Below are 55540 nucleotides of genomic sequence, written 5' to 3'. Positions count from 1 at the left end.
GATGAGGGTGCCCGATTGCAGCGCCGCCTCGATGATCACGACGCCGAGCGACAGCCCGGCCACGATGCGGTTGCGGCGGGGGAAGTGGCGGGCCAGCGGCGCGGTGCCCAGCGGCGCCTCGCTCAGGACGAGGCCGCCTTCCTCGGCGATGCGGTCCTGCAGAACCGCATTCTCGCGCGGATAGGGCCGGTCCAGCCCGCCGGCGACGGCGGCGATGGTGACGCCCGAGCGCAGCGCGCCGGTATGCGCCGCCGTGTCGATGCCCCGGGCCAGGCCCGAGACGACGCAGACGTCGCGCACGGCCAGGGAATCCGCGAGGTCCTCGGCGAAGCGGCGGCCGGTGCCGCTGGCATTGCGCGCGCCCACCACGGCCACGCCGCGCCGGGCAAAGGCGGCGAGATCGCCCAGGGCGGCGAGGACCAGGGGGGCATCCTCCAGCAAGGCGAGCAGCGGGGGATAATCCTCTCCGTCGAGGAAGAGGAGATGCGCGCCCATCGCGGCCAGCCCGTCCATCTCGCGCAGCGCCGCGTCGCGCGGCCAGGCGCGGGGGCCGAGGGCCTCCAGCGCGGCCTCGGCGCTGCCGTGCCGCGCCAGGAGCCGGCGGTGCATGACATGGCCCACGCCCTCGGTCCGCGCGAGGCGCAGCCGGGCGAGGGCGTCCAAGCCCTACTTGCCTTCGCCGATGCGCGGCTCGGTGCCGGCGAGCAGGCGCTGGATGTTCCCCTTGTGCCGCCAGATCACATAGAGGCCGAGGATCAGCAGGCCCAGGGCCGCCGCCGGGGTCGCGAAGACCAGGGCCGCGAGGGGGGCCACAACGATGGCCGAGACGGAGCCGGCGGAGGACCGCTTCGTGATCTTCGCCATGATCAGCCAGGTCAGCCCCGAGGCGACGAAGATCGGCCAGGCGAGGCCCAGCGAAACGCCGAGCGCCGTCGCCATGCCCTTGCCGCCCTTGAAGCCGAGCCAGGGCGGGTAGCAATGGCCGAGCACCGCGGCGACGGCGGCCGCCGGCTCCCAGGCCGGGCCCGCGATCCAGCCGGCGAGCCAGACGGCCGCCGCGCCCTTGAGCATGTCGAGCAGGAGCGTCGCGGCGGCGAGCTTCTTGTTGCCCGTGCGCAGGACATTGGTCGCGCCGATATTGCCCGAGCCGATGCTGCGGACATCGCCGAGCCCGGCCGCGCGGGTCAGCAGCAGCCCGAAGGGAATCGAGCCCAGCAGCGCGGCCAGGACGATGGCGACCGCGCCGGTCATCAGGCGGAAAACACCCGGCGGCCGGCCTTGAAGGTGGCCATGACCTTGCCCTCCAGCGCCCTGCCGTCGAAGGGCGAATTCTGCGCCTTGCCGGGCAGCGCACCCGCCTTCACCTGCCATCCGCGATCGAGCCAGAAGAGGCAGAGATCGGCGGGCGCGCCCTCGGCCAGACGGCCGGATTCGAGGCCGAGCAGCTTGGCGGGCCGGCTGGTGAGCAGGGCCAAGGCGTCGAGGATCTTGAGGTCCTCGCCATGCACGCGGGCGAGGGTGATGCCGAGCAGGGTCGCGAGGCCTACGCCGCCGGCCTCGGCCTGGGCGAAGGGCAGGCGCTTGTCGTCGGCGTCGCGCGGCTGGTGGTCGGAGGCGATGGCGTCGATGGTGCCGTCGGTCAGGGCCGCGACCACGGCCTGCCGGTCCGCCTCGCGCCGCAGCGGGGGCGAGAGCTTGGCATAGGTGCGGTAGTCGCCGATCGCCGTCTCGTTCAGGTCGAAATAGGGCGGGGCGGTGTCGCAGGTGACGTTCAGGCCCTCGTCCTTGGCGGCGCGGATCAGCGTCAGCGCCGCGCCGGTGCTGACATGGCCGAAATGCACATGCCCGCCGGTGAGCCGGGCCAAGGCGATGTCGCGCGCGACCAGGATCTCCTCGGCGGCGGCGGGGATGCCGGGCAGGCCGAGCCTCGTCGCGAGCTCGCCCTCGGTGGCGGAGCCCTGGCCGGCGAGGCTCGGATCCTCGGGGTGCTGGACGATCATGGCGCCGAAGGTGCGCGCATAGGACAAGGCGAGGCGCATGGTGCGCGCATTGCCGATGGCGCGGCTGCCGTCGCTGAAGCCGACCGCGCCGGCCTCGCGCAGGAGGCCGAATTCGGAGAGGTCCTTGCCCTCGCAATGCTTGGTCGCGGCGGCATAGGGCAGGAGGGTCAGGCTGCCGGTGGCCTCGCCGCGGCGGATGACGAATTCGACCAGAGCGGGGTCGTCCAGCGCGGGCTGGGTGTCGGGCAGCATCGCCAGGGTGGTGATGCCGCCGGCGGCGGCGGCCAGCGCGGCGGAGGCGATGGTCTCACGATGCTCGCCGCCCGGCTCGCCGATGCTGGCGCGCATGTCCACCAGGCCGGGGCAGAGGCAGGTGCCGGCCGCGTCCAGTGTGTCGGCGCCCTCGGCGGGCGCGCCCTTGAGGCTGGCGATCCGCCCGTCCTGGAGGAGGACGGAGCCCATCGCGTCCAGCCCGGAGGCGGGGTCGAGCAGGCGGGCATTGGTGATGAGCAAGGGCTTCATGCGAGGCGCTTTTCCATGAAGACGCGAGAATGGCCAGCCTGCTCGGCGCGATGCGTCTCGGCATAGCCCAGCCGCGTGTAGATCGCGACGTTCTCGACCATCTTCTCGTTCGTATAAAGGTGGATGCGGGCATGGCCGCGGCGGCGTGCCTCGGCCTCGACGAAGTCCAGCAGGCGGCGGCCGATCCCCTTGCCGCGAAAGGCGGGGGCGATGGCGATATTGTCCAGCATGAGGCCCTCGGCGGTGTCCTCCAGGACGAGGACGCCGGCGGCGACGCCGTCCTGCTCCTCGATCCAGGCCTGGCCGGCGGCGATGCGGGCGGCGTAGTCGTCCGTCATGGGCGCGGGCTCGCGGTCGAGCCGTTCCATGTAATGGGCATAGGCGTCCCGCACGAGGGAGCGCAGCAGCGTGGCCTCCTCCGCGCGAGCGAGACGCGGCATCAGGCGTTGCGCCGCAGGTCGCGCGAGAGGATGTCGAGCACGGCCATGCGGCAGGCCACGCCCATCTCCACCTGCTCGCCGATCACGCTGCGCTCGGGATCGTCGGCGATGGCGCTGTCGATCTCGACGCCGCGATTCATCGGCCCCGGGTGCATCACGATGGAATCGGGCTTGGCATGGGCCAGCTTGGCGGCATCCAGGCCGTAGAAGCGGAAATACTCGCGCGAGGAGGGGACGAGCCCGCCGCTCATGCGCTCCTTCTGCAGGCGCAGCATCATGACGACGTCGGCCCCCGCGAGGCCCGAGCGCATGTCGTGATGCACCTCGACGCCGAGGCGGGCGCATTCGGCCGGGATCAGCGTCGGGGGGCCGACCACGCGGACCCGCGCGCCCATGGCCGAGAGCAAATGAATGTTGCTGCGCGCCACGCGCGAATGCAGCACGTCGCCGCAGATGGCGACGACCAAGCTCTCCAGCCGGCCCTTGCGGCGGCGGATGGTCAGCGCGTCGAGCAGGGCCTGGGTGGGGTGCTCGTGCATGCCGTCGCCGGCATTGATGACAGCCGCGTCCACCTTCTGGCTCAGCAGCGCGGGCGCGCCGGACTGGGAATGGCGGATCACCAGCAGGTCGGTGTGCATGGCGTTGAGCGTGGAGGCGGTGTCGAGCAGCGTCTCGCCCTTGTTCACGCTGCTGTTGGAGACCGACATGTTGATGACGTCGGCGCCCAGCCGCTTGCCGGCCAGCTCGAAGCTGGTGCGGGTGCGGGTGCTGTCCTCGAAGAAGAGGTTGATCAGCGTGCGGCCCCGCAGCAGGTCGCGCTGGGTTTTCCCCTGGCGGTTCAGCAGCGCGTAGCTCTCGGCGAGGTCCAGCATCGCGGAAATATGCGGCGGCTCCAGCCCCTCGATCGCGAGGAGATGGCCGCTGGGGAGGATGGGGTAGGAGAAGCCGCTCATTCCCGCCAAGCCATCGGTCCGGTGCCTTTCAATGCTGCCGGGCGTCAATAGCGCGGCAGGGTGGAATCCTCCAAGCGGGGGCGAGTCGCGTCCAGCGCCGCCTGCAGCGTATAGGCCGCCGCCGCCGCGTCCACATTCGCCGCCCGGCGCTTGCGGGTGAGGTCGCCCTCCTCGATCATCGCGCGGTTCACCGCCGCGCTGGAGAGCCGCTCGTCCCACATGGCGACGGGCAGGCCCGTGGCCTCGGAGAGCGCCAGGGCCCAGTCGGTCGCCGCCTGGGCGGCCGGGCCGCGAGTCCCGTCCATGGAGAGCGGCAGGCCCACCAGCAGCCCGCGGGCGTCCTCCTTGGCGCAGATGGCCGATATTTCCGCCGCATTGGCCTTGAGCTTGCCCCGCTTGATGGTGCCGTAGGGGCTGGCGAGCAGGAGGGTGACGTCGCTGAGCGCGACGCCGACGGTCTTGCTGCCGGGGTCCAGCCCCAGCACCCGCGCATGGCGGGGCAGGGCTGCGCGGAGATCGGCCATGTTGAAGAGTGCCATGCGCGGCCTTATGGTCCGGCCCCTTCAAGAACGGAAGCATATGTGATGTCGCTCGATGCCGCGACGGTGCGTCGTGTTGCCAACCTGGCCCGGCTGCGCCTCGACGAGACCGAAGTCGAAAAACTCCAGTCCGAACTCAACGGCATTCTGGGCTGGATCGAGCAATTGCAGGCGGTCGACACCGACGGGGTCGAACCCATGTCCGGCGGCTCGCCCATGGCCGTGGCGCTGCCCTGGCGGCAGGACGCCGTGACCGATGGCGGCCAGGCCGACGCCGTCCTCCGCAACGCGCCCGATCGCGAGGGCGAATATTTCGGCGTGCCGAAGGTGATCGAATAATGCGTCCCACGGATTACACCATCGCGGAGGGCCTGCGCGCCCTCGACAAGCGCGAGATCAGCTCGGTCGAGCTCACCGGGGCCTATGTGAAGGCCATTGAGGCGCATAACCCGCGCCTCAACGCCTACATCACGGTCACGGCCGAGAAGGCGATGGAGGCCGCGCGCGCCTCCGACGACCGCCGCGCGAAGGGGCAGGTCGGGGCCTTGGAGGGCATCCCCCTCGGCATCAAGGACCTCTTCTGCACGGAGGGCACGCGCACCACGGCCGCCAGCAGGATCCTCGGCGATTTCGTGCCGCCCTATGAGAGCACCGTCAGCAGCAAGCTCAAGGCCGACGGCGCCGTCTTCCTGGGCAAGTTGAACCTGGACGAGTTCGCCATGGGCTCGGCCAATACCACGAGCGCCTTCGGCCCCGTGGAGAACCCCTGGTCGCGCGCCAATGACCCCACCAAACGGCTGGTTCCGGGCGGTTCGTCCGGCGGCTCGGCCGCGGCGGTGGCCGCGCGCCTCGCCATGGGCGCGACCGCGACCGACACGGGCGGCTCCATCCGCCAGCCGGCGGCCTTCTGCGGCGTGACCGGCATCAAGCCGACCTATGGGCGGTGCTCGCGCTGGGGCGTCGTCGCCTTCGCCAGCTCGCTCGACCAGGCGGGACCGATCGCGCGCAATGTCGAGGACAGCGCGATCCTGCTGCGCAGCATGTCCGGCTTCGACCCGAAGGACAGCACCAGCGCCAACCTGCCGGTGCCCGACTTCGCCGCCGCCTGCACGCGTTCGGTGAAGGGCATGCGGATCGGCGTGCCGGCCGAATACACCATGCCGGGCCTGGCGCCCGAGATCGAGGCGCTGTGGCAGCAGGGCCTCGCCTGGCTGAAGGATGCCGGCGCGGAGATCGTGCCGATCAGCCTGCCGCACACCAAATACGCGCTGCCGACCTATTACGTGGTGGCGCCGGCCGAGGCCTCCTCCAACCTCGCGCGCTATGACGGCGTGCGCTTCGGCGCGCGCACGGTCGAGCGCGATTCCGACCTGCGCGACCTCTACGAGCGCACCCGCGCCGCGGGCTTCGGCGCCGAGGTGCGCCGGCGCATCATGATCGGCACCTATGTGCTGAGCGCGGGCTATTACGACGCCTATTACCTGAAGGCGCAGAAGGTCCGCGCCCTCATCGCGCGCGACTTCGCCGAGGCCTGGGGGAAGGTGGACGCCATCGTCACCCCGGCCACGCCGAGCTCGGCTTTCCCGATGGACGAGCGCCAGGACGATCCGGTGACGATGTACCTCAACGACGTCTTCACCGTGACGGCCAATCTCGCCGGCCTTCCGGGCCTCGCCGTGCCGGCCGGGCTGGACGCGCAGGGGCTGCCGCTCGGCCTGCAGGTCATCGGCAAGGCCTTCGACGAGGAGACGGTCTTCGCCGTCGGCGCCGCGCTCGAACGCGCGGCGAATTTCACCGCCAAGCCGCAGGTGATGGCATGAGCTACACGCTGGATGGGGATACCGGTCCCTGGGAAGTCGTCGTGGGCCTCGAGGTTCACGCGCAGGTGCTGTCGGAATCCAAACTCTTCTCGGGCGCGGCAACGGCCTTCGGCGCCGAGCCGAACAGCCAGGTCAGCTTCGTGGATGCGGGCTTCCCCGGCATGCTGCCCGTCATCAACGGCGAGTGCGTGGCCCAGGCCGTGCGCACGGGCCTCGGCCTCAACGCGCAGGTGAATCTCTGGTCGCGCTTCGACCGGAAGAACTACTTCTACGCCGACCTGCCGCAGGGCTATCAGATCAGCCAGTTCGCGCATCCCATCATCGGGACGGGCGTGATCGAGATCACGCTCGGCGACGGCAGCACCAAGCAGATCGGCATCACGCGGCTGCATCTGGAGCAGGATGCGGGCAAGTCGCAGCACGACCAGCACCCCAGCAAGTCGTTCATCGACCTCAACCGCTCCGGCGTGGCGCTCATGGAGATCGTGAGCGAGCCCGATATGCGCAGCCCCGAGGAGGCCGGCGCCTATCTCACCAAGCTGCGGCAGATCGTGCGCTACCTCGGCACCTGCGACGGCAACATGGACGAGGGCTCCATGCGCGCCGACGTGAACGTCTCGGTGCGCAAGGCGGGCGAGGAATTCCGCACGCGCTGCGAGATCAAGAACGTGAACTCCGTGCGCTTCGTCATGCAGGCCGTCGAGGCCGAGGCGCGGCGGCAGATCGAGGTCTGGGAATCCGGCGGCAAGGTCGACCAGGAGACCCGGCTCTTCGACACGGCGCGCGGCACCACGCGCTCCATGCGCTCGAAGGAGGACGCGCATGACTATCGCTACTTCCCCGACCCGGACCTGCCCCCGCTGGTGCTGGAGCAGGCCTGGGTGGACGAGCTCAAGGCGAAGCTGCCCGAGCTGCCGGATGCGCGGCGCGCGCGCTACGTGGCGCTCGGCCTCTCGCCCTATGACGCGCATGTGCTGACGATCGAGAAGGAGACCGCGGCCTTCTTCGAGATCGTGGCCAAGGGGCGCGACGCCAAGGTCGCCGCCAATTGGGTGACGGGCGACTACTTCGCCGCGCTCAACCGCCTCAAGCGCGAGGTGGCGGACAGCCCGGTGAGTGCGGAGAACCTCGGCGGGCTGCTGGACCTGATCGCCGACGGCACGCTGTCGGGCAAGCTGGCCAAGGACGTCTTCGAGGCGATGCTGGAGGCAGACGAGCCGCCGGCGGAGATCGTCGAGAAGCGCGGCCTGCGCCAGGTGACGGATACGGGCGCGATTGAGGCTGCGGTGGACGCGGTGCTGGCGGCCAATGCCGACAAGATCGCGCAGTACCAGGCCGGCAAGGTGGGCCTCTTCGGCTTCTTCGTGGGGCAGACCATGAAGGCCATGTCCGGGAAGGGAAATCCGGCCCTGGTCAACGACCTGCTGAAGCAGAAGCTGGGCTGAGACGCGAAAGGGCCGGTCGCGCGCGACCGGCCCCCTGGCGATCCCTCAGCTGACGGAGGGGGCTTCGTCTTCCTCGTCCTCGTCCTCGTCGTCGAAGTCCAGGACGTCGGCGTCGCGGACGACGGCGAGGCAGGCGGCATAGGTCTCCAGATACCAGTCGCGGTCGCCCTCCGTGTCCTTGCCCTCGGCCACGGCGATCATGCGCAGCAGGGCCAGCGCCACGGCGGCATCGCTGTCGCCCTCGATCTCGATCTTCACATCAGACATGCTCTGGCCCTCCGGCTGGTGACGCGGCGCATCAGACGCCACGACCGGCGACAGGATGATCGCCGGATCATGACAATTCAACGCGAGATCCGGTCGATCAGCCGACTGTTGTGGCGTTCCGTCATGCCGGGGATGAGCAGGGCGTCGATCAGCCACCAGATGACGATGACGCCCAGCCCCACATAGCCGATCAGGATCAGCGTCAGCAGCATCGAGACGCCGAAGAGGGCCAGCATGAGCAGGCCCGATACCCAGCGGCCGAGATACATCCGGTGCACGCCGCCATAGCCCAGGAAGAACCAGAGCAGATAGGCGGCAACGACCGAGCGGCTGGCCGCGTCGTAGCGCATACGGGCGACCAGGTCGTCGAAGGGGCGGGTGGGCGTCTGCATCAGCGGATATCCTTCTGCGCGGTCGGAGCGCGGCTCTGCGGCTCGCCGGCCGGTGCATGGATGTTCGACCGCAGGGCGGCGGTCAACCGTGGGAGGGATCAGGGCTTGATCCGCACCATCGAGGAGACCACGCCCTCCCGCTGCATCATGGCGTATTTCCACTTCTGCCGCAGGCTGTTGAAGGTGGCGATGGGCATGCGCGCGTTGCGGAAGGGGCCGATCGCGGCCGAGCCCTCCGGGTCGTGGTAGATGACCTGGTTGCCGCTGTTCTCCGCCCCGATGATCACCGAGGCATGGCCATAGGTCGCGCCATTCGCCTTGCTCGTCTTCATCCAATAGAAAAAGATCGGGCCGGCCTTGCGCAGCAGCGTCTCGAGGCCGGCGACGGTGAAGTCCTGCGCGGTCTCGCAGCCCGGGACCGCCGCGAGATGTTCTCGCTTGGCCAGGGCCTCGTGTTCGCTGGTGAAGCCCTTCGCGGCGAGCGCCTTGCGCGCCTGGGTCTGGAAGGCGCCGTTGGAGCCGGTCGCGCTATGCCCGCCCGCTCCGTAGAATTCGGGTACCCCCAGCCGCGGCCCGGCCTCGAAATGATAGGCCAGCATCATGGCGCTGCAATACCAGCAGCCCGTGGGATCGTTCATCCCAGGTCCGAAATTGAGCTGCGAGACATAGGGAACATCGAGGTAAACGCTCATGCCATCCGCCCCACCCATGATTTGGAATGGGTGTAGCGGGGCTGCAGTAAGCGAAGCAATAAAACTTGTGTGACGGGGGCGGATACTGTTGCCCCGGCTGCGCCGTCATCGCAGCGGCCGGCTTTCCGGCCGGGGGTTTCCAGCCATAAGGTGATGCAAGCACCTGTCCCGGAAAAGGCCACGCCCATGACGATCGAACTGCACAGCTGGAATACGCCCAACGGCCGCAAGATCAGCGTGGCGCTGGAGGAGATGGGCCTGCCCTATACGGTGAAGACCGTGAATATCGGCAAGGACGAGCAGTTCGAGCCCTCCTTCCTGGCCTTCTCGCCCAACAACCGCATCCCCGCGATCAAGGATCCGGACGGGCCGGGCGGCCAGATGATCACCGTCTTCGAGAGCGGGGCGATTCTCTATTATCTCGCCGAGAAGACGGGGAAGTTCATGCCCAAGGATCTGCGCGGCCGTGTGGAGGTGATGGAATGGCTGATGTGGCAGATGGGCGGCTTCGGCCCCATGCCCGGCCAGGTGCACCACTTCCTGATGCAGCCAGAAGGGCCGGCGCGCGACTACGGCTTCAGCCGCTACCACAAGGAGACGAAGCGGCTCTACGGCGTGCTGGACCGCCGCCTGGCCGGCCGCGACTTCGTGGCGACCGCCGGCGAGCCGAGCATCGCCGATTTCGCGATTCTCGGCTGGGCCTGGCGGCACGAGCGGCATGAGGTCCCCTTCGACGACCTGCCGAATGTGGGCGCCTGGTACGCCCGGATGATGGCGCGCCCGGCGACGGCGCGGGGTTTCGAAGTGGCCCTCAGCTGAGAATCGGAGGGCGTCGTTTGACGGCGCCCGACCGTCCATGTATCAACCGCCTTGCATACGTCGTGTGAACTTCAAACCCTGAGGAGGGGTGGCCGAGTGGCCGAAGGCGGCGGTTTGCTAAATCGTTATACCCCTTAAAAGGTATCGTGGGTTCGAATCCCATCCCCTCCTCCAGTTCCCTTTCCCAGCTAGTCCCAGACCACCCCAAAACCCTTGATCTGCCGCCATTTTCTGGGCGATAGGGTTCTCGGGGCTTCCCACGTAATCCCGCCGCTGCCCGGTCATTCACCGGATACGATTCCGGGTATCGGTTCGGCGGCACCCGGGTATCGGGGAATGATCGGGGTGCTCACAGACAAGGCCATCAACACGGTCCGGAACATGGAGGCGCGTGGAGCGGAGGAAATTACGAGTAGCGCAGTGACGGTTCGGAAGGTGCAGCTCGCACTCGAGGCAGCCGGCGTCGAGTTCTTGAACCATGGCCAGCTAGGCGTCAGGCTGAGACCTAGCAGCTAACGAGGACCGCTCATGCCCAAAATGACAACTTGCGAGATCCGACAGGGCGGCGGGTGGCGAGTTTTCACTATCGAGGAAGCACTGGACGACCGAAACGGCGATAGGCGTTGCGCGGAATGTCATGGCCGGGTTCGCGCTCACAAGGAGGGCACAACCGGGCAAGGTGCGCATTTCGAGCACACGCGCGCCAATGTCGCTTGCAGCCTCAGCTCTTCGTGGGATGGGAAGAGCCGGCGACAACACAGTACACCGTTATCGTAGGTAGCGCGCCCACGTCATCTTCGTCGCAGAGAATGGTGAGGCGCCGGGGGTAGTATTGAGTTAATGAGACGGTGAAGGCCTAGTCACGCTGGTTCGGCATCTCAATTCAATCGACATCCCCGTGGAGAATCGCATGCCTCGTAGAATATCTACAATAGATTTTATCTTGCCGGCTTTGGTCATGTTGCCAGTTTTAATCATACAAGAAGTCATTCCTCTGGGTTTACTGACAGTATTAATAATGTGGATAACAGGAAAAATCACTGGATCCATAATTAATTGGAATTTAATGATTCATATAATTTCTATTGTTTTACTTGGGTATTATTTTCTAAATACGTTTATCAGAACAAGGCATGTATCTGCTAAGAAGTATAGTTTATTCCTCGTAAAGGCTGCCACAAAAAGGCCAAATCTTAGGCATCCAATTGTGAATGACGATGACATTAACGATACACCGTCAATCCGAGTCAGTAAAAAGATGGCTAGAAGTAAAATACAACTACAGTCGGCCGCTATTTCAGGATTGATTGTCTGGTCTGTGACTTTTTTTGTTTGGTTATATTCGGCAAGATCGTTGTGGCCGCAGAATTTCAGTTGTTTAGATTGTTCGACATTCATGTTTGGCCTGAAATCAATAATGGTTGGATCGATTAAAGATAGTTTGGAGGCTATCGGCATCGATATGTCGGGTATGAAATCAAATTCACGTTACGTCACTATGATTTCATTTATTGCGAATTTAATGTTTGCGACATTATTAATATCTAATATCAAAAAGTACCTTAGTTTGCGCAAACGATACAGGTACGTTCTGCGGCAATACGCGTTGACTTCGTAGCGGCGGCTCAGCCAGCCGGGGGAAAGGATGGCTAGGGTGCTATGACAGGCAAGCTCGCGACGCCTTTCGTCAACTCCCGCTGCGCGCTTCGAGCATGACACATGCCGCTTCCTGGGGCCTACTGCCGAAAATCGGGAGACGACAAGATGCGCAAGACCCTCCTCGCCGCGCCCCTAGCGCTGGTGGCCTGCGCTCAGCCGCCCGAGACTATCGCGGCCAGCTATGTTCCCGAAGTGACCTTCTACACCCTCTCCTGCCAGGACATCGGCAATGAGCAGCGCCGGGTGGACGTGGCGCTCGTGACCGCGTCGGCACAGCAGCAGCAAGCGCGCAGCAACGACATCGCGGGCGTCATCTTCCTCGGGTTGCCGATGGGCTCCATGTCCGGCCAGAACGTCGCGCCGCAAATCGCGCAGCTCCGCGGAACGCGAGAGGCCTTGGACCGTGCTGCCGTACGGGCCCGGTGCGGTGTGGTACCGTCGGCATAGTCGCGCTACATTTGCCAAGCCCTGGCCTCCACCTGGGCTTGGCGTTCCTTGCGCATCGGGCTTCGGTAGCGCGGGGGAATACAAGGAGTGGTCCTGCCCGATCGGACCATCGAGGGTGCCCTCCCTCGGCCAGAGCAATTCGCGGATTGGGGGCGCATTGTGGGGCGCGCACCTATTTTCATATAATAGATGAATTATTCCAGACAGTTACATGGTATGTAAGTCGGACATCTCCTCCTCCAGTTCCCCTTCCCAGACCACTCCAAACCCTTGATCTGCCGCCGTTTTCCACGAGAGAAGGTTCTCGCCGGAACGCTGATGCGTCAGAACGGCGGCATCGTCATTTGTGCAGGGCCAACAGCGGCGCGTCCTCAATCGGAAGGGCCGCCCCCCGCCCGTGCGGCGCGGTAACGGCTTCGTCCATCATGTCCTGCCACATCCAGAGAATCCCGATTGCGCTGAGGAGCACCGTTCCGAGATGGGCGCTCTTGGCCGCCAGGCAGGCTGCGCCGGCAACGGCCAGGACCGCGCTCCATACCATTGGGTTGGTTTTGACGCTTCGGAGACCCGCTCCGAGAAAGCCGTTGATGGTCGAAAAAGGACCTGAGGCGGTTGAATTATTCATTTTTATTGATCCCTTGTCCGATTTTTTAATCTATCGGATTGCCCTTAATTGGGATTAATATTTTAATATTCAAGGGATTGCAGAAATAATACCCGTAAATTTCCTTGCGCAAAAAGAATATATTTATATTGTTTCGAAATCGAAATTCATGGATATTCGTCGCCCAAAGCGACAGTGGCGGATCACCACGAAGCCGTCACCGAGGGATCCGTTCAGCCCCCGGCGCGCGCTCTTTCGCCTGGGCCGCCGGGCCCAGGCTGAAACGACGCCAGTCCATCAGACCGGAAGACCGACCTAATTCTTCTGCACGTTCCAGAACACCGGCACCGGGCCCTTCAGCAGCCCCGTGATGTTCCGCCGGAAGGCCGCCGGCGGCATATACTGGCCGAGCGGGATGAAGGGCACCGTCTCGAAGGACCGCTGCTGGATCGCGCGGTCCAGGCGCTGCTGCTCGGCCTCGTCGGTGCTGTCCATCCAGGCGTCGCGCATCGCCTCCACCTGAGGATCCTCGGGCCAGCCGAACCAGGCGGCCTGGCCGTTGCCGCGCAGGTTAGTGGCGTTGATGGGATCGCGATATTCCGCCGCCGGGAAGCCCGAGGGGAAGAGCGACCATCCGCCCTTGTCCAGCGGCTCGCGGCTGGCGCGGCGCTGCACTACCGTGCCCCAGTCCATCGACTGCTCGTCGATGTTGAAGCCCACCTCCCGCAGGCTGGCCGCCACCACGCTGGTGACCGCGTGGTAGAAGCTCTGGTCGGTCGGGTGCATCAGCACGACCCGCTCCCCCGCATAGCCGGTGGCGGCGAGCATGCGCTTCGCCTCGGTCAGGCTGGGCCGGTTGAGCACCGCCTCCATGCCGGCGTCGTTCGCCGAGGGCGTGCCGGGCAGGAAATAGCCGACCGGCGCGCGAAACAGCGAGCGGTCCTCGCCCATCGCGGCCGTCATGCAGGCCACCTGGTCGATCGCCGCCATCATCACCCGGCGGATCGCGGGGTTGGCGGTGGGTCCCTGCAAGCTGTTGGGCCGCATCGCGCCGAAGGTGCCGTAGCTGTCCAGCACCTCCACGGTCACGCCGCGGGCGCGGCGCAGCAGCGGCAGCAAGTCGGGCAGCGGCTGGTCGATCCAGTCGACCTCGCCGTTGATCAGCGCGCTGCTCGCGGTCGCGGGGTCGGGAATGAAGCGCCACTCGACGCGGTCGACCATCACGCGATAGCCGCCGGCGCAGAAGCTCGCGGGCTCGTCGCGCGGCTTGTAGCGGTCGAATTTCGCGAAGACCGCGCGGCTGCCGGGCACGTATTCGTCGGCCACCCAGCGGAAGGGGCCGCTGCCGATGAATTCCGGCACCTGCCGATAGGGATCGGTCAGGGCCAGCCGCTCGGGCATGATGACCGGCGTGGGCTGCGTCCGCGCCAGGGCGTAAGGCAGGGAGGCGAAGGGCTTGCTGAGGCGGAAGATCAGCGTGCGGTCGTCGGGCGCCTCCAGCGCGTCGAGCCGCGCCTCGATGGTCTGGCCGACCAGATCGCGCTTCATCCAGCGACGGATGGAGGCGACGCAGTCGCGCGCGCGCACCGGTTCGCCGTCATGGAAGATCAGCCCCTCGCGCAGCCGCATGGTCCAGCGCTTGCCGCCGTCCTCGACCCGATGGCCTTCGACCATCTGCGGTTGGGGGGTGAGCCGCTCGTCGCGGCCGTAGAGCGTCTCCCACAGCATGGCGCCGGCGTTGCGCGTGACGACGGCCGTGGTCCAGACCGGGTCGAGCGTGGCCATGCTGGCCTGCGGCACGTGGATCAGGGTTTTGGGCTCGGCACTCAGGGCGGGGGCGGCAAGACGGCCGCTGGCCGCCACGGCCGCGACTGCTCCCAGGAGCAATGGACGACGTTGCATTCGCATTTCCTCGCAGCGCCCTCATTAACGGCTGGGGCATTGATCGAAGGAGCCTAGCACGCAGCGTCGTCGGACAAAGCTTTTTGGCGCGGCGCGGCGCGCCGCCGGCAAAGCGCTAGATGGTATTGGCGCCGGCGGGCTGCTGCTTGCGGGGCGGCGGCTCGGGCGCAGGTGCGGGCCGTGGCGTGGGGTTGGTGTCAGGCCCGAAGGGTTGCGCGGGAACCGGGGCCGAGAAGGGCTGCGTGGGCACGGGAGCCGGTGGCGCGAAGGGCTGCGTCGCCGTTCCCGTGATGTCGCGCATGCACTGGGTAAAGGTCGAAAGGATGGCGTTTGTGCCCGTCAGGCTGATGTCCCAGGGTGCCTCGCTGCCGGAAGGGAAGCGCAGCACCATCCGGCTTCCGAGCCGGAACTGCTCGATGAAGCGCAGCATGGCATTCCCCGCGACGGTCCAGGAGATCCCGTTGCTCATCGTGTCGACATTGCCGGCCGTGGCCGTCCAGGCGGAGTTGGAGTCGACCTGGAGGGCGATCGGAATCTGGGCGCTGCGCGGGATGTTCCAGCTGGTCCGGAAGGCCTGGACCATCAGGAAGCGGTCGCCTCGCGCCCATTTGATGTAGAAGGAGCGGCCCGTATGGGTGTTGTTGATGGCGACGACGCACATCGGGACACCCGTCCCGGAACTGACGGTGCGTAGCGCGGTCCAATAGCCATAGCGCGCGAGGACGACCTGCTGAGCCTCGGCGATGGGCGCGAAAAAGACGGCGCATGCGACAGACGCGCCCATGGTCCAGATCCTCACGGCAGCTCCACCCCTGATCGGACGTGAAACCTAGGCAAGAATCCCAGCGAGGGCGATGGTCCCCTGGCCTTGGTGCTACCTGGGGAAATCCCTTAGTCGGGACCGAGCGTCCGGGCGGGCACGATCAGCGGCGCGGGCGCACATTCCCCGCCAGGAACTTCTGCACGTAAAGCTGCCGCGCACGTTCCATATGCGTCACGGACAGATGCTCCAGCGCCGCGCGGTCGCTCGCGCCCAGGGCCTGGACCATGGCCTCGTGCTCCTCGCAGGCCTGCGCCAGCGCGCCCGGGTCGGCGGCGCCATAGGCGCGCGCGGGAAAGCTCAGCCAATCGTGCAGGCGGATGGATTCCGCGAGATAGGGATTGTCGCAGAGCCCGAAGATCGCGCGGTGGAAGGCCATGTTCTCGCGGTGGATGCGGATCAGGTCGCCGCTGCGCGCCGCCGCAGCATGCGCCTTCATGGCCGCCGTCACCTCGGCCAGGCGCGCGCGCGGAACAGGGAAGGGCGTGGCCAGGGCGGCGGCGCGGTGCAGCACGATGCGCATGGCATAGAGGTCGTCCAGCTCGGCCGCGGTGAAGAGCGGCAGCTCCGCGCCGCGATGGCGCGGTTTGGTCACGACGCCCAGGCGCTGCAGCTCCGCCAGGGCGGCGCGGACCACATGGCGCTTGGCGTCGTAATCCTCCATCAGATGGTCCTCGATCAGCCGCGTGCGCGGTAGGATCCGGCCGCGGATGATGTCGGTCTCGAGGGCGGCGATCACGGCCGCCACCTGGTCGGGCAGTTCGACGTCGCGTCCGATGCGGGACGGGGCCTTGGCGGCGGGGGCGGATTCCATATGATTATCAATAATCATATCGCCGCGATTGGCAACATCGACCCACTTTCCAGCCCGTCCCGATACGCGCAAACCCCTCCCGCCAGCATAAACCAGGGGAACGCCGCATGGACGCGCTACCGCCCTCCCTCACGGGAGAAGAACTGATCAGCACCGATCCCGCCACCGGCGAGATCGTAGGCCGCGTGCGCGTGACCACGCCGGGCGAGCTCGACGCGATGGTCGCGCGCGGCTGGCAGGCCTTCCACAATTCGGGCTGGAAAGCGCTGCTGCCGCATCGCCGCGCGCTCGTGCTGCAGGCCATCGCCGACGGCATCGCCGCCGAGAAGGAGGCGCTCGCCACCCTGCAGATGCGCGACAACGGCAAGCCGCTCGCCGAATGCCGCGGCATGGTGGAGAGCGCCATCGGCACCTTCCGCTACTATGCCGGTGTCTGCGAGACGATCGAGACGGATGTGACGCCGCAGCGCGGCGAATACGTCTCCTTCACCGTGCTGGAGCCCTTCGGCGTCGTGGCCTGCATCACGCCGTGGAACTCGCCCATCATGAACGACGCGACCAAGGTCGCGCCCGCGCTGGCGGCGGGCAATGCCGTGCTGCTCAAGCCCTCCGAGGATTCGCCGCTGCTCGCGCCCGAGCTCGCGCGCATCGCGCTGAAGGCGGGCCTGCCCGAGGGCATGCTGCAGGTCGTGCAGGGCCGCGGCGCGGAGATCGGCGCGGCGCTGGTGGCGCATCCTGACGTGCGCATGGTCAGCTTCACCGGCGGCACCGCCACGGGCCGCGCCATCGGGCGCACCTGCGGCGACAAGCTGATCCCCGTCGCGCTGGAACTCGGCGGCAAGTCCCCGCATGTGGTCTTCGCCGATGCGGATCTGGACCATGCGGTCTCCGCCGTGGTGGCCGGCATCTTCGGCTCGGCCGGGCAGTCCTGCGTGGCGGGTTCGCGCGTGATGATCGAGGAGAGCATCTACGACGCGGTGCTCGCCCGCATCGTCGAGCGCGCCAAGGCGCTGCGCGTCGCCGCGCCCGACGCCAAGGGCGTGGAGATGGGGCCGCTCGCCTCCTTCCACCACCGCGAGCGCGTCGTCGCCTTCGTGGACCGCGCGCGGGCCGAGGGTGGCCGCATCCTGTGTGGCGGCGAGGCACCGAAGGGCGGCGATTACGACAAGGGCGCCTATTACCTGCCCACGGTGATCGACGGCCTCGCGAACGAATCCCTGACCTGCCAGGAGGAGGCCTTCGGCCCCGTCCTCGTCGCGATCCCCTTCAAGGACGAGGCGGACCTGATCGCCCAGGCCAATGGCACGGCCTTCGGCCTGGCCTGCGGCATCTGGACCGAGAGCTTCAAGAAGGGCTGGCGCGTCGGGCGCGCCCTTGAGGCCGGCTCCGTCTGGATCAATACTTATAAACAATCCGTCACCACCACGCCTTTCGGTGGATTCAAGAACAGCGGGATCGGTCGCGAGAAAGGCATCGACGGCCTCCGGCTCTATGCACAGGTGAAAAGCATGTATTTCGGTCTGCACGAACAGCCCATGTCGGTGGCGCGCTAACATGGCGAAGAAAGAATCCGCTGCCGTCCCCGTGAAGGGCAGCAAGCTCATGGTCATCGGTGGGGCGAGCCTCGTCGGCTCCGCCACCGTGGACGAGATGCTGGCGCGCGGCGCGGCCGAAGTCATCATCTTCGACAACCTCTCCTTCGGCGGCCAGCCGAACATCGCGCATCTCGAGGGCAACCCGAAGGTGAAGGTCGTCCAGGGCGACATCCTGAAGCTGCACCAGCTGCTGAAGGCCACCGAGGGCGTGGACGGCATCGTCCACCTCGCCGCCTTCATGACGCTCAACTTCGACCGCGATCCCTGGGGCGGCATCGACGTCAACGTGCGCGGCGTCCAGAACGTGCTCGAGGCCTGCCGCGCCAACAAGGTGAAGAAGCTGATCTTCTCCTCCTCCAACGCGGTCTATGGCTACGGCCCGGGCGTGAAGGGCGATCTGATCGAGGGCGTTCCCTTCCACACCGAGGGCGCGCCCCCGGCCGCCATCCTCTATGGCGCCTCCAAGATCATGGGCGAGCAGCTCTGCCGCGACGCCTTCCGCAAGCACGGGCAGGACTACGTGGTGCTGCGCTTCTCGACCGTTTATGGCGAGCGGCAGCACTACCGCGCGGCCAATGCGCTCTACATCGTGGAGACGCATGACGCGATCAAGCGCGGCGAGCGCCCGAAGGTCATCGGCGACGGCAGCGAGACGAAGCACTTCGTCTATGTGGGCGACCTCGCGCGCGCCTGCTGCATGGCGCTGGAATCCACGAGCACCGACGTCGCCGTGAACACCTCGGGCCCCGAGCCGGTGACGACGCTGCAGCTGGTCACGCTGGTGGCCGAGCTCGCGGGCCGTCCGGACCTGAAGGCCGAGCTGGTCGAGCCCGATCCCACCAAGGTTCGCCTCACCTCGGGCGGCGCCTTCGAGATCGTGCACAAGGCCGCGAAGGACGCCATCGGCTGGGAGCCGAAGGTGACCATGCGCGAGGGCCTGGGCCGGCTGCTCGCCTGGCGCGATGCGGAAGCCAAGCGCAACGCCGTCGACTGAGAGACTTCGATGCCGGGCGGCTCGCCGCCCGGCACACCGCGCCCGCCGGCACTGCAAGGACGGGCAATTATCCCATGAGGAAACTGACATGAAGATCGCACGTCGCGGGCTCGGCCTCCTGGCCGCAGCCCCCCTGCTGCCCGTCGCCGCCCAGGCCCAGCCCGCCTTTCCGACGCGCCCCGTGCGGATGGTCGTGCCCTATCCGCCGGGCGGCGCCACCGACGTGATCGCCCGCATGATCGCCGAGAAGCTCTCCGCGCAATGGGGCCAGCCCGTGGTGATCGAGAACCGCGCCGGCGCCGGCACGACCATCGGCGCGGAGGTCGTCGCCCGTTCCGAGCCGGATGGCTACACGCTCTACGAGACGACCAGCGCGCATACGATCAGCAAGAGCCTCTATCGCAACCTCTCCTACGATCCGATCCGCGACTTCACGGCGATCACGCTGACGGCGATCATCCCGCTCGTCCTCGTCGTGGCCAAGCGCGTGCCCGCGACCGACCTCGCGAGCTTCGTCGCCTGGGGGAAGGCGCAGCCGCACGGCGTCACCTTCGGCACGACCGGCAATGGCACGGCGCAGCACCTGACCGCCGCGCTGTTCAAGCTGAAGGCCGGCGTGAATGCCGAGTTCGTGCCCTATCGCGGCGACGCGCCGCTCAACACCGACGTGCTGGCCGGGCTGGTGGACGCCTCCTTCTCCACGCTCTCGGCCGTGCTGCCCTACATCAAGAGCGGCGACATGAAGGCCATCGGGCTCGCGCACAACCGCCGCATGGACGCGATCGCCGACGTGCCGACCTTCGCCGAATCCGGCATGGCCGATTTCGAGGCCGCCACCTGGTTCGGCACCTTCGCGCCGGCCGGCATGACCAACGCGCTGCGCGAGAAGATCGCGCGCGACATCAGCGCCATCGTGGCCGAGCCCGCCTTCACCCAGCGGCTCGTCGAGATGGGTAGCGACGTCACCAACTTACCGCCGGCGCGCTTCGACCAGTTCATCGCCGCCGAGACGGCGCGATGGGCCGAGGCCGTGCGCGTCTCCGGCGCCACCGTGAACTGAGGACCGTCCGCATGACCGACACCGAACTTCTCGCGCGCTGCGGCGTCATCCCCGTCAGCACCTGGTGCGATGCGCTGGACCAGCTGCATGTGGAGGGCCTCGTGAAGGGGATTCCGATGCAGTCGGGCGCGGGCCGCATCTGCGGCTTCGCCACCACCGCGCGGCAGGTCCCCGGCCGTCTGCACGAGTTCGAGAAGGCGGAATTCGCCGTCGGGCGTCTGGTCGATGCGGCGCTGCCGGGCCGTGTGCTGATGGTGGATGTCGGCGGCCAGCCGATCTCCACCATGGGCGGCCTCGCGGCGACGGGGGCCAAGACCCAGGGCGTCGAGGGCGTGGTGATCGACGGCGCCTGCCGCGACGTGGACGAGATCCGCGCGGTCGGGCTCTGGCTCGCCAGCCGCCATGTCGCGCCCACGACGGGCAAGGGGCGGCTGAAGCTGCTGCCGATCGGCGTGCCGGTGATCATCGGCGGCGTGACGGTCGAGCAGGACGACCTCGTCGTCGGCGACGAGACGGGCATCATCGTCGTGCCGCGCAAGGTGCTGGAGGACGCGCTGCCGCGCGCGGAAAAGCTGCTGGCCGCCGACCAGGCCGTGGAAGAGCGGATGAAGGCGGGCATGACCTTCTCCGCCGCCGGCGCCGCCTCCGGCTATCTGCCGCCCGAGAAGGCGTGAGCATGACGGCCTCCCTGGTTCTGCAGCTCGCGCCGATCGGCCCGCTGGCCGACCGGCTGCTGCGCGAGGAGCTCGGCGCCGTCGCGCTCTGGGAGCAGGAGGCGGGCTGGCTCGCGCAGAACGGCGCGCGGGTGGGGCTGCTCGCCACCAGCGTTCGTCGCGGCTGCGATGCGGCCATGATCGAGGCTTTGCCGCAGTTGCGCGCCATCTCCAGCTGGGGCGTGGGCCATGACACGCTGGACGTGGAGGCGGCGCATGCGCGCGGCATCGCGGTGGCGAACACGCCCGACGTTCTCGATGACTGCGTGGCCGATCTCGCCTGGGGGCTGCTGATCGCGGCGGCCCGGCGCATCCCCGCCGGGGACCGCTACGTGCGGGCCGGCGAATGGACGACGCTCGGCGGTTTCCCGCTCACCACGCGCGTCTCGGGCAAGCGGCTGGGCATCCTGGGGCTGGGGCGGATCGGCAATGCCATCGCCCGGCGCGGCCAGGGCTTCGACATGCAGATCCGCTACAACGGGCGCTCGCCCAAGGACGTGGCCTATGGCTTCGAACCCTCGCTGACGGCGCTGGCGGCGTGGAGCGACTTCCTCGTCGTCGCCTGCGGCGGCGGGCCGCAGACGCACCACCTGGTCTCGGCCGAGGTGCTGGCGGCGCTGGGTCCGCGCGGCATCCTGGTGAACATCGGGCGCGGCTCGGTGGTGGACCAGGAGGCGCTGATCGCGGCGCTGGACTCCGGCGCGCTCGGCGGGGCGGGTCTCGACGTGCTGCAGGGCGAGCCGGGCGCGCCCGCAGCGCTGAGCCGGCACGACCAGGTGGTCATCTCCCCGCATGTCGGCAGCGCCACCATCGAGACGCGCGAGGCGATGGAGCAGCTGACCGTGGACAACCTCCACGCCTTCCTGCGCGACGGCCGCATGCTGACGCCGATCCCACCCATCCACTGACACTGATCCCCTTCGAGGTCACTGCATCATGAATATTCTCCTCCCTCGCCGTTCCGCGCTCATGGCCATGGCCGCCACCGGCCTCGCTTCCCCCGCACTGGCGCAGCCCCGCCGCTATCCCGACCGGCCGATCGAGCTGATCGTCGGCTTCTCGGCCGGCGGCGGCACCGACGTGACCGCGCGCACCTTCGCCCGCTTCCTGGAGAAGGAGCTCGGCGGCTCGGTCGTGGTGAACAACCGGCCGGGCGCTTCGGGCGAGATCGCACTCTCCGCCGTGGCGCGGGGCGCGGCCGGACGGACATATGCTGGGCATCACCAACATGCCGGGCCTGGTCAGCCTGCCGATCGAGCGGCGGACGCCGCAGTTCGGCCTCGACGACTTCGAATACGTGGCGAACCTGGTCTCCGATCCCTCGGCCTTCAGCGTGCCCTCCGCCAGCCCGATCCGCGACTTCGCCGATCTGATCGCCCGCGCGCGGCAGGCGCCGGAGACGATCAGCTTCGGCTCGACCGGCGTCGGCACGGACGAGCACCTCGCGCTCGTCATGTTCCAGGCGGCGGCGGGCGTGCGGCTGATCCACGTGCCCTTCCCCGGCGCCGGGCCCATGAGGACGGCGGTGCTCGGCAATCAGGTGCAGGTCTCGGGGCTGAACGTGGGCGAGGTGGCGGCCTCGCCGTCCGGCGTGCGGATGCTCGTGCAGGGCGGCGCGACGCGCTCGCCCTTCGCGCCGGACGTGACCACCTTCAAGGAGGCAGGGCTGGACGTGACCATGAGCTCCGAGCGCGGGATCGTGGTGGCCAAGGGCACGCCGGCCGATGTGGTGGCGCGGTTGCGCGAGGCGACGGCCAAGGTCGCCGCCGACCCGGCCTTCCACGAGCAGTGCCGCGTACAGTTCACCGAGATGGATTACCTCGACGGACCGGCCTGGCGCGAAAGGCTCGCCCAGGCCGACCAGCGCCTGCGCGAGATGTGGCAGCGCCAGCCCTGGTCCGAGGGGTAACTCCCTCTCAGGGCTGCCCGGCGGCCTGGATGTCGATGCAGTGGCGCAGGACTTCCGCGCCCGAGACGTTCCAGGTCGTGATGCCGCCCACCATCATCACCTGGGTCAGGCCCTCCGCCAGCTCGGGCAGGGTCAGGCCCAGTTTCATCGCGGCGGCGGCGTGGTTCCGCGCCCCGGTGGTCTGCCCCGCGAGAACGTCCAGCAGGGCGAAGATCAGCTCTTTCGTCTTGAGATCCAGCGCGCCGCCATCCGCCCGGTCGCGCATGACGAAGGATCGCGTCAGGCCATAGCCGGCGAAGGCGCCGGGCGCGTGCTCTGCCATCAGCGCGAAGTTGGGCGGGAGCCGGCCGAAGGTCGACATGAAGCTGGCGACGCCCTGCTGGATCGCTTCTTCGGTGATGTCGGTCATGCTGCGGCTCCGAGTCCTGTGGGGCGTCAGGATGGAGGCTTACCGCGGGAGCGTCACCCCGGCCGTGATGAGGGCCGCGCGGGGGCCTCGGCCCGCCGCGCGATCCTTTACCGGTCTCAGTAGGTCAGCATCACGAAGCAGTTGCTGGTCTGCGGCGCGGCGGCGTCGGGGAAACAGCCGCTCGTGAAATCGGCCATCACGCCGGAGCGGCCATGGCTGGAAATGACGGTCATGGCGCGGTCGATGTCGGGCGTGTTGGCGGTGGTCAGGACGCGGCGCATGTCCGTGAGGAAGGCCGGCTCGGCGGTGTCGGCGGCGTTGTAGCGGATCGTGGTCAGGGTCCGGTACTGAGAGATGCGCGCATCCTTGGTGCCCAGGCGAATGGTGCAGTTGCGGGTGCCTTCAGGCTGGGCCGGCTGGCAGCTTCCCTGCTTGGGCAGCGCCTCCATCATGGCCCGGCGCGCCGCGGGATCGATGCTGCTGCCGCCGGGAAGGGTCGCGCAGGCGGTCGCGAGGAAGAGAGCGGGAAGGACGAACAGGCGCTTGAGCATCGATGCCTCCAGAGGGCGGTAAGTTTCAACGGAGCTTAGAGGAAAAAGGATGGCCAGAGGAGGGCAAGGGCCAATGGCGCGGTATTCGGGCGCGACCGGAACGAGACGGCGCGAAAAGGCGACGGATCCGATGTGACCCGCCAGCCCAATCGGAGGTGCCCTCAGGCCGCCTTGGATGCCGTCCGCGCGGCGAGCTTCTCTTCCTCGGTCCAGATCTTGCGCTCGCGCTTTTCCTGCGGCGGCTTGATCTGCTTGACCGCCCCGCCGCCCAGCACGGGCGGGCGCAGGGTCGAGTTCCGCGCCGCTTCGGAATGCCACGGGTGATCGGCCTGCACGGTCAGGGCGCGCCCGATGTCCCGCTCCACCTCCCGCAGCCAGGCCCGCTGCTCGGCGTCGCAGAGCGTGATGGCGAAGCCGCTGCGTCCCGCGCGGCCGGTGCGGCCGATGCGGTGGACATAGCTCTCCGGCAGGCTCGGCAGGTCATGGTTGAAGACATGCGTGACGGTATCGACGTCGATGCCGCGCGCGGCGATATCCGTCGCCACCAGGACCTGCACGGTCCCCGCGCGGAAGGCGTCCAGCGCGCGCTCCCTCTGGCCCTGGGACTTGTTGCCGTGCAGGGCCTCCGCGGTGATGCCCGCCTCGGTGATGAAGGCGCAGACGTCGTTGGCGATGTTCTTCTGCAGGGTGAAGACCACGGCCTGGCCGATCCCCGGCGTCCCCAGCAGCGCCAGCAGCGCCGCCTTCTTGTCGGCCGCGTCGACGAACATGACCGACTGCTCGATCCGATCGACGGTGGTCGAGGGCGGGGCGATCTCGACCTTTGCGGGGTCGCGCAGCAGGCTCTCGGCCAGGGAGGCGATGGATTTCGGCATCGTCGCCGAGAACAGCAGCGTGTGCCGATCCTTCGGCAGCGTCGCGACGATGCGCTCGATCGGCTTGGCGAAGCCCATGTCGAGCATCTGGTCCGCCTCATCCAGCACCAGGGCTTCGAGCTGCGACAGGTCGCAGAGGCCCTGCTCGATCAGGTCCAGCAGCCGCCCCGGCGCGGCCACGATGATGTCGACGCCGGCCTTGAGCGCATTGACCTGATGGAACTGGCTGACGCCGCCGAAGATCGTCGTCACGCTCGGTTGCAGATGGCGTCCGAAGCTCTCGAAGCCGGCGGCGATCTGGGAGACCAGTTCGCGCGTGGGCGCCAGGACCAGGACGCGGGCGCCGCCCTCGGGCGCCGGGCGGGGAACCGCGGCGAGGCGATGCAGCAGCGGCAGCGCGAAGGCGGCGGTCTTGCCCGTGCCGGTCTGGGCCATGCCCAGCAGGTCGCGGCCCTCCAGCAGCATGGGGATCGACTGGGCCTGGATCGGGGTGGGCGTGGAATAACCTTCCTCGGCCAAGGCGCGCAGGAGGGGTGGCGCGAGGGAGAGGTCGGCGAAGGTCATGGACATGGTTAAAGCGGCGCCTCCGGCGCTCGATCAGGCTGTGCCGCCTTAGGCTTCGCGGGTTCGGAAAAAGCGGGGCTTTACGGGCGATGCTGCACTGCGTCAACGCGGAGGGCTGGGCCAGTCATCGCCGTGGAGAGCCGGCATGCCGTTGCCGCGTTCCGGTCTGCGACGCGGGAGCGGACGATCGCTCAACCCGGAGCCGTGCGCGGCCCATGACGGTCGCGGGCTGGCCGGAATGAAAAATCCTGCAGGGGTGAAATTGGCTGAAATGGCGGAAAGGGTGAGACTGGTTATCAATGGTCTCTGCGCACCCATCGGGCAGCTCCTTGTGCAGGGGCAGCCCGACAGATGGCGATGGATCACTTCGGCCCGTTGACCTCACGCGCGGAGCGTATCGGCGGTGAGGGGAACCCAAAATCCTCCGTGTCGCCCAACCAGGACAACCTCCGCTGCGCGTTCTCAGCGCAAATCTCTACGTCAACCGAAATGCAGTAAAGCGCATTTACCAACGCCTGCATGGCGTCCTCACCGCCAAATCGCCCCTTTCGGTTCGTCAGAGGGCCTGTAATCTCATAAGCGCAGAACCAGGACCTGCCCTCCGGCGCAAGCTTCGGACGGCCAATCCTGATATGGAATTGTGGCTTGCCATCAACCTCCATGATCCTGGAGGCGATGACGTCGGTGAGGTCGTCATTGGGGATGCTGGGCATCTGAGTTATCTCCCGATTACAAGCGGCGGGATGTAAGCACCGCGACCACATTGCGCGTAACGTTCCATGGCGCTGGCCCAGCACGACCGCCTTGATCCTGACTGCCTCAAGCCATCGCAGACCAGCTGATCACGCACAAGCTGCGCGTCGCAGGCAGCACTTCTTCGGTAAGCGATGGCGATAGAGCTACCGGCGTCTTCCCTCTCCTCTCCTGGGGGATCACTACGCGTATGGGCTGAGACGGTCACGGATTTGCCGTCTACGGTTCTGACGTAGCTCCGCACATGCACGAGGCTGCCTTCGCTCCCGACGATCGAAGGCATCGATGCGCCGCTTGGGCTTGCGTCATTACCCCGCAGAGGTCTTCCGGTGAGGGTCGAGAGGCGTTGCGCATTTCCCATTCGGTCTGGAATTGCAGCAGATGAAAGCCCACCCATGAGAGGTCTCCGTGTCCGAAGAGACATCCTGCACCATTATAGGAAAATAATCAAGAACAAAACAGGAACTTAGTGGCATCGCCTGCGAAAACCTCCCCCTACGCTTTCCGCATAGAGGCAAGTGACGGCCGCTCGTACCAATAACCCTACCGGCTGGCGCGGCCGAGGGCCGTCGCCATGAACGAAAATCGCCGTATGGAGCCAATGAGCGGAGTGAATTCCATTACCTAGGTTTCGCTCACCTTCGCTTGGGGACGAGGGGCTGCGCGAACCGGAGCGAAAAACGGCGAAGCGGAGCGAAATTCTGATAAATGGCGGACAGGGTGGGATTCGAACCCACGATAGGCTTTTGACCTATACGCACTTTCCAGGCGCGCGCCATCGACCACTCGGCCACCTATCCAGCGCGGCGTCTCCATAGGGGCACTCATTGCCCGCGGCAAGCGCCCCGGCCGAAAATTCCGCAGCGACGGGTTCGCTGGACGCCGCCGGCCCGGGGCGCGAAGATCGCGGGCACCTTCGGCGGCCGGTAACCTTCCGGCCCGCCACAACGTAAGGGGAGCGATGTCCGGCCCGCGTCGATCCAGGCAGCCCCTCGGGGCGTGCCCTCCGATCGTCCTGCGCCGCGACGGGGCAAATATGGATTCGCGATGTCGCCGAATTGCCTTCCCTTCTCCGGCCTGGTTCCCCTCAGCGTGAGCGGGGCGGAGGAGCGCACGGCGCGCGACGCCCGCTGGGCCGGTCTCATGCAGGCCGCCCAGGCCGGCGATTCGCGGGCCTATGAGGCGCTGCTGCGCGAATGCCTTCCCCTCCTGCGCGCCATCTGCCGCCAGCGCCTGCGCGAGCCGGCCGAGGTGGAGGACGCCGTGCAGGACACGCTCCTCACCCTCCATCGCGTGCGCCACACCTACGACCCCGCGCGCCCCTTCCGCCCCTGGATCGCCGCCATCGCCGACCGCCGCGCGCTCGACCGCCTGCGCGGCCTGGCGCGCCGCCGCGGCCGGGAGGCGGATCTCGAGGCGGCCGAGCATGTCGGCGTGAATGGCGATGCCGAGGCGCGCCTGCTCTCGGCCGATCTGCGCGGCGCGCTGAAGGGCCTGCCCGAATCGCAGCGCACGGCCCTGCAGCTCACCAAGATCGAGGCGCTCTCCCTCGCCGAGGCCGCCGAGCGTTCGCGCATGTCGATCGGCGCGCTGAAGGTCGCGACCCACCGCGCCGTGCAGTCGCTGCGCCGCAAGCTGGGGGGCGAGGCATGAGCGAGCCGACCGAGGACCTCGTCTGCCGGCTGGCCTGCGGGCTGCGGCCGGTGCACCGGCTGCCCTCGCCGCTGGTCCTGCTGGGCCTGTGGAGCGGCTTCTGCGTCGGCGTGATCCTGCTGGCGCTGTGGATGCTGGGCATGCGCCACGACCTGCTGAACGATCCCATGGGCCGTGTGGACGTGTTCCACATCGTCACCGCCGGGCTGGTGGCGCTGCTCTCGGGCTTCGCGGCCTTCCAGCTCGCCTTGCCCGATCGTGACCGCCGCTGGGGCCTGCTGCCGCTGCCGGCCGTGGCCGCCTGGTTCGCGGCGATGGGGATGGGCTGCGTCTCGGACGTCGAGCGCCTGGGCTGGGCCGGGCTGGATCTGGGCGTGAGCCTGCCCTGCCTCGCCTTCATCATCGGGCTCGGCCTGCCGATGGGGCTGGGGATCATGTGGCTGACCCGCCATGCGGCCCTGCTGCGACCGGTGCCGGTGGCGGCGCTCGGCGGCCTGTCGGCGGCGGCCTTCGCGAGCATCGGCCTGACCCTGGTGCACGAGCTGAACATGACCATCATGGTGCTGGTCTGGCACGGCATCGCCATGACGACGGTCACGGCGGTGGTCGCCCTGGTGGGGCCGCATCTGATGTTGCGGGCCGGCGGAGGGGATTCCTCGCGAGCCGGCTGAGGGCATTGGCGTTTGCCTGGCGGCGCGGCATCGTGGCCGCAATCACCAAACAGGAAACGCCATGGCCCGCTTCACCGAGCTCACCCCCGCCACCATGAATCCGCGCCAGCGCGAGGTCGGGGAGAATATCGGCTCCGGCGCGCGCTCGGGCATCAAGGGCCCGTTCCCGGCCTGGCTGCACAGCCCGGAGATGGCGGATGCCATGCAGCGCGCCGGCCGCTTCATGCGCTGGGACAGCAGCTTTCCCGCGCGCCTCTCCGAGCTCGCGATCATCATCACGGCCAAGGCCTATAACGCCCGCTACGAGTGGTTCGCCCATCTGCCGCTGGCGCTGAAGGGCGGGCTTGCCCCCGCCATCGCCGAGGCGGTGCGCCTCGGCCAGGAGCCCCAGGGCATGGCCGAGGACGAGGCCGCGGTCCACCGCTTCTGCACCGAGCTGCATCGCGACAAGGACGTGAGCGACGCCGCTTTCGACAAGGCCAAGGCCCTCTTCGGCGAAAAGGGCGCGGCCGAGCTGCTGGGGATCTGCGGCTATTACGTCGCGGTCGGTCTCACGCTGAACGTGGCGCGGGTGCCGCTGCCGGAGGGCACGCCCGATCCTTTCGGGTGAGAGCTTGGCCTAGCGCCGGCTGAGGATCTCGTTCCCCGCCATCCCGGCCGCGGCCGAGACCCGCCTCAGCCTGGGCAGGCTGCCCAGGCGCCGCAGCACCTCCTGCGGCGGGACGGTGAAGTTGGGCCCGGACAGCACGGCCAGGGCCCGCGCCTCGCTGCCCGCGCGCAGGGCCTGCGAGGCCTGGCGCAGCAGGGTCTCCACATCCGCGTTGGACGCCGTGAGCGAGATGCCCAGCGCGTTGCGCATCTCGGCCACGGCCGCCTGGAGCTCCTGGATGGTGGCCGGATTGACCCGGAAGGACCAGATCGGGTCGTCGCGCAGGCTTCGGGCCAGGAATTCGAGTTGCGCCGCCGCGATGGCTGCCCCCGCGGGATCGCCGTCCCAGCGGGAGGTGTCGCCCAGCATCCGGGTGGCGTTCAGGCCCGCGCCCCGCACCGGATCGCCGATTCCCCAGATGTAACTCTGGGCGGGATCTTCCGCGCAGGCCGCGGCAAGGAGGGGGAGGGAGAGGAGGGCGCGGCGTTTCATGGCGTCATTCTGTCACGTCGCATCTTGCCCGTCAGCACGCACGCTGTCACACACCCCCACGGGATGAATGATACTGCTAACCCGTTCTCGCCGCCTGGCCTCCTTCCGGCCGGGCTCATGGATCTGCTCCCGCCCGAGGCGGAGCAGGAGGCCGCGCTTGTCGAAGCGCTGATGGAAGGCTTTGCCCGCTACGGCTACGAACGCGTGAAGCCGCCTCTGCTGGAGTTCGAGGAAGGCCTTCTGGCCGGATCGGGCGCCGCGGTGGCCGAGCAGACCTTCCGGCTGATGGACCCCGTCAGCCAGCGCATGATGGGCCTGCGCGCCGACACCACCCCCCAGGTCGCCCGGATCGCGGCGACGCGCCTGGGCCTCCAGCCCCGCCCCCTGCGGCTCTGCTATTCCGGCCAGGTGCTGCGGGTGCGCGGCTCCGAGCTCGCGCCCTCCCGCCAGCTGCCCCAGTCCGGCATCGAACTGATCGGCGGCGCGGCGCCGGAGGCCGATGCCGAGGTCGCCTTGGTTGCGGCCGAGGCGCTGGCCCGCGTCGGCGTCACCGGCATCACGCTCGACGTCACCCTGCCGCGCATGGCCCATACGCTCCTCCACGCCGCGGGGATCGGCGCCGCGCTGACCGACCGGCTGGTGCACGCGCTGGACCGCAAGGACGCCGCCGCCGTCGCTTCCCTGACGGAGGGCGCGGGGCCGATTGCGGCCCTGCTGCCCCGCCTCCTCGCGGCGGCGGGACCGGCGGCCCAGGCCATCGCGGTGCTGCGCGAGGCCGATCTGCCCGAGGCCGCCCGCGCCATCGCCGAGAACGCCGCCAGCGTCATCGAGGCCATCGCCGCCCGCGCGCCGGGCCTTCGCATCACGCTGGACCCGGTGGAGTTCCGCGGATTCCAGTATCACGTGGGCGTCGCCTTCACGATCTTCGGGCCCGGCCAGGTCGGCGAGCTGGCCCGTGGCGGGCGCTACCTCTCGGTCAATGACGAGCCGGCCACCGGCATGACCCTCTATCCCGACGCGGTCCTGCGGGCGGCCCCACCGGCCCCCTCGCGTCCGCGCTGCTTCCTGCCCATGGGCACGCCCGCCGCCGCCGGCGCGGCGCTGCGCGACCAGGGGTATTCCACCGTGGCCGCCCTCTCGGCCACGGACCAGGCCGGCGCTTTGCGCTGCACGCATTCCTGGGACGGCCAGAGCGCCGTCTCGATCAAGAAAGGTTCCGTCTGATGGCCAATGTCGCCGTGATCGGCGCCCAATGGGGCGATGAAGGCAAGGGCAAGGTGGTGGACTGGCTCGCGAGCCGGGCCGACATCGTCGTGCGCTTCCAGGGTGGGCATAATGCGGGCCACACGCTCGTCGTGGGCGACACGACCTACAAGCTGTCGCTGCTGCCCTCGGGCGTGGTGCGCGGCAAGCTGGGCATCATCGGCAACGGCGTCGTGCTCGACCCCGACGCGCTGCTCTCCGAGATCGAGAAGGTGCGCAAGCAGGGGCTGGACGTCGGCCCGCACAATCTGCGCGTGGCCGACAACGTGCCGCTCATCCTGCCGCTGCACCCGGCGCTGGACCGCGCGCGCGAGTCCGCCCGCGGCGAGGACAAGATCGGCACGACCGGCCGCGGCATCGGCCCGGCCTATGAGGACAAGGTGGGCCGCCGCGCAATCCGTCTCTGCGACCTCGCCGAGCCGGAGACGCTGAGCGCCAAGCTCGACGAGCTGCTGCTGCACCACAACTCGCTGCTGCGCGGCCTCGGCTCGCCGGAATTCGAGAAGCAGGCGCTGCTGGACGGGCTGCTGGCCCTCGCGCCCAAGCTGCTGCCCTATGCCGAGCCCGTCTGGGAGCGGCTGGACCAGGCCCGCAAGGACGGCAAGCGCGTGCTCTTCGAGGGCGCGCAGGCGGTCATGCTCGACGTCGACCACGGCACCTATCCCTATGTGACCAGCAGCAACACGGTCGCCGGCAATGCGGCGGCGGGCGCGGGCGTGGGGCCGGATGCGATCGGCCTCGTGCTCGGTATCGCCAAGGCCTATGCCACGCGCGTCGGCTCCGGGCCCTTCCCGAGCGAGCTCTTCGACGAGACGGGCCGGCAGCTTGGCGAGCGTGGCCGCGAGTTCGGCACGGTCACGGGCCGTCCGCGCCGCTGCGGCTGGTTCGACGCGGCGATGGTGCGCCAGGCCGTGAAGATCGGCGGCGTGAACGGGCTGGTGCTGACCAAGCTCGACGTGCTGGACGGGCTCAAGGAGCTGAAGATCTGCGTGGGCTACCGCGTGGACGGCGCCGTGCTGAAGCATCTGCCGGCCGCGATGAAGGCCCAGGCCAAGGCCGAGCCCATCTACGAGGTGATGGACGGCTGGTCGGATTCGACGCGCGGCGCGCGCAGCTATGCCGAGCTGCCGGCCCAGGCGGTGAAGTATGTGCGCCGCATCGAGGAACTGGTGGAAGCGCCGGTGATGATGCTCAGCACCTCGCCGGATCGCGACGACACCATCGCGCTCAAGGACCCCTTCGCGGGCTGATTCGCCCGGCCTGGGTTCGGGGAGGAAAGAATGTCGTTGCCGCGCAGGGCCATGCTGGCCCTACCGATGATGGCCACGCCGGCGCTGGCGCAATCGCGCGCCGTTCGGCTGGTCATTCCCTATCCGCCGGGCGGCGGCGCCGACCTGCTGGCCCGTGCCATCGCCGAGCAGATGACCGCGAACGGCCGGACGACGGTCGTGGAGAATCGGGCCGGCGCCTCCGGGGCCGTGGGCTCGCTTGCCGTGGCCCGATCCGCACCGGATGGGACCACGCTGCTGCAGGCCGATGGCTCTCCCATGTCCATCCTGCTCGAGGCCGGCCGCACCGCCTACAAGGCCGAGGATTTCGTGCCGGTGATGCGGATCGCGACCTCGCCTTTCGCACTCTCGACCCGTCCGGACGGCCCCTTGCAGACGCTGCAGCAGGTGGTCGCGGCGGCGCGCGAGGCGCCCGGCCGCCTCACCTATGCGACGCCCGGAGCCATGAGCTTCGCCCACATCGTGGCCGAGCGCTTCGCCGCGAGCGCCGGCATCGAGCTGCTGCACGTGCCTTTCCAGGGCACCGGACCCGCAACCGCCGCCGTCCTGAGCGGCCAGGTGGATCTGATCCCCGTGCCGCCCGCGCAGGTGCTCAGCCAGGGCAGCGGGGCGATCTTCCGCCCGATCGCCATCACCACCGAAGCACGGCATCCCCTGCTGCCGGAGACGCCGACCTTCCGTGAGGCCGGGACGGACCTCGTCTTCCTGGGCTGGCGTGGGATCTTCCTGCCGGCGGGAGCCTCGGCCGAGACCGTCCAGGCGACGGAGCGGCTGCTCCGGGACGCCATGGCCGGACCTGTCGTCCGGGCCGCCGTGCAGCGCATGGGCGAGACCGAGGCGCTGTTGGGCCCGGCGGAGTTCGCGACCTTCTGGGCGGAGGACCGCGCGGGCATCCGCGCCATCCTCCCCCGCCTGCCGCGCGAATAGGCCGCTCAGGCCTCGGCGAGCAGCGCGCCGACGTCCAGCCGGCGCGTGTACATCGTCATCTTGCCCTGCTCGTCCACCGGCCATTCCTCGCGGGGGCGGTCGCGGTAGAGCTCCACGCCGTTGCCGTCGGGATCGCGCAAGTAGAGCGCCTCGCTCACCCCGTGGTCGGACGCGCCTTCCAGCGCCACGCCCGCATCGCGCAGGCGCTTCAGCACGCCGGCCAGCGAGGCGCGGTCGGGGTAGAGGATTGCGACGTGGAACAGCCCGGTATGCCCCTCGGGCGGCGGCGTTCCGCCCAGGCTTTCCCAGGTGTTGAGCGCGATGTGATGGTGGTAGCCGCCGGCCGAGAGGAAGGCGACGCTCGGCCCCTGGATCATCACGTCCAGGCCCAGAAGGCCGTGCCAGAAGGCCAAAGCGCGGGGGATATCGGCCACCTTGAGGTGGACATGGCCGATGCGGGTCTCGGCCGGGGCTCGGTAGGCGGGGAGGTTCGTGTCCATGCCGGAAACATGCCATCGCGGCCCGTTGCAAGGCCAATCACCTTTGGAAATGACCGCGATCAGCGGCGGTTGGTCACCAGCCAGAGACCGGCGAAGACCAGCGCTGCGGCCGGCAAGGTGAGCGGGCCCATGCGCTCGCTGAAGATGATCGCGCCCCAGATCACCCCCATGATGGTGACGATATAGCCCGACTGGCTGGTGACCACGCTGCCGGCCGTCACCAGCAGGCGGAAGTAGAGCATATAGGCGACGGCGGTCATCACGGCCTGCAGGGGGATCAGCGCGTCGCCCCTGGTCTCGGCGTCGCCGGGGATGTGGAACTGCCCCATCGCCACGCCCAGCACGGCCATGAAGAGCGCGGCGGCGACGAGGGTTCCCGCCGCCGCGGCCACCGGCTGGGTGTCGCGCGGCGCCCATTGGACGCCGATCAGGTTCGAGGCCGCGTAGCAGGCCGGGCAGAGCGCGGCGAAGAGCGCCCAGCCGATCAGCGCGGGATCGGGCAGGGCGGCCCCCGGCGCCATAGCCAGGGCCACGCCCGCGAAGCCCAGCGCGGTGCCGAGGACGCTGCGGGTGTTCAGCCGTTCCTGGCCCAGCAGGGCCGCGCCGATCACCGTCAGCATGGGCACCAGCGGCATGAGCAGCGCGAAGAAGCCGGCCGGGATGTGCTTCAGCGAGGTATAGGCGACGAGATTGGCCATGGCGAAACCGGCGAAGCCCGCGCCCGCATAATAGCGCAGATGGATCCGGCTCACCGGGATGGCGATCCCTCGCGCCCGGCAGATCAGCCCCAGCAGCGTGGCCGAGCCCAGCGCCGCCCAGAAGCCGAAGCCCAGGCCGGGGACGCCCGCGGCCATGGCCGTTTTCGCGAGGGAGGGGGTGAGGCCCCAGATGCCGCCCAGGACCAGGAGACTCGGCAGGGTCCGGGCGATGTTCATTGCCGGCAGTCGGGCCGGACAGGCCCGCGCTGTCAACCGGGCTGGAGTCAGGGGGGTTAAATCCGGGGCGGCTTGAACCCGGAGGCGGCAATCCGACATGTTGGGGAATGCTGCTCCCCGATTCCGAGACCATCGAGCTCAGGCGCGACCCGCTCCTGCCGCCCGAGCCATGCCAGGTGGTCTGGAAGCGCTCGGCCCGGGCGCGGCGCGTCTCGCTGCGCATCGACCCGCTGGAAGGCGCGGTGGTGGTGACGCTGCCCAACCGCGTCGCCCGCCGCCACGGCCTGGCGCTGCTGTCGGAGCATGCGGGCTGGGTGATGCAGCGCCTGGCCGCGCTCGCGCCCGAGCGCCCCTTCGAGGCCGGCGCGTCGGTGCCCGTCGGCGGGACGGACCATGTGATCCGGCACGACCCCACGCGGCGCGGTGCGGCCTTCCTGGAGGAGGGCGCGATCGTCGTGACCGGCGATCCCGCCTTCGTCGCCCGCCGCGTGAGGGATTTTCTCCGGGCGGAAGCGTTGCGGCGGATCGGCCTCGCGGCGAAACCCCATGCCGAGGCGCTGGGCGTGGCGCCGCGCGCCATCCGCCTGAAGGACACGCGCAGCCGGTGGGGCAGCTGCGCGCCGGACCGCACGCTGGCCTTCTCGTGGCGCCTCGTCCTCGCGCCGGGCTGGGTGCTCGACTACGTGGTCGCGCATGAGGTCGCGCATCTGCGCGAGATGAATCATTCGGCCCGCTTCTGGGCGCATGTGGAAGCCCGCACGCCCCATCGCCATGCGGCCACCGAGTGGTTGCGTCGGCATGGACCTGCCTTGCAAAGGGTGGGCTGAGGGCGGGAGACGCCGCCACCTTGGCCGTCCCCGATAAGATGCTGCGACGCGGCAACGAAACGTTTGGAAAAGCGTTATAAAATCCGAGATATCGCGCGGCGGACGGCTTATCGTTTGTCCTTGACTCGCTTCGGCGCGAATGTCTTTCCTCGGTGCTTAATCTCCTGGATGGGAGGGTGAAATGAACATGGAACTCTCACGTCGTGGCCTGCTGAAGGTCGCTGGCGTGGGTGTTGCGGCGACATCGGTTTCGGCGATGGGCTTTGGCGAAGCGGAGGCGGCCGTCGCCTCCAACGTCCGGTCCTTCAAGCTCGTGAACACCACCGAGACGCGCAACACCTGTACTTACTGCTCGGTCGCCTGCGGCGTGATCCTGTATTCGCGCGGCGACGTCCGTAAGGGCGAGCGCGCCGAGCTGCTGCATGTCGAAGGCGACGCGGATCACCCCACGAACCTCGGCACGCTCTGCCCCAAGGGTGCGGCGCTGAAGGACTTCGTGAAGTCCGAGACGCGCCTCAGCTACCCGATGCTCCGCCGCCCCGGTTCGGACCGCTTCGAGCGGATCAGCTGGGACGTGGCGCTGGACCGCATCGCGCGCCTGATGAAGGACGATCGCGACGCGAACTTCATCGCCCGCAACCAGGCCGGGACCACGGTGAACCGCTGGACCACCACCGGCATGCTCGCGGCCTCGGCCACCACCAACGAGACGGCCTGGACGACCTTCAAGGTCGCCAAGACGCTCGGCATTGTAGGATTCGATAACCAGGCGCGCGTCTGACACGGCCCCACGGTGTCCAGTTTGGGCCCGACATTTGGCCGTGGAGCGATGACCAACTCCTGGACCGACATTCGCAACACCGATCTCGTCGTCGTCATGGGCGGCAATGCGGCGGAAGCGCACCCTTGCGGCTTCAAATGGGTCACGGAGGCGAAAGCCCACCGCGGCGCGAAGCTCATCGTCGTCGATCCGCGCTTCACCCGCACGGCGTCGGTCGCGGATTTCTACGCGCCCATCCGCCAGGGCACGGACATCGCCTTCCTGCTGGGGGTGATCAACTACTGCATCCAGAACGACCGCGTGCAGTGGGAGTACGCCAAGGCCTTCACCAACGCGTCCTTCATCATCAAGGAAGGCTTCAGCTACGCGGACGGCCTCTTCTCGGGCTATGACGAGGAGAAGCGCGAATACGACCGTTCGAGCTGGACCTATGTCATGGGCGAGGACGGCTTCGCGGAAGTGGACCCGACGCTGCAGCACCCGCGCTGCGTCTGGAACCTGCTGAAGCAGCACGTCGCGATCTATACGCCCGAGATGGTGCAGCGCATCTGCGGCACGCCCCAGGAGAAGTTCCTGCGCGTGGCCCAGATGATCTCCGAATGCTCGTCGCCGACGAAGACCATGACGTCGATGTACGCGCTCGGCTGGACGCAGCATTCGCACGGCTCGCAGAACATCCGCACCATGGCGATGCTCCAGCTCATCCTGGGCAATATCGGCGTGCGCGGCGGCGGCATGAACGCGCTGCGCGGGCATTCCAACATCCAGGGCCTCACCGATCTCGGCCTGATGTCGCACCTGCTCACGGGCTATCTGAACATGCCCGTGGAATCGGAGGTCGACTACGCGACCTATATGCGGACGAAGCAGTTCAAGCCGCTGCGTCCCGGGCAGACCAGCTACTGGCAGAACTATCCGAAGTTCATGGTGAGCTTCCAGAAGGCCATGTGGGGCGACAAGGCCCAGCGTGAGAACGACTGGTGCTACGACTACATCCCCAAGCTCGACGTGCCGTCCTACGACATCCTGCGCATGTTCGAGCTGATGGGGCAGGGGCGGGTCAACGGCTATATCTGCCAGGGCTTCAACCCGCTGCTGGCCTTCCCCGATCGCGGCAAGTGCACGGCCTCGCTCTCGAAGCTCAAATTCCTCGTCACGATGGACCCGCTCGAGACGGAGACCGCCCGCTTCTGGGAGAACCACGGCGAGTTCAACAACGTGAACCCGGCGAATATCCAGACCGAGGTGATCCAGCTTCCCACCTCCTGCTTCGCGGAAGATGAGGGCTCGCTCACAAATTCGGGCCGGTGGCTGCAATGGTTCTGGCCGGCGGCGACCCCGCCCGGCGAGGCCAGGAAGGACATCTGGATCATGTCGCAGATCTTCCTGCGCATGCGCGAGCTCTACCGCAAGGAAGGGGGCGCCTTCCCGGACGCGATCCTCAACCTGTCCTGGGACTATCACGACCCCAACGAGCCCGAGGCCGAGGAACTGGCGAAGGAGATCAACGGGCGCGCGCTCGTCGACCTCATGGACCCGGCCGATCCGACCAAGGTGCTGGTGCCGGCCGGCAAGCAGGTGGTGAACTTCTCCCAGCTGCGCGACGACGGCTCCACCATGTGCGGCTGCTGGATCTATTCGGGCTGCTTCAACGAGGCGGGCAACAACATGGCCCGCCGCGGGACCGAAGATCCCGACGGGACGGGCGCCTATCTCAACTGGACCTTCGCCTGGCCGCTCAACCGGCGCACGCTCTACAACCGTGCCTCGGCCGACCTGCAGGGCAAGCCGTGGGATCCGTCGCGCAAGCTGCTGGAATGGGACGGTGCGAAATGGACGGGCTACGACGTCCCGGACATCGCGCCGACCGCGCGTCCCGATCAGGTCATGCCCTTCATCATGACCGCGGAAGGCTCGGCGCGTCTCTTCGCGCCGGGGACGCTGATGCGCGACGGGCCTTTCCCCGCGCATATGGAGCCCTTCGAATCGCCGGTGCCCAACGTCCTCAACCCGAGGATGCGCGGCAATCCCGTGGCGCGCATCTTCCAGAGCGACGTCGCGCGCTTCGGCAATTCGGACGAGTTCCCCTTCGCGGCCACGACCTACCGGCTCACGGAGCACTTCCACTACTGGACGAAGCACAACAGGGTGAATGCCGCCCTGCAACCCGAGTTCTTCGTGGAGATCTCCTATGAGCTCGCGGCCATGCGCGGCATCACGGCCGGGGGTTGGGTGCGGGTCTGGTCCAAGCGCGGCTCGGTGAAGGCCAAGGCCGTGGTGACGCGCCGCATCCGGCCGCTGGAATGCGATGGCGGCCGCGTGGTCCATGTGGTCGGCATCCCCATCCACTGGGGCTTCACGGGCGTCGCGAAGAAGGGCCACAGCGCGAACACGCTCACGCCCTTCGTCGGTGACGCCAATATCGAGACGCCAGGCTTCAAGGCGTTCCTCGTCAACATCGAGCCGACGACGCCGCCAGGAGTTGTGTCATGAGCGGGACCATGGCCGAACAGCCACGCACGGCGGTGAGCAACCCGCCCGTGCGGGCGCTTGCCGCGAATTTCGGCGAGCAGGATCTGCTGCGCCGATCCGCGACCCGGAGCGTGCCGGCGCCCACGCGCCAGCTCACGCCGGTCGCGAAGCTGATCGACGTGTCCAAGTGCATCGGATGCAAGGCCTGCCAGTCGGCCTGCATTGAGTGGAACGACACGAACCCGGCCATCGGCGAGAATGTGGGGGTCTACGAAAACCCCCACGATCTCACCGAGGAAATGTTCACCCTGATGCGCTTCTCGGAGTGGGTGAATCCGGAGACCGACAATCTCGAATGGCTCATCCGCAAGGATGGCTGCATGCATTGCGCCGATCCGGGCTGCCTCAAGGCCTGCCCGGCGCCCGGCGCGATCGTGCAATACACCAACGGCATCGTGGACTTCATCCACGAGAACTGCATCGGCTGCGGCTATTGCGTGAAGGGCTGCCCCTTCAACATTCCCCGCATCTCGCAGACCGATCACCGCGCCTATAAGTGCACCCTCTGCTCCGATCGCGTGGCCGTCGGCCAGGGCCCGGCCTGCGCCAAGGCCTGCCCGACCCAGGCGATCGTCTTCGGCACCAAGGAGGACATGAAGAAGCACGCGGCGGACCGCATCACCGACCTGAAGTCCCGCGGCTTCGCCAATGCCGGACTCTACGATCCGCCGGGCGTGGGCGGCACGCATGTGATGTACGTGCTGCACCATGCCGACAAGCCGCACATCTACTCGGACCTGCCGGACAACCCGCGCATCTCGCCGCTCGTCGAGACGTGGAAGGGCATGACGAAGTATGTCGGCCTGGCCGTCATGGGCTTCGCGGCGGTGGGCAGCATCGTGCACGGCATCTTCGGCCGGGCGAATCGCGTCGCCCGCGAGGACGAGGAGAATGCCGAGAAGCTGGTCGAGGGCCGGCCGGTTCCTCCGCCGGCACCCGAGGAGCGGATCGGATGAGCACGACCACGCCTGATGGCAGTGCCCAGCCTGGCGATGCCGTCCATCCCGGCCCGCCGGTCACGGTGAACCGCTACGGGCCGTTGCAGCGGCTCAACCATTGGGTCACGGCGGCGTGCCTGATCCTGCTGCTGCTCTCGGGCCTCGCCTTGTTCACGCCGGAGCTCTTCTTCCTGACCGGCCTCTTCGGCGGGGGACAAAACACGCGCAACTTCCACCCCTGGATCGGCGTGGTGCTGTTTTTCAGCTTCTTCATCTTCTTCTTCCAGCTGTGGAAGGCGAACCTGCCGGAGCGGACGGATTGGGTCTGGGTGAAGCGGATCAAGGACGTCGTCGGCGGCCACGAGGAGCGTCTGCCCGAGCTCGGCAAATACAATGCGGGCCAGAAGTTCATCTTCTGGGGCATGACCGGGCTGATCCTGGTGCTGATCGCCAGCGGCATCCTGATCTGGGATCAGTATTTCGCCGGATACTCGCCGATCACGGTTCGCCGCGTCGCGGTGCTGGTGCATGCCATCGCGGCCGTGCTGATCATCTGCATCTTCATCCTGCACGTCTACGCCGCCATTTGGACACGCGGCACGCTGCGGGCGATGACGCGGGGCACGGTCACGGGCGGCTGGGCCTGGCGCCATCACCGGAAATGGCTGCGGCAGCTCGCGCTTCGCCGTAAGGTGGACCCGGCGGAGTAGCCGGGTTTCAGTTTGTGGCCGGTTCGGCCCACAGAGGTTTCATGTCCGGTATGTCCGATCTCCAGCCCGATCCCTCGATGATCGGGCGCATCGTCAAGCCACCCTTCGCGATCCTGCCCGATCCGGCGGCGGCGTTCACGCAGCGCGCCGCCCGTTTCGCGGAACTCGCGGAGAGCGGCGAACTCGCGCCCTATCTGCGCTTCCTTTCGGGGCTTTGCACGGTCCAGGCGGAGCTGTCCGCGAGCCTGCCGCCGCCCGCGCCCCTCCCGCCCGAGCAGGTGGAGCGCGCGCGGGCCGGCGCCATGCCGCCGCTCGACCGCAAGCTGCTGGAGAAGGCGCCCGAGCTACGCGACACCATCGCGCGCTTCCTCGAAGCCGTGTCGGCGCTGGACATGCCGCCAGCGGCCGTCGAGGGCCTGGTCGCGCTGCGCGTCGCGTCGCCCGAAGGCCTCGACGAGATGATCGGCAATGTTCTCGCCGACGCTTTTCCCTTCGACGCGCTGCCGCAGCACCTGTTCCTCTCGGCCGCGGTGCAGGTCCATGCCTCGCGCCTGGCCGCGACGCTGGAGGCCGAGCGCCTGGTCGCGGTCCAGGTCGGGCTTTGCCCCGTCTGCGGCGGGCCGCCAGCCGGCTCCATCGTCTCGGGGCGGCTCGGCACCGAGAATTCGCGCTATGCCTGCTGCGCCTTCTGCGCGACGCAGTGGAACGAGGTCCGCATCAAATGCCTGGCCTGCGGCTCCACTAAGGGCATCGGCTATAAATCGGCCGAGGGCGAGGAGAATGCGGTCATCAAGGCCGAGACCTGCGACAGCTGCCGCAGCTGGGTGAAGGTCCTCTACCAGAACCGCAATCCCTCGCTGGAATGCATCGCCGACGACGTGGGCAGCCTCGGCCTCGACCTGCTGATGCAGCAGACGGAGTATCGGCGCGCGGGCTTCGATCCCTTCCTGATCGGCTACTGACCATGGCGGACAGGCCGGATCTGCGGGGACTGCCTTCGGTGGACCGGGTGCTCGCCGTGTCCGAGACCGCCCTCGCGCGCCACGGTCGCGCCGAGGTGACGGCCGCGATCCGCGCGGTGCTGGCCGAGGCGCGGAGTGCCGACGAGCCGCGCCTGCCGACGGCCGAGGCGGTGGCCGCCACCGTCACCGAGCGGCTCGCGGCGCGGGCGCGTTCCAACCTGCGCCCGCTCTTCAACCTGACGGGCACGGTGCTGCACACCAATCTCGGCCGCGCTGTCCTGGCCGAGGCCGCGATCGAGGCCGCCACCGCCGCCATGCGCGACGCCGTGGCGCTGGAATTCGAGCTCGACAGCGGCAAGCGCGGCGAGCGCGACGACCATCTGCGCGGCCTGCTGTGCGAGCTGACCGGCGCGGAGGATGCGACGGTCGTCAACAACAACGCCGCCGCCGTGCTCATCGCGTTGAACACGCTGGGCGCTGGGCGGGAGGCCATCGTCTCGCGCGGCGAGCTGATCGAGATCGGCGGCGCCTTCCGCATGCCCGACATCATGGCGCGGGCGGGTGTCACGCTGGTCGAGATCGGCACCACCAACCGCACCCATCCCAAGGACTACAAGGGCGCGATCACGGCCGAGACGGGCCTCGTCCTCAAGGTCCACACCTCCAATTACCGCATCGAGGGCTTCACGGCGGAGGTGGGTGGCGCGGCGCTCGCCGCCATCGCGCGCGAGGCGCGCGTGCCGCTGCTGAACGACCTCGGCTCGGGCACGCTGGTCGATCTCTCGCGCTGGGGCCTGGCCCGCGAGCCCACCGTGCGCGAGGCGGTGGCCGAGGGCGCGGATCTCGTCACCTTCTCGGGCGACAAGCTGCTGGGCGGACCGCAGGCCGGCTTCATCGTCGGCCGCCGCGACCTCATCGCCGCCATCAACCGCAATCCGATGAAGCGCGCGCTGCGCGTGGACAAGCTGCGCCTTGCCGCCCTGGAGGCGACGCTCCGGCTCTATCGCGATCCCGACCGTCTCGCCGAGCGCCTGCCCACGCTGCGGATGCTGGCGCGCACCGCCGCGGAGATCGGCGCGCAGGCGCAGCGCCTGGCGCCGCTGGTGGCCCCGCTGATGCCGGCGGGCATCGCCGTCGAGACCTGCGCCTGCCGCAGCCAGATCGGTTCCGGCGCTCTGCCGCTCGACACCCTGGCCAGCCACGGCCTGCGCCTCGTCGCCCTGCGCGGGCGCGATCTGGAGGCGCTGGCCGGCGCCTTGCGCGCGCTCTCGCGCCCCGTCATCGGCCGCGTGCAGGACGGCGCGCTGGTGCTGGACCTGCGCTGCCTCTCCGACGAGGCGGGCTTCGTGGAATCGCTCCATGGCCTGGCTTGATCGCCTGCGCGGCGCGCCGGCCTCGCTACCGCCCGATCCGATGGAAGAGGCCATGGCCGTCTTCCGCGCCGGCGACTACGCGGCGGCGCTGGAGCTGTGGGAGCCGCTCGCCCGCGCCGGGAATGCGCGCGCGCAGTCCAATATCGGCGGCTGCTTCGCCGAGGGCCTCGGCGTGCCGGCCAATCCGCGCATCGCGGAGAAATGGCTCAACCTCGCGGCCGAGGCCGGCTACGCGCCCGGCCAGCGCAACCTCGCCACGCTCTATCTGCGCGGCGGCGAGGGCGTGGAGGCCGATCCCGCCCGTGCCGCGACCCTCTACCGTGCCGCCGCCGAGCAGGGCGACGCGCTCGCCCAGGACATGTTCAGCTGGATGCTGCTGGAGGGCGAAGTCATGCCCGCCGACCCCGAGGAGGCGCGTCGTTGGGCGGAGCTCGCCGCCGAGGCCGGCATCGCGCCCTCGATGACGCGGATGGGCATGCTCTACCACCACGCGCTCGGCGTGCCGCGCGACGTGGCGCGCGCCGCCGAATGGTGGCGGCGCGGCGCGGAGCTCGGCGATGCGGACGGCCAGGCGATGCTGGGCGCGGCGCTGCACATGGGCGCGGGCGTGGAACGCGATCCGGTCGCGGCGCTCGCCTGGCTTCTGCGGGCGCAGTCGGGCGGCAGCAAGCTGGCGCGGCCCTTCCTGGGGCCCGTGCGCGCCTCGCTGGACGATGCGGGCCTCGAGGAGGCCGAGCGCCGCGCGGGACTTCCGCTCCAATGATCGTCGGCACGGCGGGCCATATCGACCACGGCAAGACCTCGCTGGTGAAGGCGCTGACCGGCGTCGACACCGACCGTCTCAAGGAGGAGAAGGCGCGCGGCATCACCGTCGATCTCGGCTTCGCCTATCTGCCGCAGGGCAATGGCGACCGCGTGATCGGCTTCGTGGATGTCCCCGGCCACGAGCGCTTCGTGCACACCATGCTCGCGGGCGCGAGCGGTATCGATTTCGCGCTGCTGGTCGTCGCCGCCGATGACGGGGTGATGCCGCAGACGCGCGAGCACCTCGCCATCCTCGACCTGCTGGGCATCCGCCGCGGCCTCGTCGCGCTCAGCAAGGCCGACCTCGCCGACGCCGGGCGCATCGCCGAGGTGACGGCCGAGCTGCATGAACTCCTCGCCGATACCGCGCTGGCCGAGGCGCCGGTGCTGCCCGTCTCGACCCAGACGGGGCAGGGGATGGAGGCGCTGAAGGCGGCACTCGCCTATGCCGAGGCCGCGACGGCCGAACCCGGCGCGGAGGGCGCCTTCCGCCTCGCCGTGGATCGCAGCTTCACCCTCTCCGGCGCGGGCACGGTGGTGACCGGCACGGTGCTCTCGGGCGCGGTCGCCGTGGGCGACCAGCTGGTGGTCAGCCCCTCGGGACTGGCGGCGCGGGTGCGCTCCATCCACGCGCAGAACCGCGCGGCCGAGCGCGGGCTGACGGGGCAGCGCTGCGCGCTGAACATCGCCGGGCGCGACATCTCCAAGGAGGCGGTGTCGCGCGGCGACATGGTGCTCGCGCCCGCGTTGCATGCGCCCACGGACCGGATCGACGCCAGCTTCCGCGCGCTCGCCGGCGAGCCCCGGGCGCTGGGCACCTGGTTTCCCGCGCGGCTGCATCACGGCAGCACCGAGGTCGGCGCGCGACTGGTCCCACTGGGCGACCCGATCGAGCCCGGGGGCGGCGGGCTGGTGCAGCTCGTGCTCGACCGGCCCATCGCGGCGGCGGTAGGCGACCGCTTCATCCTGCGCGACGTCTCGGCGCAGCGCACCATCGGCGGCGGGCGCTTCCTCGATCTGCGCGCGCCCGCGCGCAAGCGCCGCGCGCCCGAGCGCATCGCCCAGCTGGAGGCGCTGTCCGAGCGCGATCCGGCGCGCGCCTTCGCCCGCCTGCTGGAGATCGCGCCCTTCCAGGTCGAGCTGAACGCCTTCGCGCGCGACCACGCCATCGACGCGGCGGGACTGGCTTCGGGGGCCGTGGTCATCGAGGCGGAGGGCGCGCGCCTCGCGCTGTCGCAGGAGGGTTGGGCTGCCTTCCGGGCGAACCTGCTGGGCGAGCTCGCCCGCCATCACGAGGAAAATCCCGACCAGCAGGGGATCGGGCGCGAGCGGTTGCGCCTGCTGGTCCAGCCGCGCCTGCCGGCCCCCGCCTTCAAGGCCGCTTTGGATCGCCAGGCCAAGTCCGGCGAGCTGGTTCTGGAGGGCGCGTTCCTGCGCCTGCCCGGCCACGAGGTCCGCCTCGATCCGGCCGATGAGGAGCTCTTCACGCGTATCCTCCCGCTGCTCGGCGGCGAGGCGCGCTTCCGCCCGCCGCGCGTGCGCGACCTCGCCGGGCTGCTCGGCGTCGCGGAAGCGGAGGTGCGGCGGCTGCTCAAGGCCTGCGCGCGGCTCGGGCGGGTGGACCAGATCGCGCACGATCACTTTTTCGCGCGCGCCACCACGGTCGAGATGGTGGCCCTGGCCATCGACGTCGCCGCCCTTGCCGAGGGCGGCGACTTCATCGCGGCGTCCTTCCGCGACCGCATGGACAACGGCCGCAAGGTCGCGATCCAGATCCTGGATTTCCTGGACCGCCATGGTGTTACCTTGCGCCGCGGCGACCTGCGGCGCATCAATCCGCATCGTGTCGATCTCTTCGGAGGAGAGGCGTCCCCGGTGGGGCGTCCGGACTTCAAATCCGGGTGGGGCAGCGAGACTGTCCCGGGTGGGTTCGACTCCCATTCTCCTCCGCCAGAGGCCGCATGATTCCCGTGATGGAAACCGATTTCGACGAATGGCTGGTCGCGACCCATCGCGAGGCCGGCGACTTCACCATGCTCTTCGTGCTGATGGCGATCCGCGAGACGAGCGTGACGCCCCTGCGCTCGGCCTGGCTGCATGTGGTGGGCGACGAGACGCGCTGGCCGGAGATGAAGGCGCTCTTCGCCGGCGCCGGGGTGGACTGGTCCGGCGTGGTCTTCTGGCGCGCGGGTCAGGAGGGGCTGGTCGCCGATGGCGAGGCGCGGGCGCGGCTGACCTCGCTTACGCGCAAGCTCCACGAGGACCGCAGGCTGATCCGCGACGGCGACTTCTTCAACGCCGAAGGGCTACGCCTCGAACTGGAAGAGCTGAAGCCGCACTGACGCGGCTAGCAGTCACCGCGCGGCGGGCGGATCGGCGCGCCGATGGGGTCCAGGCCCCGCGCGATGGGCGCGTGCCATTCCGGCGATTGCGGCGAGACGCCGGCCGGGGCCGGGATGCCGGAGGTCGGGCCGCTGGTCGAGGCATTGCCCCGCTGCGCCGCCCATCCCGTTGTCTGCGGAGCGGGATCGACGGGCGCCGCCTGGGTCGAGGGGCCGCAGCCATCGACGGTGCCCTGGCCCGAAGGGGGCTGGGAGGGCCGTTGCTGGGCAAATGTAGGTCCGGCAAAGGCGAGGGCCATGACCAAGGCGAGGGGGATGCGCATCGGACGTCTCCTGTCCTTTCGGAGAGAACCGCCGCCGCCCCCTGCGGGTTGCCTCGATCGCGCTACCGCACCACGATCCGACCCGGTCCCGCCTCGGCCCGCCCGATCCGCCGCGCCAGCGGATAGCCGGCGGCGAGGATCCGCTCCACCAGCCCATCCGCCGCCTCGGCCGCGCAGGCGATCAGCAGCCCGCCGGAGGTCTGCGGGTCGGCGAGGAGCAGGCGCTCCCAATCCGGGCAGTCCGCCGGCAGTTCCACGCCCTCGCCATAGCTGTCCCAGTTGCGGTGCGAGGCGCCGGTGATGAAGCCCTGCTGGGCCAGCGCCTCGGCATGCTGGAGGAAAGGCAGGGCCGCGCGGTCGATGGTCAGCGTCAGTCCCGAGCCGCGCGCCATTTCCAGCCCGTGGCCGAGGATGCCGAAGCCGGTGACGTCGGTCACGCCATGCACCGCCGGATCGGCCGCCAGCTCGCCGCCCACGCGGTTCAGCAGGGTGGTGGTGGCGATCATCTCGGCATAGGCGCCCTCGGGCAGGAGGCCCTTCTTGATCGCGGCGGAATAGACGCCCACGCCCAGGCCCTTGGTCAGGATCAGCGCGTCGCCGGCCCTGGCGCCCGTGTTGCGCAGCACGCGGTCGGGCCGACCGAGCCCGATCACGGCCAGGCCATAGACCGGCTCGGGACAGTCGATCGAATGGCCGCCGGCGACGGGGATGCCCGCCTCGGCGCAGATGGCCGCCCCGCCCGCCAGGATGCGCCGAACCACCGAAGGGTCGAGCTTGCCGATGGGCATGCCCAGAATGGCCAGCGCCATGATCGGCTTGCCGCCCATCGCATAGATGTCGGAGATGGCGTTGGTCGCGGCGATCCGCCCGAAATCCTCGGGGTCGTCCACCATGGGCATGAAGAAATCGGTCGTCGCCATGACGGTGAGATTCTCGTCCACCTTCCACACGGCGGCGTCATCGGCCGTTTCCGAACCGACGAGGAGCTGGGCGAAGGGCCCGGCCATCGGCTGGTCGGCCAGCAGGCTCTGGAGCACGGAAGGGGCGAGCTTGCAGCCGCAGCCGCCGCCATGGGCGAGCTCGGTGAGCCGGATCATCGGGACGTCCATGGCATTCTCCTTCGGCCGTCATTATGTGGCCACGCCGCGGATCTTCACCAGTCGAAGCACGCGCGGAATTGTCGCTCCTGCCCGGCGCTGCTAACGAAGATGGCTGGGCTCGGTAAGCTTCCTAATGCGGGAAGCCATGTGGCACCGCCAGAGAACAGAGAATGAAGCCGGCATTCCAGTCCAAGAACGATCTCGCCATCTACGCTCTGATCGCCATGACCACCGTGGCGACTTTCATCGCCGACCTTCTGCTGCCGCTCAACATCGCGGTCTGGGTCCTCTACTTGGTGCCTGCGGCTTTGGCCTATCTGGTCTGGCGGCCGTCGGTTCCCCTCATTCTCGCGGCGGCGACCACCGTCCTGATCTGGCTCGGCTATCTCTACAGCCCGCCCGGCGGACAGCTCCAAACCGCCATGATCAACCGCTCCTTCGGCGTGGTGACGGCCTGGATCATCGGCGTCACGGGCTTTTTCTTCATCCGCGGCAAGCTTGAGGTGAAGCGGCAGGACTGGCTGCAATCGGGCCATATGGCGCTGAACCTGCGCATGGGCGGCGAGCAGAGGGTCGAGGATCTCTGCCGCAATATCCTCGCCTTCCTGGCCGAGAAGCTGGGCGCGCAGGCGGGCGCGCTCTTCGTGCGGCGTGAGGACGGCTTCCGCCTCCAGGCGTCCTACGGCGTGCCGGACGCCTCGCGCCTGCCCCAGGCCGTCGGCGCCGGCGGCGGCGGGCTGCTCGCCGAGGCGCTGCGCGACCGCAGGACGCTCCTGCTGCGCGAGGTGCCGGAGGGCTATCTCTATTTCGGCTCAGGCCTCGGGGAGGGCCGGCCGCGCGAGCTGCTGATCGCCCCGGTGTACCTCGACGACGACGTGAATGCGCTGCTGGAGCTCGGCTTCACCCGGACGCATCCCGACGCGGAAGCCTTTCTGGCGCAGGTCTCGCGCTCGGTCGGCGTCGCGCTGCGCTCGGCCAAGTATCGCGAGCGCCTGCACGAGCTGCTGGGCGAGACGCGCCGCCAGTCCGACGAGTTGCAGACCCAGAGCGAGGAGCTGCGCGCCTCTAACGAGGAGCTGGAAGCTCAGACCCGCCAGCTCCAGACCTCACAGGCCGAGCTGGAGCAGCAGCAGCGCGAATTGGAGCAGACCAACGCCCAGCTGGAGGCGCAGGCCCGCGTCCTGGAGGTCCAGAAGGACGACCTCACCCACGCGCAGTCCGCGCTGCGCGGCCAGACGCGCGACCTGGAGCAGGCGAGCCGCTACAAGTCCGAGTTCGTCGCCAACATGTCGCACGAGCTGCGCACGCCGCTGAACTCGCTGCTCATCCTGGCGCGGCTGCTGGCCAATAACCGCGACGGCAACCTCAACGCCGAGCAGATCCGCTTCGCCCATACCATCGAGGCCTCGGGCAACGACCTGCTGCTGCTGATCAACGACATCCTGGACATCTCCAAGATCGAGGCCGGGAAGCTGGAGCTGACGCCCGTGCGCGGCCGCGTCGCGCCGATGGTGGAGAAGCTGGCCGCCACCTTCCGCGCCCAGGCGGCCGAGAAGGGCATCGAGCTTCGCGCCGAGATCGCGGCCGACGCCCCGTCCGACATCGAGACCGATATCCAGCGCCTGGAGCAGGTGCTCAAGAATTTCCTCTCCAACGCGGTGAAGTTCACCGCGCGCGGCGAGGTGCGCCTCAGCGTGGCGCGCCGCCCGGGCGGGCATGTCGCCTTCACGGTGCGCGACAGCGGCATCGGCATTCCGGCCGAGCAGCATCAGGCTATCTTCGAGGCCTTCCGCCAGGCCGACGGGACGATCAACCGCAAGTATGGCGGGACGGGACTTGGCCTTTCCATCTCGCGCGAACTGGCGCGGCTGCTGGGCGGGCATATCGAGGTGGAGAGCATCATGGGCCAGGGAAGCGCCTTCACCCTCTCGCTGCCCGAGGTCTATGACGCGGCGCTGGTGCCCGCCAGCGACGCGGGCGGGCTGCGCGCCACGCCGATGATGATCGACGAACCGCAGCGGACCCTCCGCGTGCCGGCCGCCCCGCCGGCGCCTCAGCCGCCGCCGAGCCGTAGCCGCGGCATCGAGGACGACCGTGCCGCGCTGGATGGCCAGAGGCGCGTCATCCTGGTGGTCGAGGACGATGCGGCCTTCGCGCGCATCCTCTACGACCTGGCGCATGAGCTCGGCTTCCAGTGCATCGCGGGCGCCACGGCCGATGAAGGCGTGGAGCTCGCGCGGCAATATCTTCCGCACGCCATCATCCTGGATATCGGCCTGCCCGATCACACCGGCCTCTCCGTGCTCGAGCGCGTGAAGCGCGACACGCGCACGCGCCACATCCCGGTGCATGTCGTCTCGGTGAGCGACTACACCCAGGCGGCCATGTCCTTCGGCGCGGTGGGCTACATGCTCAAGCCCGTGAAGCGCGAGCAGCTGGTCCAGGCGCTGGAGCGGTTCGACAAGCGCTTCGCCGAGCGCCTGCGCCGCATCCTCATCGTCGAGGACAACGTCAATCAGCTGGAGAGCCTGAAGTCGCTCCTCACCTCGAGCGAGGTGGAGACGATCGGCGCGCGCACCGCGGCCGGCGCGCTGGAGGCGCTGCGCAAGCAGACCTTCGACTGCATGGTGCTCGACCTCAGCCTGCCCGACGCCTCCGGCTTCGATGTGCTGGAACAGCTGCGCGGCGACGAGGACACGGCCTTCCCGCCCGTCATCGTCTATACCGGACGCGATCTCAGCGCGGAGGAGGAGCTGCGGCTGCGGCGCTACTCCAGCTCCATCATCATCAAGGGCGCCAAGTCGCCCGAGCGGCTGCTCGACGAGGCGACGCTCTTCCTCCATCAGGTCGTGGCGGACATGCCCGACAAGCAGCAGCGCATGCTGGCGCGCTCGATGAATCGCGATGCGGCGATCGAGGGACGCAGCATCCTCATCGTCGAGGATGACGTGCGCAACGTCTTCGCGCTCACCAGCATCTTCGAGCCGCATGGCGCGACGGTCACCATCGCGCGCAACGGCCTGGAGGCGCTGGCCGCGCTGGAGCGCGCCCAGAAGGGCAATGCCGAGCCGATCGACATCGTGCTGATGGATGTGATGATGCCCGAGATGGATGGCCTCACCGCCACGCGCGAGATCCGTGCCCGCCGCGAATGGCGCAGCCTGCCCATCATCGCCCTCACCGCCAAAGCGCGGCCGGAGGACCAGGAGCAGTGCCTGGCCGCGGGCGCGAACGACTATCTGGCCAAGCCGCTCGACGTGGATAAGCTGCTGTCGCTGGTGCGCGTGTGGATGCCGCGATGAGGGTCTGGACCGCGCCCCAGGAGACGGAGGAGATCGAGGTCGATCTTCTGCTGGAGGCGCTCCATCAGCGCTACCATTACGACTTCCGGGGCTATTCGCGCGCCTCCGTGCGCCGGCGGCTGGAGGAGGCGCGACTGCACTTCGATTGCACCAGCCTGTCCATGCTGCAGGACCGTCTGCTGCACGAGCCCGCCATCCTGCCCGGGCTGATCGATCTGATGACCATCCAGGTCAGCGAGATGTTCCGCGACCCGGCCTATTTCCGCCATCTGCGCGAGAAGGTGATCCCGCACCTGCGCACCTATCCCTCGCTGAAGGTCTGGGTGCCGGGTTGCGCCGACGGCGAGGAGCTCTATTCGCTGGCCATCCTCTTCCGCGAGGAAGGGCTGGACGAGCGGACCATCTTCTACGCGACCGACATCAATGCCGGCGCGCTGCGCAAGGCCGAGGCCGGCATCTACGGCCTCGACCGCATCGCGCTCTTCACGGAGAACCACCGCAAGTCCGGCGGCAGGACGTCGCTCTCGGAGTATTACTCGGCCGGTTATGGCGCGGCGGTCTTCGACCGGACACTGCGCGCGCGCACGGTCTTCTCCGAGCACAGTCTCGTCTCGGACGCCGTCTTTGCGGAGATGCAGCTCATCTCCTGCCGCAACGTGCTGATCTACTTCGACCGGGCCCTGCAGGACCGTGCCATTGGCCTGTTCGCGAACTCGCTCGTGCATGGAGGGTTCCTGGGCCTGGGCGGGCAGGAGACGCTGCGCTTCTCGCAGCATTCCTCCGCCTTCGCCGATTTCGCCAGTGAGGAGCGCATCTGGCGCCGCAAGGAGGCGCTGCGTGCCGCTTGAGGACATCAAGTTCCTGCTGGTCGATGACCTGGAGGAAAACCTCTTCGCGCTGGAAGCGCTGCTGCGCCGCGACGGCCTGCAGCTCTTCCGCGCGAAATCCGGCCCCGAGGCGCTGGAACTGCTGCTGAAGCACGACTTCGCGCTGGCGCTGCTCGACGTGCAGATGGACGGGATGGACGGCTTCGAGCTGGCCGAGCTGATGCGCGGTACGGGCCGCACGCGACGCGTGCCGATCATCTTCCTCACCGCCGTCGCGACGGATGAGCGCCGGCATTTCCGGGGCTATGAGACGGGCGCGGTCGACTTCCTCTTCAAGCCGATCGATTCCTACATGCTGGCGAGCAAGGCCGGCGTCTTCTTCGATCTCGCGCGGCAGCGCCAGGAGCTGGCGCGCCAGCGCGACGACCTCCGCTCCGGTGCGGAAAAGCTGGAGGAGGCGCTGGCGCGCCAGCGCGCCCATGCCGACAACTCGCCGCTCGCACTGGTCGAATTCGATCACGCCTTCCGGGTCACCGACTGGTCGCTGGGCGCCGAGCGCATCTTCGGCTGGACGCGGGCCGACATGACCGGGCGCCAGCTTGGCGAGGCCGGCTGGCTGGAGGCGGGCGATACCGGCTTCGAGGCGCTGCGCCACGAGTTGCTGGCGGGCCGCGCGCCGCGTGCCGTGCGCGACATCCGTCTGCGGCGCAAGGACGGCACGCCGGCGGAATCCGAATGGTACTGCTCCGCGCTGACGGCGCCCGATGGGGCGCTGGTCTCGGTCTCCGTGCAGATCCTCGACATCACCGAGCGCCGGCGCGCCGAGGCGACGCAGCGCCTGCTGATCGGCGAGCTGAACCACCGCGTGAAGAACATGCTGGGTACGGTCCAGGCGATCGCGGCGCAGGGGCTGCAACGGGCGACGCATCCGGAGGATTTCGTCGACGATTTCTCCGGCCGCATCCAGGCGCTGGCACGCGCGCATTCGCTGCTGAGCGATTCCACCTGGCAGGGCGCGATGCTGAAGGGCTTGATCGAGGGCCAGCTTCGCCTCGGCACGATCGACATCGACCGGTTGACGATCGCGGGGCGCGACATCCGCCTCGCGCCGCAGGTCGCGCTGCATCTGGGACTGATCCTGCACGAGCTCACCACCAACGCGAACAAGTACGGTGCCCTCTCGACCTATTCCGGGCGGATCGAGCTGGATTGGCACGTCGCGGGGGACGTCCTGAATTTTCGCTGGATGGAGCGCGGCGGCCCGCCGGTCACGGCACCCGTCCGGACCGGCTTCGGCACGCAGCTGATCGAGCAGAGCGTGGGCGCGGATGGCGGCTCGGCCGTGGCCAATTACGGGGCCGAGGGCCTCACCTGGGAGATCGCGCTGCCATTGCGCGCCGATGGCTGGGAGAACGCGGCGGCTGCGCCCTCGGCGCCGCGCGCGGAGGCGCCCAGGCCGATCCGCGCGGCCGACCTGCCGGCAGCCAGCCTGGAGGGCCTGCGCCTGCTCATCGTCGAGGACGAGCCCATTATCGCGCTCCAGATGGTGACGGTGCTGGAGAAGGCCGGCGCGCAGGTCGTAGGCACGGCCGGGACCATCGCGCAGGCCCTGAAGGCCATCGAGAACGTAGCGCTGGACGGCGCGCTGCTGGACGGCAATCTGCGCGGCCTGCCGGTGCAGGAGGTCGCGGCGTCGCTGACGGCGCGCGCCATCCCCTTCGCCTTCGTGAGCGGCTATGGGCGCGAGCACCTGCCGCGCGGCTATGACGAGGTGACGATCCTGCGCAAGCCCTTCTCCGTGACGGACCTGCTGGCCGTCGCGGGCCGGCTGGTGCCGGCGGTACAGAGCTAGGCGCTTCTGCGCCCGGCCGGCGCCGCCAGCGCCGCCTCGATCTCCGCGCTCGTCTGCACGTCGCCGAAGAAGAGGTAGAAGGCGATGAGCGAGGCGTTGTGCTCCGCATCCGTCATCGCCGCATTCGCGTCCGAGACCATGATGGTGCGGAAGTTCAGCATCATCGCGTCGCGCGCGGTGCTCTCGCAGCAGACATTGGTGAGCGTGCCCGTGACCAGCACGGTGTCGATCCCACGCGCGCGCAGCCGGCCCTCCAGATCCGAGGCGCCGCGGATGAAGCAGGAATAGCGGTACTTCGGCACGATCTCGTCGCCGTCGCGGATGTCCAGCGTCGGCCAGAATTCATGACCCTTGGTGCCCGGCGAGACCGAGCGGATGCGCGCGGCCCGGCGGGCGGGGCTCGCCTGCTCCTCCAGCACGGACCATTCCAGGCGCGACTGCTCCGTGGTGGCGTTCTGGATCCAGCAGACCGTGCCGCCCGCCTGGCGAAGGCTGCCGGCGAGCCGGTTGATGGCAGGCACGATGCCGGGCGCGGTCGGCACGCTGGAATGGCCGACCTCCGCATCCATATAGCCGTTCTGCATATCCACCACGAGCAGCGCGGTGCGCGTCGCATCGAGCTCGGCGAAGGGATGCGGCGTGCCGCAGCGCTTCACCACGCGCGCGACGACGCTCTCGGGGATGTCGACGGCATGCTGCTTCACGCAAATTCCTCCACGGGCTGGCCGACGCGGATGCAGCGCACGATGCGCCCCGGCTCCGGGCTGACGGGCGGCGGCATGCCTGCATTGCAATCGGCCACCATCCTCGGGCAGCGCGGCGCGAAGCTGCAGCCGGGCGGCAGGCGGCGCATGTCGGGCGGCGCGCCGGCGATGGTCTTGAGGTCCTGGTCGCGCGGCTGGTCATGCACGGTCGAGGCCAGAAGCCCGGCCGTATAGGGGTGCTGCGGGTTGCGCAGCAGGTCGCGCACCGGGCCCGTCTCCACCACGCGGCCGGCATACATGACGGCCACGCGATCAGCGATCTCGGCCGCGACGCCGAGGTCGTGGGTGACGAAGATCACCGACATGCCCAGCTCCTGCTGGAGCTTGCGCAGCAGGATGAGCACCTGGATCTGCACCGTGGCGTCGAGCGCGGTGGTCGGCTCGTCCGCCAGCAGCAGCTTGGGCTCGCAGGACAAGGCGAGGGCGATCATCGCGCGCTGCCGCAGCCCGCCCGAAAGCTCGTGCGGATAGGCGTCGAGCCGCCGTTGCGCGGAGGGAATGCGCACCAGGTCGAAGAGATCGAGCGCGCGCTGCCGCGCCGCCTTGCGGCTGACGCCGCGGTGATGCGCGACGACCTCGGCGATCTGGTCGCCCACGCGCGCCACGGGGTCGAAGGCGGTCATCGGCTCCTGGAAGATCATGGAGACGGTGGCGCCGCGCATCCGCCGCAGCGCGCGGTCGTCCATGGCCTGCACGTCCTGGCCGTCGATGCGAATCCTGCCGGTGATGACGCTGCGCTTGGGCGGCAGCAGGCGCATGAGCGCGCGCATGGTGACGCTCTTGCCCGAGCCGCTTTCGCCCAGCATGCACATCACCTCGCCGGGCATCATGGAGAAGCTGACGCCGTTCACGGCGCGGACATCGCTCTCGCGCGTGACGAAGTTGACCGAGAGGTCCTCGACCTCGACGAGGGGTTTGGGGAGCTCGCTCAATGTCGCACCGCCTGGCTGTGACCCGAGGCCGGATCTTCCATGTGGCAGGCCGCGGCATGGTCGTCGTGGTGCTGATGCCCGAGCAGCGGCGCCTTCGCGCTGCACAGGGCCTCGGCATGCGGGCAGCGCGTGTGGAAGCGGCAGCCCGAGGGCGGGTTGATCGGGTTGGGGGGATCGCCGCTGACCGGCGCCTCCTCGCGTCGGTTGTCGGGGTCGAGGGCGGGGCGGGAGGCCAATAGCGCGCGCGTATAGGGGTGCCTGGGGTTGTTGTAGAGCTCGTCGGCCGGGCCGATCTCCACCACCTCGCCGAGATACATCACCATCACCCGGTCGCTGATCCAGCGCACGACGCCGAGGTCGTGGCTGATGAAGACATAGGTGAGGTTGAGGTCGCGCTTGAGGGCCTGGAGCAGGTTCAGCACCTGCGCCTCCACGCTCTTGTCCAGCGCGGAGACCGCCTCGTCGAGAATGATCATGCGCGGCTTGAGGGCGAGCGCGCGTGCGATGTTGATGCGCTGCTTCTGCCCGCCCGAAAGCTCGTGCGGATAGCGACCGCCGAAGAGGGCGGGGTTCAGCCCCACCTTCACCAACAGCTCGCGCGCCATGCCGATGGCCTCGGCCTTGGGCGTGCCGAAGGCGATGGGCCCGAAGGCGATGGAGTTCTGCACCGGCATGCGCGGGTTCAGCGAGGAGGCGGAATCCTGGAAGACCATCTGCATCTGGCGGCGCATCTCGGCCACGCTGATGCCTTGTGTCTCGCCCACCAGGTCGCCGTCGAAGATCTGCTCGCCCGCATCGGGGATGACGAGGCGCATGAGCAGCCGCGCCACGGTGGATTTGCCGCAGCCGGACTCGCCCACGATGCCCAGCGTCTCGCCCTTGCGCACCGCGAAGGAGATGCCGTCCACCGCGCGCACATGGGCCTTGGCGCGGCCCAGGATTCCGCCGCGGATGGCGAAGTGCTTCCTGAGCCCGTTCACGGTCAGCAGCGGCTGCTGCGGGCCGCCGCGGTCTCGTGCGTCATTGTCCTCGACGGCGAAGGAGGTCATGGCCATGGCGTCCTAGCTCCGCACGTCCATGGCCGAGCGCAGACCGTCGCTCACCAGGTTCATGCTGATGGAGGTGATGAGGATGGCGATGCCGGGCATCGCCGCGACCAGCGGATTCACATAGATCGACTGGCGGAGCGCGTTCAGCATGAGGCCCCAATCCGGATCCGGCGGCTTCACGCCGA

Annotated in this window: 53 protein-coding genes, 3 tRNA genes and 2 pseudogenes (2 of these 58 only partly in view); 31 read left to right on the top strand and 27 right to left on the bottom strand. The window is 68.7% G+C overall.

The features are described from left to right. The 6 genes in view from dprA to ruvX are tightly spaced (at most 44 nt apart) and all read right to left on the bottom strand, a layout consistent with a single transcriptional unit that may run on beyond the window. Positions 1–663 carry the 5' portion of a DNA-processing protein DprA gene (dprA, locus tag ACO057_RS01035; protein WP_421988490.1) on the bottom strand. The gene continues 402 nt to the left of window position 1, outside the view, so only the first 663 of its 1065 coding nucleotides appear in the window; the start codon lies at positions 661–663; its stop codon lies off the left edge, out of view. A gap of 3 nt (positions 664–666) precedes the next feature. Next, on the bottom strand, positions 667–1251 hold the full coding sequence (gene plsY, locus ACO057_RS01030) for a glycerol-3-phosphate 1-O-acyltransferase PlsY (protein ID WP_421988489.1): 585 nt from the start codon (positions 1249–1251) through the stop codon (positions 667–669). Further along, on the bottom strand, positions 1251–2522 hold the full coding sequence (gene pyrC, locus ACO057_RS01025; protein ID WP_421988488.1) for a dihydroorotase: 1272 nt from the start codon (positions 2520–2522) through the stop codon (positions 1251–1253). Before pyrC ends, plsY begins: the two co-directional genes overlap by 1 nt. Beyond that, entirely contained in the window at positions 2519–2962 is a 444-nt protein-coding gene (locus ACO057_RS01020) for a GNAT family N-acetyltransferase (protein ID WP_421988487.1), read from the bottom strand. The genes pyrC and ACO057_RS01020 overlap by 4 nt, the downstream gene beginning before the upstream one ends. Further along, a complete protein-coding gene (locus ACO057_RS01015) occupies positions 2962–3915 on the bottom strand; it encodes an aspartate carbamoyltransferase catalytic subunit (protein ID WP_421988486.1) in 954 nt (317 codons plus the stop codon). Before ACO057_RS01015 ends, ACO057_RS01020 begins: the two co-directional genes overlap by 1 nt. A 44-nt stretch (positions 3916–3959) precedes the next feature. Continuing rightward, positions 3960–4454 carry a Holliday junction resolvase RuvX gene (gene ruvX / locus ACO057_RS01010; protein ID WP_421988485.1) on the bottom strand — a complete coding sequence of 165 codons (495 nt, stop codon included), beginning with the start codon at positions 4452–4454 and terminating at the stop codon, positions 3960–3962. 45 nt (positions 4455–4499) lie between these two features. Here ruvX and gatC point away from each other — a divergent pair, with 45 nt between their 5' ends. Genes gatC through gatB form a run of 3 tightly spaced genes read left to right on the top strand, consistent with a single transcriptional unit; the run spans position 4500 to position 7719 of the window. Beyond that, entirely contained in the window at positions 4500–4793 is a 294-nt protein-coding gene (gatC, locus tag ACO057_RS01005; RefSeq protein WP_421988484.1) for an Asp-tRNA(Asn)/Glu-tRNA(Gln) amidotransferase subunit GatC, read from the top strand. Further along, a complete protein-coding gene (gatA, locus tag ACO057_RS01000) occupies positions 4793–6274 on the top strand; it encodes an Asp-tRNA(Asn)/Glu-tRNA(Gln) amidotransferase subunit GatA (RefSeq protein ID WP_421988483.1) in 1482 nt (493 codons plus the stop codon). The genes gatC and gatA overlap by 1 nt, the downstream gene beginning before the upstream one ends. Next, positions 6271–7719 carry an Asp-tRNA(Asn)/Glu-tRNA(Gln) amidotransferase subunit GatB gene (gene gatB / locus ACO057_RS00995; protein WP_421988482.1) on the top strand — a complete coding sequence of 483 codons (1449 nt, stop codon included), beginning with the start codon at positions 6271–6273 and terminating at the stop codon, positions 7717–7719. The genes gatA and gatB overlap by 4 nt, the downstream gene beginning before the upstream one ends. 45 nt (positions 7720–7764) lie before the next feature. On the opposite strand, the gene ACO057_RS00990 is transcribed toward gatB, so the two are convergent. The 3 genes from ACO057_RS00990 to ACO057_RS00980 form a co-directional block, all read right to left on the bottom strand. Then, complete coding sequence (locus tag ACO057_RS00990; RefSeq protein ID WP_421988481.1) at positions 7765–7986, bottom strand: hypothetical protein; 222 nt, start codon at positions 7984–7986, stop codon at positions 7765–7767. A gap of 77 nt (positions 7987–8063) precedes the next feature. Next, positions 8064–8378, bottom strand: a complete 315-nt coding sequence (locus ACO057_RS00985; RefSeq protein WP_421988480.1) for a TM2 domain-containing protein — start codon at positions 8376–8378, stop codon at positions 8064–8066. Between the two features lie 98 nt (positions 8379–8476). Then, positions 8477–9070, bottom strand: a complete 594-nt coding sequence (locus tag ACO057_RS00980) for a papain-like cysteine protease family protein (RefSeq protein ID WP_421988479.1) — start codon at positions 9068–9070, stop codon at positions 8477–8479. A 153-nt stretch (positions 9071–9223) separates the two neighbouring features. Here ACO057_RS00980 and ACO057_RS00975 point away from each other — a divergent pair, with 153 nt between their 5' ends. The 3 genes from ACO057_RS00975 (at position 9224) to ACO057_RS00965 (ending at position 11995) form a co-directional block, all read left to right on the top strand. Then, positions 9224–9889, top strand: a complete 666-nt coding sequence (locus ACO057_RS00975; RefSeq protein WP_421988478.1) for a glutathione S-transferase family protein — start codon at positions 9224–9226, stop codon at positions 9887–9889. 82 nt (positions 9890–9971) lie between these two features. Next, positions 9972–10063, top strand: a tRNA-Ser gene (locus ACO057_RS00970). A gap of 1590 nt (positions 10064–11653) precedes the next feature. Next, the gene (locus ACO057_RS00965) at positions 11654–11995 is read left to right on the top strand and encodes a hypothetical protein (RefSeq protein ID WP_421988477.1); all 342 of its coding nucleotides are present in this window, start codon (positions 11654–11656) and stop codon (positions 11993–11995) included. Positions 11996–12335: 340 nt separating this feature from the next. Here ACO057_RS00965 and ACO057_RS00960 read toward each other — a convergent pair whose 3' ends face one another. The 4 genes from ACO057_RS00960 to ACO057_RS00945 all read right to left on the bottom strand — a co-directional run bounded on the left by ACO057_RS00960 (position 12336) and on the right by ACO057_RS00945 (position 16135). Continuing rightward, positions 12336–12620 carry a hypothetical protein gene (locus ACO057_RS00960; protein WP_421988476.1) on the bottom strand — a complete coding sequence of 95 codons (285 nt, stop codon included), beginning with the start codon at positions 12618–12620 and terminating at the stop codon, positions 12336–12338. 294 nt (positions 12621–12914) lie between these two features. Next, complete coding sequence (locus tag ACO057_RS00955) at positions 12915–14501, bottom strand: ABC transporter substrate-binding protein (protein WP_421988475.1); 1587 nt, start codon at positions 14499–14501, stop codon at positions 12915–12917. A gap of 115 nt (positions 14502–14616) precedes the next feature. After that, positions 14617–15285, bottom strand: coding sequence for a hypothetical protein (locus ACO057_RS00950; RefSeq protein ID WP_421988474.1), 669 nt, complete (start codon positions 15283–15285; stop codon positions 14617–14619). 139 nt (positions 15286–15424) lie between these two features. Continuing rightward, on the bottom strand, positions 15425–16135 hold the full coding sequence (locus ACO057_RS00945; protein WP_421988473.1) for a GntR family transcriptional regulator: 711 nt from the start codon (positions 16133–16135) through the stop codon (positions 15425–15427). 107 nt (positions 16136–16242) lie between these two features. Between ACO057_RS00945 and ACO057_RS00940 the strand changes: the two genes are divergently transcribed. From ACO057_RS00940 to ACO057_RS00915, 6 genes and pseudogenes are all read left to right on the top strand, one after another. Then, positions 16243–17688 (top strand): aldehyde dehydrogenase, encoded by a 1446-nt coding sequence (locus tag ACO057_RS00940; RefSeq protein WP_421988472.1) that lies wholly within the window; start codon positions 16243–16245, stop codon positions 17686–17688. A gap of 1 nt (position 17689) precedes the next feature. Next, a complete protein-coding gene (locus ACO057_RS00935) occupies positions 17690–18724 on the top strand; it encodes an NAD-dependent epimerase/dehydratase family protein (RefSeq protein WP_421988471.1) in 1035 nt (344 codons plus the stop codon). 88 nt (positions 18725–18812) lie between these two features. Continuing rightward, positions 18813–19784 (top strand): Bug family tripartite tricarboxylate transporter substrate binding protein, encoded by a 972-nt coding sequence (locus ACO057_RS00930; RefSeq protein WP_421988470.1) that lies wholly within the window; start codon positions 18813–18815, stop codon positions 19782–19784. An 11-nt stretch (positions 19785–19795) separates the two neighbouring features. Then, positions 19796–20458, top strand: a complete 663-nt coding sequence (locus ACO057_RS00925; protein ID WP_421988469.1) for an RraA family protein — start codon at positions 19796–19798, stop codon at positions 20456–20458. Positions 20459–20460: 2 nt separating this feature from the next. Continuing rightward, complete coding sequence (locus ACO057_RS00920; RefSeq protein WP_421988468.1) at positions 20461–21405, top strand: 2-hydroxyacid dehydrogenase; 945 nt, start codon at positions 20461–20463, stop codon at positions 21403–21405. Positions 21406–21701: 296 nt separating this feature from the next. Next, positions 21702–22406 (top strand): annotated as a pseudogene (locus ACO057_RS00915) (tripartite tricarboxylate transporter substrate binding protein); the annotation flags it as partial. A gap of 7 nt (positions 22407–22413) precedes the next feature. On the opposite strand, the gene ACO057_RS00910 reads toward ACO057_RS00915, so the two are convergent. From ACO057_RS00910 to ACO057_RS00890, 5 genes are all read right to left on the bottom strand, one after another. After that, positions 22414–22815: a carboxymuconolactone decarboxylase family protein gene (locus tag ACO057_RS00910; RefSeq protein ID WP_421988467.1), complete on the bottom strand. Its 402-nt coding sequence runs from the start codon at positions 22813–22815 to the stop codon at positions 22414–22416. A 116-nt stretch (positions 22816–22931) separates the two neighbouring features. Next, positions 22932–23366 (bottom strand): hypothetical protein, encoded by a 435-nt coding sequence (locus ACO057_RS00905; protein WP_421988466.1) that lies wholly within the window; start codon positions 23364–23366, stop codon positions 22932–22934. 161 nt (positions 23367–23527) lie between these two features. Continuing rightward, positions 23528–24811: a DEAD/DEAH box helicase gene (locus ACO057_RS00900; RefSeq protein WP_421988465.1), complete on the bottom strand. Its 1284-nt coding sequence runs from the start codon at positions 24809–24811 to the stop codon at positions 23528–23530. A gap of 356 nt (positions 24812–25167) precedes the next feature. Then, on the bottom strand, positions 25168–25518 hold the full coding sequence (locus tag ACO057_RS00895; RefSeq protein ID WP_421988464.1) for a DUF6968 family protein: 351 nt from the start codon (positions 25516–25518) through the stop codon (positions 25168–25170). Positions 25519–26267: 749 nt separating this feature from the next. Next, positions 26268–26358: transfer RNA gene (locus ACO057_RS00890), tRNA-Ser, on the bottom strand. Positions 26359–26605: 247 nt separating this feature from the next. On the opposite strand from ACO057_RS00890, the gene ACO057_RS00885 reads away from it, so the two are divergent. From ACO057_RS00885 to ACO057_RS00875, 3 genes are all read left to right on the top strand, one after another. Then, a complete protein-coding gene (locus ACO057_RS00885; RefSeq protein WP_421988463.1) occupies positions 26606–27211 on the top strand; it encodes a sigma-70 family RNA polymerase sigma factor in 606 nt (201 codons plus the stop codon). After that, positions 27208–27882: an NrsF family protein gene (locus tag ACO057_RS00880; RefSeq protein ID WP_421988462.1), complete on the top strand. Its 675-nt coding sequence runs from the start codon at positions 27208–27210 to the stop codon at positions 27880–27882. The genes ACO057_RS00885 and ACO057_RS00880 overlap by 4 nt, the downstream gene beginning before the upstream one ends. Before the next feature lie 61 nt (positions 27883–27943). Then, a complete protein-coding gene (locus tag ACO057_RS00875; RefSeq protein WP_421988461.1) occupies positions 27944–28492 on the top strand; it encodes a carboxymuconolactone decarboxylase family protein in 549 nt (182 codons plus the stop codon). Positions 28493–28501: 9 nt separating this feature from the next. Here ACO057_RS00875 and ACO057_RS00870 read toward each other — a convergent pair whose 3' ends face one another. Next, complete coding sequence (locus ACO057_RS00870; RefSeq protein ID WP_421988460.1) at positions 28502–29023, bottom strand: hypothetical protein; 522 nt, start codon at positions 29021–29023, stop codon at positions 28502–28504. A 117-nt stretch (positions 29024–29140) separates the two neighbouring features. Between ACO057_RS00870 and ACO057_RS00865 the strand changes: the two genes are divergently transcribed. The 3 genes from ACO057_RS00865 to ACO057_RS00855 are packed head-to-tail and all read left to right on the top strand — an operon-like array spanning position 29141 to position 32502. Continuing rightward, positions 29141–30247 carry an ATP phosphoribosyltransferase regulatory subunit gene (locus ACO057_RS00865; protein WP_421988459.1) on the top strand — a complete coding sequence of 369 codons (1107 nt, stop codon included), beginning with the start codon at positions 29141–29143 and terminating at the stop codon, positions 30245–30247. Further along, on the top strand, positions 30247–31536 hold the full coding sequence (locus ACO057_RS00860) for an adenylosuccinate synthase (protein WP_421988458.1): 1290 nt from the start codon (positions 30247–30249) through the stop codon (positions 31534–31536). Before ACO057_RS00865 ends, ACO057_RS00860 begins: the two co-directional genes overlap by 1 nt. A gap of 30 nt (positions 31537–31566) precedes the next feature. Beyond that, positions 31567–32502 carry a tripartite tricarboxylate transporter substrate binding protein gene (locus ACO057_RS00855; RefSeq protein WP_421988457.1) on the top strand — a complete coding sequence of 312 codons (936 nt, stop codon included), beginning with the start codon at positions 31567–31569 and terminating at the stop codon, positions 32500–32502. Between the two features lie 5 nt (positions 32503–32507). Here ACO057_RS00855 and ACO057_RS00850 read toward each other — a convergent pair whose 3' ends face one another. Next, on the bottom strand, positions 32508–33002 hold the full coding sequence (locus ACO057_RS00850; protein ID WP_421988456.1) for a VOC family protein: 495 nt from the start codon (positions 33000–33002) through the stop codon (positions 32508–32510). Positions 33003–33061: 59 nt separating this feature from the next. Continuing rightward, positions 33062–33937, bottom strand: coding sequence for a DMT family transporter (locus ACO057_RS00845; RefSeq protein ID WP_421988455.1), 876 nt, complete (start codon positions 33935–33937; stop codon positions 33062–33064). A 107-nt stretch (positions 33938–34044) separates the two neighbouring features. On the opposite strand from ACO057_RS00845, the gene ACO057_RS00840 reads away from it, so the two are divergent. The 10 genes and pseudogenes from ACO057_RS00840 to ACO057_RS00795 all read left to right on the top strand — a co-directional run bounded on the left by ACO057_RS00840 (position 34045) and on the right by ACO057_RS00795 (position 45206). Next, positions 34045–34764: a M48 family metallopeptidase gene (locus tag ACO057_RS00840; RefSeq protein ID WP_421988454.1), complete on the top strand. Its 720-nt coding sequence runs from the start codon at positions 34045–34047 to the stop codon at positions 34762–34764. Positions 34765–34945: 181 nt separating this feature from the next. Further along, complete coding sequence (gene fdnG, locus ACO057_RS00835; protein WP_421988453.1) at positions 34946–38038, top strand: formate dehydrogenase-N subunit alpha; 3093 nt, start codon at positions 34946–34948, stop codon at positions 38036–38038. Further along, positions 38035–39033: a formate dehydrogenase subunit beta gene (gene fdxH, locus ACO057_RS00830; RefSeq protein ID WP_421988452.1), complete on the top strand. Its 999-nt coding sequence runs from the start codon at positions 38035–38037 to the stop codon at positions 39031–39033. Before fdnG ends, fdxH begins: the two co-directional genes overlap by 4 nt. Next, positions 39030–39725, top strand: coding sequence for a formate dehydrogenase subunit gamma (locus tag ACO057_RS00825; protein ID WP_421988451.1), 696 nt, complete (start codon positions 39030–39032; stop codon positions 39723–39725). The genes fdxH and ACO057_RS00825 overlap by 4 nt, the downstream gene beginning before the upstream one ends. Positions 39726–39766: 41 nt before the next feature. Continuing rightward, on the top strand, positions 39767–40687 hold the full coding sequence (gene fdhE, locus ACO057_RS00820) for a formate dehydrogenase accessory protein FdhE (protein ID WP_421988450.1): 921 nt from the start codon (positions 39767–39769) through the stop codon (positions 40685–40687). Positions 40688–40689: 2 nt separating this feature from the next. Beyond that, positions 40690–42060 (top strand): L-seryl-tRNA(Sec) selenium transferase, encoded by a 1371-nt coding sequence (gene selA / locus ACO057_RS00815; RefSeq protein ID WP_421988449.1) that lies wholly within the window; start codon positions 40690–40692, stop codon positions 42058–42060. Next, positions 42047–42823, top strand: a complete 777-nt coding sequence (locus ACO057_RS00810) for a tetratricopeptide repeat protein (protein ID WP_421988448.1) — start codon at positions 42047–42049, stop codon at positions 42821–42823. The genes selA and ACO057_RS00810 overlap by 14 nt, the downstream gene beginning before the upstream one ends. After that, positions 42820–44634: pseudogene (selB, locus tag ACO057_RS00805) on the top strand (selenocysteine-specific translation elongation factor); the annotation flags it as partial. The gene ACO057_RS00810 and the pseudogene selB, both read left to right, overlap by 4 nt. 87 nt (positions 44635–44721) lie before the next feature. Further along, positions 44722–44817: transfer RNA gene (locus tag ACO057_RS00800), tRNA-Sec, on the top strand. 20 nt (positions 44818–44837) lie between these two features. Continuing rightward, positions 44838–45206: a hypothetical protein gene (locus ACO057_RS00795; protein ID WP_421988447.1), complete on the top strand. Its 369-nt coding sequence runs from the start codon at positions 44838–44840 to the stop codon at positions 45204–45206. Positions 45207–45211: 5 nt separating this feature from the next. On the opposite strand, the gene ACO057_RS00790 is transcribed toward ACO057_RS00795, so the two are convergent. Then, complete coding sequence (locus ACO057_RS00790; protein ID WP_421988446.1) at positions 45212–45529, bottom strand: hypothetical protein; 318 nt, start codon at positions 45527–45529, stop codon at positions 45212–45214. Positions 45530–45591: 62 nt separating this feature from the next. Then, complete coding sequence (selD, locus tag ACO057_RS00785) at positions 45592–46638, bottom strand: selenide, water dikinase SelD (RefSeq protein WP_421988445.1); 1047 nt, start codon at positions 46636–46638, stop codon at positions 45592–45594. Positions 46639–46799: 161 nt separating this feature from the next. Here selD and ACO057_RS00780 point away from each other — a divergent pair, with 161 nt between their 5' ends. From ACO057_RS00780 to ACO057_RS00770, 3 genes are read left to right on the top strand one after another with little or no spacing between them, the layout of a single operon-like run. Further along, a complete protein-coding gene (locus tag ACO057_RS00780) occupies positions 46800–49931 on the top strand; it encodes a response regulator (protein WP_421988444.1) in 3132 nt (1043 codons plus the stop codon). Beyond that, the gene (locus tag ACO057_RS00775; RefSeq protein WP_421988443.1) at positions 49928–50779 is read left to right on the top strand and encodes a CheR family methyltransferase; all 852 of its coding nucleotides are present in this window, start codon (positions 49928–49930) and stop codon (positions 50777–50779) included. The genes ACO057_RS00780 and ACO057_RS00775 overlap by 4 nt, the downstream gene beginning before the upstream one ends. Next, positions 50769–52610 (top strand): response regulator, encoded by a 1842-nt coding sequence (locus ACO057_RS00770; RefSeq protein ID WP_421988442.1) that lies wholly within the window; start codon positions 50769–50771, stop codon positions 52608–52610. The genes ACO057_RS00775 and ACO057_RS00770 overlap by 11 nt, the downstream gene beginning before the upstream one ends. On the opposite strand, the gene ACO057_RS00765 is transcribed toward ACO057_RS00770, so the two are convergent. The 4 genes in view from ACO057_RS00765 to ACO057_RS00750 are tightly spaced (at most 6 nt apart) and all read right to left on the bottom strand, a layout consistent with a single transcriptional unit that may run on beyond the window. Then, complete coding sequence (locus tag ACO057_RS00765; RefSeq protein ID WP_421988441.1) at positions 52607–53314, bottom strand: isochorismatase family protein; 708 nt, start codon at positions 53312–53314, stop codon at positions 52607–52609. The two genes, ACO057_RS00770 and ACO057_RS00765, sit on opposite strands and share 4 nt — an antisense overlap. Continuing rightward, a complete protein-coding gene (locus ACO057_RS00760) occupies positions 53311–54306 on the bottom strand; it encodes an ABC transporter ATP-binding protein (RefSeq protein WP_421988440.1) in 996 nt (331 codons plus the stop codon). Before ACO057_RS00760 ends, ACO057_RS00765 begins: the two co-directional genes overlap by 4 nt. After that, positions 54303–55361: an ABC transporter ATP-binding protein gene (locus ACO057_RS00755; protein ID WP_421988439.1), complete on the bottom strand. Its 1059-nt coding sequence runs from the start codon at positions 55359–55361 to the stop codon at positions 54303–54305. Before ACO057_RS00755 ends, ACO057_RS00760 begins: the two co-directional genes overlap by 4 nt. 6 nt (positions 55362–55367) lie before the next feature. Next, positions 55368–55540: the 3' portion of an ABC transporter permease gene (locus ACO057_RS00750; protein ID WP_421988438.1), read on the bottom strand. Its footprint extends 730 nt past the window's final position; 173 of the gene's 903 nt are visible here — the last part of the coding sequence; the start codon falls outside the window, past its right edge; the stop codon is at positions 55368–55370.

Origin of the sequence: Roseococcus sp. (assembly GCF_965227005.1) — a bacterium.
Taxonomy (GTDB): Bacteria; Pseudomonadota; Alphaproteobacteria; order Acetobacterales; family Acetobacteraceae; genus Roseococcus.
The sequence above is the reverse complement of the archived record's forward strand: the minus strand, read 5'-3'. Positions and strand labels throughout refer to the sequence as shown.

Bases quoted from the DNA above. Each gene is read 5' to 3' on its own strand.
- plsY (WP_421988489.1), bottom strand. From the start codon at position 1,251: ATGACCGGCGCGGTCGCCATCGTCCTGGCCGCGCTGCTGGGCTCGATT.
- pyrC (WP_421988488.1), bottom strand. From the start codon at position 2,522: ATGAAGCCCTTGCTCATCACCAATGCCCGCCTGCTCGACCCCGCCTCC.
- ACO057_RS01020 (WP_421988487.1), bottom strand. From the start codon at position 2,962: ATGCCGCGTCTCGCTCGCGCGGAGGAGGCCACGCTGCTGCGCTCCCTC.
- ACO057_RS01015 (WP_421988486.1), bottom strand. From the start codon at position 3,915: ATGAGCGGCTTCTCCTACCCCATCCTCCCCAGCGGCCATCTCCTCGCG.
- ruvX (WP_421988485.1), bottom strand. From the start codon at position 4,454: ATGGCACTCTTCAACATGGCCGATCTCCGCGCAGCCCTGCCCCGCCAT.
- gatC (WP_421988484.1), top strand. From the start codon at position 4,500: ATGTCGCTCGATGCCGCGACGGTGCGTCGTGTTGCCAACCTGGCCCGG.
- gatA (WP_421988483.1), top strand. From the start codon at position 4,793: ATGCGTCCCACGGATTACACCATCGCGGAGGGCCTGCGCGCCCTCGAC.
- gatB (WP_421988482.1), top strand. From the start codon at position 6,271: ATGAGCTACACGCTGGATGGGGATACCGGTCCCTGGGAAGTCGTCGTG.
- ACO057_RS00990 (WP_421988481.1), bottom strand. From the start codon at position 7,986: ATGTCTGATGTGAAGATCGAGATCGAGGGCGACAGCGATGCCGCCGTG.
- ACO057_RS00985 (WP_421988480.1), bottom strand. From the start codon at position 8,378: ATGCAGACGCCCACCCGCCCCTTCGACGACCTGGTCGCCCGTATGCGC.
- ACO057_RS00980 (WP_421988479.1), bottom strand. From the start codon at position 9,070: ATGAGCGTTTACCTCGATGTTCCCTATGTCTCGCAGCTCAATTTCGGA.
- ACO057_RS00975 (WP_421988478.1), top strand. From the start codon at position 9,224: ATGCAAGCACCTGTCCCGGAAAAGGCCACGCCCATGACGATCGAACTG.
- ACO057_RS00965 (WP_421988477.1), top strand. From the start codon at position 11,654: ATGCGCAAGACCCTCCTCGCCGCGCCCCTAGCGCTGGTGGCCTGCGCT.
- ACO057_RS00960 (WP_421988476.1), bottom strand. From the start codon at position 12,620: ATGAATAATTCAACCGCCTCAGGTCCTTTTTCGACCATCAACGGCTTT.
- ACO057_RS00955 (WP_421988475.1), bottom strand. From the start codon at position 14,501: ATGCAACGTCGTCCATTGCTCCTGGGAGCAGTCGCGGCCGTGGCGGCC.
- ACO057_RS00950 (WP_421988474.1), bottom strand. From the start codon at position 15,285: ATGGGCGCGTCTGTCGCATGCGCCGTCTTTTTCGCGCCCATCGCCGAG.
- ACO057_RS00945 (WP_421988473.1), bottom strand. From the start codon at position 16,135: ATGGAATCCGCCCCCGCCGCCAAGGCCCCGTCCCGCATCGGACGCGAC.
- ACO057_RS00940 (WP_421988472.1), top strand. From the start codon at position 16,243: ATGGACGCGCTACCGCCCTCCCTCACGGGAGAAGAACTGATCAGCACC.
- ACO057_RS00935 (WP_421988471.1), top strand. From the start codon at position 17,690: ATGGCGAAGAAAGAATCCGCTGCCGTCCCCGTGAAGGGCAGCAAGCTC.
- ACO057_RS00930 (WP_421988470.1), top strand. From the start codon at position 18,813: ATGAAGATCGCACGTCGCGGGCTCGGCCTCCTGGCCGCAGCCCCCCTG.
- ACO057_RS00925 (WP_421988469.1), top strand. From the start codon at position 19,796: ATGACCGACACCGAACTTCTCGCGCGCTGCGGCGTCATCCCCGTCAGC.
- ACO057_RS00920 (WP_421988468.1), top strand. From the start codon at position 20,461: ATGACGGCCTCCCTGGTTCTGCAGCTCGCGCCGATCGGCCCGCTGGCC.
- ACO057_RS00910 (WP_421988467.1), bottom strand. From the start codon at position 22,815: ATGACCGACATCACCGAAGAAGCGATCCAGCAGGGCGTCGCCAGCTTC.
- ACO057_RS00905 (WP_421988466.1), bottom strand. From the start codon at position 23,366: ATGCTCAAGCGCCTGTTCGTCCTTCCCGCTCTCTTCCTCGCGACCGCC.
- ACO057_RS00900 (WP_421988465.1), bottom strand. From the start codon at position 24,811: ATGTCCATGACCTTCGCCGACCTCTCCCTCGCGCCACCCCTCCTGCGC.
- ACO057_RS00895 (WP_421988464.1), bottom strand. From the start codon at position 25,518: ATGCCCAGCATCCCCAATGACGACCTCACCGACGTCATCGCCTCCAGG.
- ACO057_RS00885 (WP_421988463.1), top strand. From the start codon at position 26,606: ATGTCGCCGAATTGCCTTCCCTTCTCCGGCCTGGTTCCCCTCAGCGTG.
- ACO057_RS00880 (WP_421988462.1), top strand. From the start codon at position 27,208: ATGAGCGAGCCGACCGAGGACCTCGTCTGCCGGCTGGCCTGCGGGCTG.
- ACO057_RS00875 (WP_421988461.1), top strand. From the start codon at position 27,944: ATGGCCCGCTTCACCGAGCTCACCCCCGCCACCATGAATCCGCGCCAG.
- ACO057_RS00870 (WP_421988460.1), bottom strand. From the start codon at position 29,023: ATGAAACGCCGCGCCCTCCTCTCCCTCCCCCTCCTTGCCGCGGCCTGC.
- ACO057_RS00865 (WP_421988459.1), top strand. From the start codon at position 29,141: ATGGATCTGCTCCCGCCCGAGGCGGAGCAGGAGGCCGCGCTTGTCGAA.
- ACO057_RS00860 (WP_421988458.1), top strand. From the start codon at position 30,247: ATGGCCAATGTCGCCGTGATCGGCGCCCAATGGGGCGATGAAGGCAAG.
- ACO057_RS00855 (WP_421988457.1), top strand. From the start codon at position 31,567: ATGTCGTTGCCGCGCAGGGCCATGCTGGCCCTACCGATGATGGCCACG.
- ACO057_RS00850 (WP_421988456.1), bottom strand. From the start codon at position 33,002: ATGGACACGAACCTCCCCGCCTACCGAGCCCCGGCCGAGACCCGCATC.
- ACO057_RS00845 (WP_421988455.1), bottom strand. From the start codon at position 33,937: ATGAACATCGCCCGGACCCTGCCGAGTCTCCTGGTCCTGGGCGGCATC.
- ACO057_RS00840 (WP_421988454.1), top strand. From the start codon at position 34,045: ATGCTGCTCCCCGATTCCGAGACCATCGAGCTCAGGCGCGACCCGCTC.
- fdxH (WP_421988452.1), top strand. From the start codon at position 38,035: ATGAGCGGGACCATGGCCGAACAGCCACGCACGGCGGTGAGCAACCCG.
- ACO057_RS00825 (WP_421988451.1), top strand. From the start codon at position 39,030: ATGAGCACGACCACGCCTGATGGCAGTGCCCAGCCTGGCGATGCCGTC.
- fdhE (WP_421988450.1), top strand. From the start codon at position 39,767: ATGTCCGGTATGTCCGATCTCCAGCCCGATCCCTCGATGATCGGGCGC.
- selA (WP_421988449.1), top strand. From the start codon at position 40,690: ATGGCGGACAGGCCGGATCTGCGGGGACTGCCTTCGGTGGACCGGGTG.
- ACO057_RS00810 (WP_421988448.1), top strand. From the start codon at position 42,047: ATGGCCTGGCTTGATCGCCTGCGCGGCGCGCCGGCCTCGCTACCGCCC.
- ACO057_RS00795 (WP_421988447.1), top strand. From the start codon at position 44,838: ATGGAAACCGATTTCGACGAATGGCTGGTCGCGACCCATCGCGAGGCC.
- ACO057_RS00790 (WP_421988446.1), bottom strand. From the start codon at position 45,529: ATGCGCATCCCCCTCGCCTTGGTCATGGCCCTCGCCTTTGCCGGACCT.
- selD (WP_421988445.1), bottom strand. From the start codon at position 46,638: ATGGACGTCCCGATGATCCGGCTCACCGAGCTCGCCCATGGCGGCGGC.
- ACO057_RS00780 (WP_421988444.1), top strand. From the start codon at position 46,800: ATGAAGCCGGCATTCCAGTCCAAGAACGATCTCGCCATCTACGCTCTG.
- ACO057_RS00775 (WP_421988443.1), top strand. From the start codon at position 49,928: ATGAGGGTCTGGACCGCGCCCCAGGAGACGGAGGAGATCGAGGTCGAT.
- ACO057_RS00755 (WP_421988439.1), bottom strand. From the start codon at position 55,361: ATGGCCATGACCTCCTTCGCCGTCGAGGACAATGACGCACGAGACCGC.